At 60.4% G+C, this 57,671-nt stretch carries 45 protein-coding genes (2 of these 45 cut by a window edge); 23 read left to right on the forward strand and 22 right to left on the reverse strand.

Translation table 11 applies throughout. The features are described 5' to 3' along the window. From fdhA to ACVVH8_RS27425, 8 genes are all read right to left on the reverse strand, one after another. Positions 1 to 1,190 carry the 5' portion of a formaldehyde dehydrogenase, glutathione-independent gene (fdhA, locus tag ACVVH8_RS27390; RefSeq protein WP_042561444.1) on the reverse strand. It extends 10 nt beyond the left edge of the window, so the window shows 1,190 of its 1,200 coding nt (coding positions 1-1,190); its start codon is at positions 1,188 to 1,190; its stop codon lies beyond the left edge, outside the window. Between the two features lie 200 nt (positions 1,191 to 1,390). Continuing rightward, the gene (gene purU, locus ACVVH8_RS27395) at positions 1,391 to 2,248 is read right to left on the reverse strand and encodes a formyltetrahydrofolate deformylase (protein WP_008086918.1); all 858 of its coding nucleotides are present in this window, start codon (positions 2,246 to 2,248) and stop codon (positions 1,391 to 1,393) included. 223 nt (positions 2,249 to 2,471) lie between these two features. Beyond that, on the reverse strand, positions 2,472 to 3,104 hold the full coding sequence (locus ACVVH8_RS27400) for a sarcosine oxidase subunit gamma (protein WP_103304466.1): 633 nt from the start codon (positions 3,102 to 3,104) through the stop codon (positions 2,472 to 2,474). A 132-nt stretch (positions 3,105 to 3,236) separates the two neighbouring features. Beyond that, entirely contained in the window at positions 3,237 to 6,254 is a 3,018-nt protein-coding gene (locus ACVVH8_RS27405) for a sarcosine oxidase subunit alpha (protein ID WP_475227305.1), read from the reverse strand. Then, positions 6,251 to 6,580: a sarcosine oxidase subunit delta gene (locus tag ACVVH8_RS27410; RefSeq protein ID WP_103304468.1), complete on the reverse strand. Its 330-nt coding sequence runs from the start codon at positions 6,578 to 6,580 to the stop codon at positions 6,251 to 6,253. The genes ACVVH8_RS27405 and ACVVH8_RS27410 overlap by 4 nt, the downstream gene beginning before the upstream one ends. A gap of 14 nt (positions 6,581 to 6,594) precedes the next feature. Continuing rightward, positions 6,595 to 7,845: a sarcosine oxidase subunit beta gene (locus ACVVH8_RS27415; RefSeq protein WP_003206307.1), complete on the reverse strand. Its 1,251-nt coding sequence runs from the start codon at positions 7,843 to 7,845 to the stop codon at positions 6,595 to 6,597. 20 nt (positions 7,846 to 7,865) lie between these two features. Further along, positions 7,866 to 9,119: a serine hydroxymethyltransferase gene (gene glyA, locus ACVVH8_RS27420; RefSeq protein WP_475227307.1), complete on the reverse strand. Its 1,254-nt coding sequence runs from the start codon at positions 9,117 to 9,119 to the stop codon at positions 7,866 to 7,868. 285 nt (positions 9,120 to 9,404) lie between these two features. Beyond that, entirely contained in the window at positions 9,405 to 10,115 is a 711-nt protein-coding gene (locus tag ACVVH8_RS27425; protein WP_213026785.1) for a TraX family protein, read from the reverse strand. Between the two features lie 127 nt (positions 10,116 to 10,242). Here ACVVH8_RS27425 and ACVVH8_RS27430 point away from each other — a divergent pair, with 127 nt between their 5' ends. From ACVVH8_RS27430 to ACVVH8_RS27440, 3 genes are all read left to right on the forward strand, one after another. Continuing rightward, positions 10,243 to 11,283 carry a threonine aldolase family protein gene (locus ACVVH8_RS27430; protein ID WP_103304471.1) on the forward strand — a complete coding sequence of 347 codons (1,041 nt, stop codon included), beginning with the start codon at positions 10,243 to 10,245 and terminating at the stop codon, positions 11,281 to 11,283. Positions 11,284 to 11,598: 315 nt separating this feature from the next. After that, on the forward strand, positions 11,599 to 12,132 hold the full coding sequence (locus tag ACVVH8_RS27435) for an REP-associated tyrosine transposase (RefSeq protein WP_475227311.1): 534 nt from the start codon (positions 11,599 to 11,601) through the stop codon (positions 12,130 to 12,132). 244 nt (positions 12,133 to 12,376) lie between these two features. Beyond that, positions 12,377 to 13,201, forward strand: coding sequence for an SDR family oxidoreductase (locus ACVVH8_RS27440; RefSeq protein WP_475227315.1), 825 nt, complete (start codon positions 12,377 to 12,379; stop codon positions 13,199 to 13,201). Positions 13,202 to 13,397: 196 nt separating this feature from the next. On the opposite strand, the gene gbcB is transcribed toward ACVVH8_RS27440, so the two are convergent. Then, on the reverse strand, positions 13,398 to 14,498 hold the full coding sequence (gene gbcB / locus ACVVH8_RS27445; protein WP_103304474.1) for a glycine-betaine demethylase subunit GbcB: 1,101 nt from the start codon (positions 14,496 to 14,498) through the stop codon (positions 13,398 to 13,400). A gap of 296 nt (positions 14,499 to 14,794) precedes the next feature. On the opposite strand from gbcB, the gene gbcA reads away from it, so the two are divergent. After that, on the forward strand, positions 14,795 to 16,090 hold the full coding sequence (gene gbcA / locus ACVVH8_RS27450) for a glycine-betaine demethylase subunit GbcA (RefSeq protein ID WP_103304476.1): 1,296 nt from the start codon (positions 14,795 to 14,797) through the stop codon (positions 16,088 to 16,090). A 124-nt stretch (positions 16,091 to 16,214) separates the two neighbouring features. On the opposite strand, the gene ACVVH8_RS27455 is transcribed toward gbcA, so the two are convergent. The 9 genes from ACVVH8_RS27455 to ACVVH8_RS27495 all read right to left on the reverse strand — a co-directional run bounded on the left by ACVVH8_RS27455 (position 16,215) and on the right by ACVVH8_RS27495 (position 32,042). Beyond that, positions 16,215 to 17,459, reverse strand: a complete 1,245-nt coding sequence (locus ACVVH8_RS27455; protein WP_475227319.1) for a metallophosphoesterase family protein — start codon at positions 17,457 to 17,459, stop codon at positions 16,215 to 16,217. A 25-nt stretch (positions 17,460 to 17,484) separates the two neighbouring features. After that, a complete protein-coding gene (locus ACVVH8_RS27460) occupies positions 17,485 to 19,353 on the reverse strand; it encodes a c-type cytochrome (protein WP_475227322.1) in 1,869 nt (622 codons plus the stop codon). Between the two features lie 163 nt (positions 19,354 to 19,516). Then, positions 19,517 to 22,969 (reverse strand): GMC oxidoreductase, encoded by a 3,453-nt coding sequence (locus ACVVH8_RS27465; RefSeq protein WP_475227325.1) that lies wholly within the window; start codon positions 22,967 to 22,969, stop codon positions 19,517 to 19,519. Between the two features lie 1,291 nt (positions 22,970 to 24,260). After that, on the reverse strand, positions 24,261 to 25,031 hold the full coding sequence (gene etfB / locus ACVVH8_RS27470; RefSeq protein ID WP_475227328.1) for an electron transfer flavoprotein subunit beta: 771 nt from the start codon (positions 25,029 to 25,031) through the stop codon (positions 24,261 to 24,263). Between the two features lie 15 nt (positions 25,032 to 25,046). Then, positions 25,047 to 26,267 (reverse strand): electron transfer flavoprotein subunit alpha, encoded by a 1,221-nt coding sequence (gene etfA / locus ACVVH8_RS27475; RefSeq protein ID WP_475227330.1) that lies wholly within the window; start codon positions 26,265 to 26,267, stop codon positions 25,047 to 25,049. Next, entirely contained in the window at positions 26,267 to 28,216 is a 1,950-nt protein-coding gene (gene dgcB, locus ACVVH8_RS27480) for a dimethylglycine demethylation protein DgcB (protein WP_475227332.1), read from the reverse strand. The genes etfA and dgcB overlap by 1 nt, the downstream gene beginning before the upstream one ends. 163 nt (positions 28,217 to 28,379) lie before the next feature. After that, entirely contained in the window at positions 28,380 to 30,440 is a 2,061-nt protein-coding gene (gene dgcA / locus ACVVH8_RS27485; RefSeq protein WP_475227336.1) for a dimethylglycine demethylation protein DgcA, read from the reverse strand. A 15-nt stretch (positions 30,441 to 30,455) separates the two neighbouring features. Next, complete coding sequence (locus ACVVH8_RS27490; RefSeq protein WP_008083165.1) at positions 30,456 to 30,986, reverse strand: DUF5943 domain-containing protein; 531 nt, start codon at positions 30,984 to 30,986, stop codon at positions 30,456 to 30,458. Positions 30,987 to 31,064: 78 nt separating this feature from the next. Then, positions 31,065 to 32,042 carry a dipeptidase gene (locus ACVVH8_RS27495; protein WP_007962626.1) on the reverse strand — a complete coding sequence of 326 codons (978 nt, stop codon included), beginning with the start codon at positions 32,040 to 32,042 and terminating at the stop codon, positions 31,065 to 31,067. A gap of 234 nt (positions 32,043 to 32,276) precedes the next feature. Between ACVVH8_RS27495 and ACVVH8_RS27500 the strand changes: the two genes are divergently transcribed. The 4 genes from ACVVH8_RS27500 (at position 32,277) to ACVVH8_RS27515 (ending at position 33,899) form a co-directional block, all read left to right on the forward strand. Continuing rightward, the gene (locus tag ACVVH8_RS27500; protein ID WP_475227338.1) at positions 32,277 to 32,678 is read left to right on the forward strand and encodes a lysozyme inhibitor LprI family protein; all 402 of its coding nucleotides are present in this window, start codon (positions 32,277 to 32,279) and stop codon (positions 32,676 to 32,678) included. Between the two features lie 212 nt (positions 32,679 to 32,890). After that, positions 32,891 to 33,145, forward strand: coding sequence for a type II toxin-antitoxin system RelE family toxin (locus ACVVH8_RS27505; RefSeq protein WP_213026796.1), 255 nt, complete (start codon positions 32,891 to 32,893; stop codon positions 33,143 to 33,145). Then, positions 33,129 to 33,452: a helix-turn-helix domain-containing protein gene (locus ACVVH8_RS27510; RefSeq protein WP_095112752.1), complete on the forward strand. Its 324-nt coding sequence runs from the start codon at positions 33,129 to 33,131 to the stop codon at positions 33,450 to 33,452. Before ACVVH8_RS27505 ends, ACVVH8_RS27510 begins: the two co-directional genes overlap by 17 nt. Before the next feature lie 30 nt (positions 33,453 to 33,482). After that, a complete protein-coding gene (locus tag ACVVH8_RS27515) occupies positions 33,483 to 33,899 on the forward strand; it encodes a DUF3010 family protein (RefSeq protein WP_250605870.1) in 417 nt (138 codons plus the stop codon). 121 nt (positions 33,900 to 34,020) lie between these two features. Here ACVVH8_RS27515 and ACVVH8_RS27520 read toward each other — a convergent pair whose 3' ends face one another. After that, the gene (locus ACVVH8_RS27520; protein ID WP_475227340.1) at positions 34,021 to 34,965 is read right to left on the reverse strand and encodes a GlxA family transcriptional regulator; all 945 of its coding nucleotides are present in this window, start codon (positions 34,963 to 34,965) and stop codon (positions 34,021 to 34,023) included. Positions 34,966 to 35,157: 192 nt separating this feature from the next. Between ACVVH8_RS27520 and ACVVH8_RS27525 the strand changes: the two genes are divergently transcribed. The 6 genes from ACVVH8_RS27525 (at position 35,158) to ACVVH8_RS27550 (ending at position 40,793) form a co-directional block, all read left to right on the forward strand. Then, a complete protein-coding gene (locus tag ACVVH8_RS27525) occupies positions 35,158 to 36,102 on the forward strand; it encodes a choline ABC transporter substrate-binding protein (protein ID WP_475227344.1) in 945 nt (314 codons plus the stop codon). Positions 36,103 to 36,222: 120 nt separating this feature from the next. Then, complete coding sequence (gene cdhC, locus ACVVH8_RS27530) at positions 36,223 to 37,110, forward strand: 3-dehydrocarnitine:acetyl-CoA trimethylamine transferase CdhC (RefSeq protein ID WP_103304492.1); 888 nt, start codon at positions 36,223 to 36,225, stop codon at positions 37,108 to 37,110. A 172-nt stretch (positions 37,111 to 37,282) separates the two neighbouring features. Next, positions 37,283 to 38,248 carry an L-carnitine dehydrogenase gene (locus tag ACVVH8_RS27535; RefSeq protein WP_401302987.1) on the forward strand — a complete coding sequence of 322 codons (966 nt, stop codon included), beginning with the start codon at positions 37,283 to 37,285 and terminating at the stop codon, positions 38,246 to 38,248. Between the two features lie 224 nt (positions 38,249 to 38,472). Continuing rightward, a complete protein-coding gene (locus tag ACVVH8_RS27540; protein WP_213026801.1) occupies positions 38,473 to 38,949 on the forward strand; it encodes a thioesterase family protein in 477 nt (158 codons plus the stop codon). Between the two features lie 24 nt (positions 38,950 to 38,973). Then, positions 38,974 to 40,137 carry a gamma-butyrobetaine dioxygenase gene (locus tag ACVVH8_RS27545; RefSeq protein ID WP_475227346.1) on the forward strand — a complete coding sequence of 388 codons (1,164 nt, stop codon included), beginning with the start codon at positions 38,974 to 38,976 and terminating at the stop codon, positions 40,135 to 40,137. 392 nt (positions 40,138 to 40,529) lie between these two features. Then, on the forward strand, positions 40,530 to 40,793 hold the full coding sequence (locus ACVVH8_RS27550) for a hypothetical protein (RefSeq protein WP_103304375.1): 264 nt from the start codon (positions 40,530 to 40,532) through the stop codon (positions 40,791 to 40,793). Between the two features lie 125 nt (positions 40,794 to 40,918). On the opposite strand, the gene gbdR is transcribed toward ACVVH8_RS27550, so the two are convergent. Together gbdR and ACVVH8_RS27560 are read right to left on the reverse strand one after the other, a co-directional pair. Beyond that, a complete protein-coding gene (gene gbdR, locus ACVVH8_RS27555; protein WP_007949927.1) occupies positions 40,919 to 42,022 on the reverse strand; it encodes a choline metabolism transcriptional regulator GbdR in 1,104 nt (367 codons plus the stop codon). Between the two features lie 604 nt (positions 42,023 to 42,626). Continuing rightward, complete coding sequence (locus ACVVH8_RS27560; RefSeq protein ID WP_475227348.1) at positions 42,627 to 44,003, reverse strand: L-serine ammonia-lyase; 1,377 nt, start codon at positions 44,001 to 44,003, stop codon at positions 42,627 to 42,629. A gap of 436 nt (positions 44,004 to 44,439) precedes the next feature. On the opposite strand from ACVVH8_RS27560, the gene ACVVH8_RS27565 reads away from it, so the two are divergent. The 3 genes from ACVVH8_RS27565 (at position 44,440) to choV (ending at position 47,471) form a co-directional block, all read left to right on the forward strand. Continuing rightward, positions 44,440 to 45,384 carry a choline ABC transporter substrate-binding protein gene (locus ACVVH8_RS27565; protein ID WP_315448265.1) on the forward strand — a complete coding sequence of 315 codons (945 nt, stop codon included), beginning with the start codon at positions 44,440 to 44,442 and terminating at the stop codon, positions 45,382 to 45,384. A gap of 66 nt (positions 45,385 to 45,450) precedes the next feature. After that, positions 45,451 to 46,296 (forward strand): choline ABC transporter permease subunit, encoded by an 846-nt coding sequence (gene choW, locus ACVVH8_RS27570; protein ID WP_103304244.1) that lies wholly within the window; start codon positions 45,451 to 45,453, stop codon positions 46,294 to 46,296. Beyond that, positions 46,293 to 47,471, forward strand: a complete 1,179-nt coding sequence (gene choV, locus ACVVH8_RS27575) for a choline ABC transporter ATP-binding protein (RefSeq protein ID WP_016772804.1) — start codon at positions 46,293 to 46,295, stop codon at positions 47,469 to 47,471. The genes choW and choV overlap by 4 nt, the downstream gene beginning before the upstream one ends. A gap of 190 nt (positions 47,472 to 47,661) precedes the next feature. Here the strand turns inward: choV and betT are convergent, their stop codons facing one another. Further along, entirely contained in the window at positions 47,662 to 49,659 is a 1,998-nt protein-coding gene (gene betT / locus ACVVH8_RS27580) for a choline BCCT transporter BetT (protein WP_103304245.1), read from the reverse strand. Positions 49,660 to 50,088: 429 nt separating this feature from the next. On the opposite strand from betT, the gene betI reads away from it, so the two are divergent. From betI to mdtD, 6 genes are all read left to right on the forward strand, one after another. Next, the gene (betI, locus tag ACVVH8_RS27585; RefSeq protein WP_053124587.1) at positions 50,089 to 50,682 is read left to right on the forward strand and encodes a transcriptional regulator BetI; all 594 of its coding nucleotides are present in this window, start codon (positions 50,089 to 50,091) and stop codon (positions 50,680 to 50,682) included. Positions 50,683 to 50,770: 88 nt separating this feature from the next. Next, positions 50,771 to 52,243 carry a betaine-aldehyde dehydrogenase gene (gene betB / locus ACVVH8_RS27590; RefSeq protein WP_103304247.1) on the forward strand — a complete coding sequence of 491 codons (1,473 nt, stop codon included), beginning with the start codon at positions 50,771 to 50,773 and terminating at the stop codon, positions 52,241 to 52,243. A 180-nt stretch (positions 52,244 to 52,423) separates the two neighbouring features. Further along, a complete protein-coding gene (gene betA / locus ACVVH8_RS27595; protein WP_475227351.1) occupies positions 52,424 to 54,127 on the forward strand; it encodes a choline dehydrogenase in 1,704 nt (567 codons plus the stop codon). 283 nt (positions 54,128 to 54,410) lie between these two features. Continuing rightward, entirely contained in the window at positions 54,411 to 55,853 is a 1,443-nt protein-coding gene (locus tag ACVVH8_RS27600) for a TldD/PmbA family protein (protein ID WP_213026808.1), read from the forward strand. Continuing rightward, complete coding sequence (locus tag ACVVH8_RS27605) at positions 55,853 to 57,190, forward strand: TldD/PmbA family protein (RefSeq protein WP_103304250.1); 1,338 nt, start codon at positions 55,853 to 55,855, stop codon at positions 57,188 to 57,190. Before ACVVH8_RS27600 ends, ACVVH8_RS27605 begins: the two co-directional genes overlap by 1 nt. A gap of 148 nt (positions 57,191 to 57,338) precedes the next feature. Continuing rightward, positions 57,339 to 57,671, forward strand: the start of a protein-coding gene (mdtD, locus tag ACVVH8_RS27610; protein WP_475227353.1) for a multidrug transporter subunit MdtD. It continues 1,095 nt past the right edge of the window; only the first 333 of its 1,428 coding nucleotides appear in the window; the start codon lies at positions 57,339 to 57,341; its stop codon lies beyond the right edge, outside the window.

Genomic DNA, 57,671 nt, shown 5'->3' on the forward strand with positions numbered 1-57,671 from the left:
CTGAACAACTTATGCGGATCAATCACAAACTTCTTCGGCACGCCTGCATCGAACTCGCCGTAACCTTCCGGCGCCTGATCGAGGCTGATCACCTGCACACCCACCACTTCAGCAATGTTGATGCGATCCCACATGATCGCCTGCATCAGTTGGCGGTTGTACTTCATCACCGGGGTTTGCCCGGTGTGGAAGCTGTGGGATTTGGCCCAGCCCAGGCCGAAGCGGATGCTCAGGCTGCCCATTTTCGCGGCAGCGTCGACGGCACCCGGATCTTCGGTGACGTACAGGCCCGGAATACCGATCTTGCCCGCCACGCGCACCACGCCCATCAGCGAGTTGAGCACGGTGGCCGGGGCTTCGGACTTCACTCCGTCATGGCCGTGGCCACGGGCTTCGAAACCTACGCAATCCACCGCACAATCGACTTCCGGTTCGCCCAGCAGTGCGGCGATCTGTTCGTGCAGCGGCGTGTCCTTGGACAGGTCGACGATTTCGAAGCCCTGCGCCTTGGCGTGGGCCAGACGGATGGTGTTGACGTCACCGACGATCACTACCGCAGCGCCGAGCAGGCGTGCGGAGGCGGCAGCCGCCAAGCCAACGGGACCCGCGCCGGCAATGTAGACAGTGCTGCCCGGGCCAACACCGGCAGTGACCGCGCCGTGATAACCGGTCGGAAGAATGTCGGAGAGGCAGGTCAAGTCGCGGATTTTCTCCATGGCCTTGTCGCGGTCCGGCAGCTTCAGCAGGTTGAAGTCGGCGTACGGCACCAGCACGTATTCGGCCTGGCCGCCGGTCCAGTCGCCCATGTCGACGTAACCATAAGCACCACCGGCACGGGCCGGGTTGACGGTCAGGCAGACGCCGGTGTGTTGCTCTTTGCAGGAGCGGCAGCGCCCGCACGCGACGTTGAACGGTACGGAAACCAGGTCGCCGATTTTCAGGTTTTCGACGTCGGAGCCTTTTTCGATCACCTCGCCGGTGATTTCGTGGCCCAGCACCAGACCGGTCTGAGCGGTGGTGCGGCCGCGCACCATGTGTTGGTCGGAGCCGCAGATGTTGGTGGAAACCACTTTGAGAATGACCCCGTGCTCGATCTTGCGACCGCGCGGGTCCTGCATTTTCGGATAGTCGATTTTCTGTACTTCGACCTTGCCAGCGCCGAGATACACCACACCACGATTGCCAGACATGCTTTCACCTCGCTGTTGTTTTTATGGAACCGCGTTGCCCAGGCAGGCAGCGCGTTGAGTGCTCGGGTATAGATGCTGATTGTTGTGTTGCCTGTTATGGCCTCATCGCTGGCAAGCCAGCTCCCACAGGATTCGGGTTGGATTCAGATTTTGTATACGACACAAATCCCTGTGGGAGCTGGCTTGCCAGCGAAAGCGATCTAGAGAACGACCGTGCGATTGGCGTTGAGAAACACCCTGCGCTCAATGTGATAACCGACGGCACGAGCCAGGGTCAGACCCTCGATATCCCGCCCTTTGGCAATCAAATCTTCCGGGTAATGACTGTGATCCACCGCCTCGACGCCTTGAGCAATGATCGGCCCTTCATCGAGGTCGTTATTGATGTAATGCGCCGTCGCCCCCACCAGTTTCACGCCCTTGTTGTAGGCCTGGTGATACGGCTTGGCGCCCTTGAAGCCCGGCAGCAGCGAGTGATGAATGTTGATCGCCTTGCCATCGAGCTTGCGGCACAACTCCGGCGACAGCACTTGCATATAGCGGGCAAGAATCACCAGTTCGGCGCCGGACTCTTCAATCACCTGCCAGACCTGACGCTCCTGCGAAGGCTTGTCGTTGGGATCGAGGGGGAAATGGTAGTAGGGAATCTGGTGCCAGTCGGCCAGCGGCTTGAGGTCGGGATGGTTGGAGACCACCGCCGCCACATCCATCGACAACTGGCCGATGCGCTGGCGGTAGAGCAAGTCGTTGAGGCAGTGATCGGCCTTGGAAACCATGATCACCACTTTTGGCCGATAGTTCGGCGCGGTCAGCTCGAAGATCATGCCGAATGCCTGACCCCGCTCGGCTAGACCGGCGCGGAAGGATTGCTCGTCGAAACCGTCGGGCTGGCGGAATTCCACGCGAATGAAAAAACGCCCGGAGAGGCGGTCATCGAACGAGTGGTGCTCGGTGACGTAGCAACCCTGCTCGAACAGAAAACGCGTGACCGCGTCCACCGTGCCGAGGACGCTGGGGCAGTCGGCGGTCAGAATCCATGTGTCTGGGGCGCGGCTCATGGTGCGGTGACTCCTGTTTCAACATCTGTTAGCAGAGTGAACTCTGTGGCTATGCTGAACTGCTTTTGTGGCGAGGGGATTTATCCCCGATCGGCTGCGAAGCAGTCGTAAAACCTGTGTATTCGATCTACCTGATCAACACAGTGGCTGGTTTGGGGCGGCTTCGCCCCCCGTCGGGGATAAATCCCCTCACCACAGAAGCACGCACGACGGCAATTCAGTGTCAGGCCTGCACGCTCAACCCGTACTCAGCCGAAGCATCCTGCAACCACAACCACCAGTAATCCGAAAAGCTGCGACGAATCAGCAGTTCCCAGGTGTCTTCAGCCGTATGGCGGATCATCAGCTGCGACTTGGCGAACACCGTGCCGACCGCTTTACCCACCGGAAAATTGTTCGGGTGCACGTCATAACTGGTGGACTTCATCAGTACCTGACGCACGTTCGGCCCGCTCAGTTCGAGCACTTGCTGGCCGCCGCTGACGTTGACGATCGCGATGTGCAGATCGCCCAGCGCTTCGCGCAGTTTCTGTTCGGCGGCGAATTCTTCACCGCTCGGCACGATCAGCAGCCACTCGTCCGGGCCCATCCATTGCAGGCTGGTTTCGCCTTTGACGATGACGCTCAGAGCACCGGGCAACTCGATGCCAAGGGCTTTGTGCACGCCGGCGGCGAACGCCGCGTCGTGGCCATCACCACGAATGGTCAGATGGCCGAGGAGTTTTTTCTCACGCACGATCACGCCGGCGTTCTTGCGGCCCTTGCCGGCCAGGCTGGCGAGGTCGGCATGGTGCAGCGACGACTCGGCACGGGCACCGGTGGTCGGGCGTTGTTGGTACACGTTGGCTGTGGTCATAAAGCACCTGTTGTTTGATTTGATCGTTCCCACGCTCTGCGTGGGAATGCCGCCATGGACGCTCGGCGTCCGCTCTTGGGACGCGGAGCGTCCCGGGATGCATTCCCACGCGGAGCGTGGGAACGATCAGTGTCAGATGTTCTGGCGATCACCCTTCGGATCGAAGAACACCGAAGACACAATCTCCGCCTCGATCACGCTGCCATCGGCCAGCGGTGCAAACACCCGCTCGCCCATGCGCTTGAGACCGCCCTTGACCACACCCATGGCAAACGAATAACCGAGGGAGTTGTGTGCATAACTGGAGGTCACGTGGCCGACCATGGTCATCGGGATCGCCTGCTTGGTGTTGAACACCAGTTGCGCACCTTCCGGCAGCCATTTGGTCGGGTCGATCGGCTTGAGGCCCACCAGTTGTTTGCGCTGATCACGCACGCAGTCTTCCCGGTTCATGCCGCGCTGGCCGATCCACGAGAATGGTTTGGTACGACCCACGCACCAGCCCATGTTCAGGTCGTCCGGGGTCATCGAGCCGTCGGTGTCCTGGCCGACGATGATGAAACCCTTCTCGGCGCGCAGGACGTGCATGGTTTCAGTGCCGTACGGGGTCAGGTTGTATTGCTTGCCGGCCTCGACGATTTTCTCCAGCACGCCCATCGCATAGTCCGCCTGCACGTTGACTTCGTACGACAGTTCACCGGTGAACGAGATGCGGAACACCCGCGCCGGGACGCCGCCGACCAGACCTTCTTTCCAGGTCATGAACGGGAACGCTTCGTTGCTCAGATCGATGTCGGTCACGGCGCTGAGCAGCTTGCGGCTGTTCGGCCCGGACAGGGTCATGGTCGCCCAGTGGTCGGTCACGGAAGTGAAATACACCTTCATGTCCGGCCATTCGGTCTGGTGGTACAGCTCCAGCCATTGCAGCACGCGGGCCGCGCCGCCGGTGGTGGTGGTCATGACGAAATGGTTGTCTGCCAGGCACGCCGTCACACCGTCGTCGAAGACCATGCCGTCTTCTTTGCACATCAAACCGTAGCGGGCCTTGCCCACATCGAGTTTGGTCCAGGCGTTGGTGTATACGCGGTTGAGGAACTCGCGGGCATCCGGGCCTTGAATGTCGATCTTGCCGAGGGTCGAGGCATCGAGCAGACCGACGCTGTCGCGCACGGCTTTGCATTCGCGCTTCACGGCGGCGTGCAGGTCTTCGCCGTTTTTCGGGAAGTACCAAGGACGCTTCCACTGACCGACGTCTTCAAACTCGGCACCGTTCTTCACATGCCAGGCATGCAGCGCGGTGTAGCGGACCGGTTCGAAGATGTGTCCACAGTGACGACCGGCCACGGCGCCGAAGGTTACCGGCGTGTAGTTCGGGCGGAACATCGTGGTGCCCATCTGCGGGATGGTCACGTTCAGCGAACGGGCGGCGATGGCCAGACCGTTGACGTTGCCGAGCTTGCCCTGATCGGTGCCGAAGCCCAGCGCGGTGTAGCGTTTGACGTGCTCGACCGACTCGAAACCTTCGCGGGTGGCCAGTTCGATGGCGGCGGCGGTGACGTCGTTCTGCAGGTCGACGAATTGCTTCGGTGCCCGTGCCGTGCCCTTCTCGTGCGGCACCTGGAACAGCGCCAGCGTCGGTTCTTCGAGACGGCTCAGGGCTTTCGGCAAGGTGCCTTCGACCGCCGCGAAACCGGCTTCACTGGCAGCGCGCACGCCACCTTCAAAACCGTCCGCCAGCGAATCGCCGAGACCGTAGACGCCATTGATGCCACCGACGCACACGCGTTTCTGCGGGGCTTCGCCCGGTACGAAACCGAGAATGTCTTCGCGCCAGGTCGGCTTGCCACCGAGGTGCGACGCCAGGTGGACGACCGGGCTGTAACCGCCGGAACTGGCGATCACGTCGCAGTCGAGCCATTCGCCTGGGCTGGTCACGGCGTGTGCTTTGACATCAATCGCGGCGACGCGGGCAGCGGTGACGCGCTTGCTGCCACGGGCCTCGATCACGGCACTGCCGGTGAGAATGCGGATGCCTTTGGCGCGGGCTTCTTCCACCAGCGCACCACGCGGATTGCTGCGCGCATCGGCGATGGCGACCACTTGCAGACTGGCGTCGAGCCAGTCCAGCGCCACGCGGTAGGCGTGATCGTTGTTGGTCGACAGCACCAGTTTTTTACCCGGTGCCACGCCGTAACGGCGCACGTAAGTCGACACCGCACCGGCGAGCATGTTGCCCGGCACGTCGTTGTTGCCGTAGACCAGCGGACGCTCGCAAGCGCCGGTCGCCAGCACCACACGCTTGGCGCGAACGCGGTGAATGCGCTGACGTACCTGACCGATCGGTGCGCGGTCGCCGAGGTGATCGGTGAGGCGTTCGTGGATGGTCAGGAAGTTGTGGTCGTGGTAACCGTTGACCGTGGCGCGCGGCAAAAGCAGCACGTCCGGAGTGTCCTTCAATTCGGCGATGACGCTGGCGACCCACTCCATCGCCGGTTTGCCGTCGAGGCTTTCGCGGGAGTCGAGTAGGCTGCCGCCGAACTCTTCCTGCTCATCGGCCAGAATGACGCGAGCACCGCTGCGCGCAGCGGCCAGTGCAGCCGCCAGACCGGCAGGGCCGGCGCCGACGATCAGCACGTCGCAGTGCTGGTTCATGTAGTCGTAAGTGTCCGGATCGACTTCGGTCGGCGAACGGCCCAAACCGGCAGCCTTACGAATGTACTTCTCGTAAGTCATCCAGAACGATTGCGGGTACATGAAGGTTTTGTAGTAGAAACCCGGCGGCATCAGCTTGCCGCCGACCTTGCCGAGAATCCCCATCATGTCGTTGTTGACGTTCGGCCAACCGTTGGTGCTGGTCGCGACCAAACCTTGATACAGCGCCTGTTGCGTGGCGCGCACGTTAGGGATCTGCGTGGCTTCGGTAGCGCCGATCTGCAGCACCGCGTTCGGCTCTTCGGCGCCAGCCGCGAAGATGCCGCGTGGACGCGAATATTTGAAGCTGCGGCCGATGATGTCGACGCCGTTGGCGATCAGTGCAGCCGCCAGCGAGTCGCCCTCGAAGCCTTTGTAGGTCTGGCCGTTGAAGGTGAAGCTCAGCACTTTATTGCGGTCGATCCGTCCACCGTTGGACAGGCGATTGGTCTGGCTCATACCTTCTCTCCCAGCGCCGTCGGGGCTGTTTTCGCCGAATCAGCCTTGTCGGTGAATTGCGGCTTGGTGCCGATCTTGTAGGTTTCGAGAATCTCGTAGGTCACGGTGTCGCGGGTGACGTTGAAGTACTGACGGCAACCGGCAACGTGGTCCCACAACTCGTGGTGCAGGCCGCGCGGGTTGTCGCGGAAGAACATGTAGTCGCCCCACTCCTCGTCGGTGCAGCTGGCAGGGTCCAAAGGACGCGGGATGTGCGCCTGACCGGATGCGTGGAATTCCTCTTCGGAGCGCAACTCGCCGCAGTGAGGACAGAAGATATGCAACATGGGGATTTCTCCTGTTAGTGGGCAACCGCAGCAGCGCCGTGTTCATCGATCAACGCACCGTTGTGGAAACGGTCGATGGAGAAAGGTGCAGCCAATGGGTGCATTTCACCCTTGGCCAGACTCGCGGCAAACACGTTGCCCGAGCCAGGTGTTGCCTTGAAGCCGCCGGTGCCCCAACCGCAGTTGAAGAACATGTTCGGTACCGGAGTTTTCGAAATGATCGGGCAGGCGTCCGGCGTGGTGTCGACGATGCCGCCCCACTGACGGTTCATGCGTACCCGCGAAAGCACCGGGAACATCTCGACGATGGCCTGAATGGTGTGTTCGATCACCGGGTACGAACCGCGCTGGCCGTAGCCGTTGTAGCCGTCGATACCGGCGCCGATCACCAGGTCGCCCTTGTCGGACTGGCTGATGTAACCGTGCACGGCGTTGGACATGATCACGCTGTCGATAATCGGCTTGATCGGCTCGGACACCAGCGCTTGCAGCGGGTGGGATTCGATCGGCAGACGGAAACCGGCGAGTTTGGCCATGTGCCCGGAGTTACCGGCGGTGACTACGCCGACGCGTTTGGCGCCGATAAAGCCTTTATTGGTTTCAACACCGATGCACACGCCGTTTTCCTTGCGGAAACCGATCACTTCGGTCTGCTGGATCAAGTCCACGCCCAAGGCGTCGGCGGCACGGGCAAAGCCCCAGGCCACGGCATCGTGACGGGCGACGCCGCCGCGACGCTGGACGGTCGCGCCCATCACCGGGTAACGAGTGTTTTTCGAGCAGTCGAGGTACGGGATTTCGTCAGCAACTTGTTTGGCGTTGAGCAGTTCGCCGTCGACGCCGTTGAGGCGGTTGGCACTGACCCGACGCTCGGAATCGCGGATGTCCTGCAGGGTGTGGCACAGGTTGTAGACGCCACGCTGGGAGAACATCACGTTGTAGTTCAAGTCCTGCGACAGGCCTTCCCACAATTTCATCGCATGTTCGTAGAGGTGCGCCGACTCGTCCCACAGGTAGTTGGAGCGCACGATAGTGGTGTTGCGCGCGGTGTTACCGCCGCCCAGCCAGCCTTTCTCGACCACGGCGACGTTGGTGATGCCGTGCTCTTTCGCCAGGTAATAAGCCGTCGCCAGACCATGCCCGCCGCCGCCGACGATGACCACGTCGTAGACCTTTTTCGGGGTTGGCGTGCGCCACATGCGCTGCCAGTTTTCGTGGTGGCTGAGCGAGTGTTTGAAGAGGCCGAAGCCCGAATAGCGTTGCATAGTCGTTACTCCAAAACCGCTCAGCGATAAACCGGGAAGTCTGCGCACAGGGCCGAAACCTGCTGGGCAACATTGGCCTCGACATCGGCATCGCCGAGGTTGTCGAGGATGTCGCAGATCCAGCCAGCCAGCGTCTCGCACTGGGTCACTTTGAAACCGCGAGTGGTCACCGCCGGGGTGCCGATGCGCAGGCCGGACGTCACGAATGGCGACTGCGGGTCGTTCGGCACGGCGTTCTTGTTGACGGTGATGTGCGCACGGCCGAGGGCGGCGTCGGCATCTTTGCCGGTCAGGCCCTGACGGATCAGGCTGACCAGGAACAGGTGGTTGTCGGTGCCGCCGGACACTACATCGTAGCCACGTTTGATAAACACGCCGGCCATGGCCTGAGCGTTGTCGATCACTTGTTGCTGATAGGCCTTGAAGCTCGGCTCCGCCGCTTCCTTGAAGCACACGGCTTTACCGGCGATGACGTGCATCAGCGGGCCACCCTGAGCGCCGGGGAACACGGCAGCGTTGAGCTTCTTTTCGATCTCTTCGTTGGACTTGGCCAGGATCAAGCCGCCACGAGGACCGCGCAGGGTCTTGTGCGTGGTGGTGGTGACCACGTCGGCGTACGGCAGCGGATTCGGGTACAGACCGGCGGCGACCAGACCGGCGACGTGAGCCATGTCGACGAACAGCAGCGCACCGACCTTGTCAGCGATCTGACGGAAACGCGGGAAGTCCAGGGTCTTGGAGTAAGCGGAGAAACCGGCGACGATCATTTTCGGTTTGGATTCGACGGCGAGACGCTCGACTTCGTCGTAATCGATCAGCCCGGTGTCAGTGTTGATGCCGTACTGCACCGCGTTGTACAGCTTGCCCGAGGACGACACTTTGGCGCCGTGGGTCAGGTGACCACCGTGGGCCAGGCTCATGCCGAGAATGGTGTCGCCCGGCTGGATCAGCGCCAGGTACACGGCGCTGTTGGCCGAGGAACCGGAGTGCGGCTGAACGTTGGCATAATCGGCGCCGAACAGTTGCTTGGCACGTTCGATGGCCAGCGCTTCGACTTTATCGACGTGCTCGCAGCCACCGTAGTAGCGCTTGCCCGGATAGCCTTCGGCGTATTTGTTGGTCAGGCCGCTGCCTTGCGCTTGCATGACGCGCTTGCTGGTGTAGTTCTCCGACGCGATCAGCTCGATGTGATCTTCCTGACGTTGCTCCTCGGCATTCATCGCCGCCAGCAGTGCATCGTCGTAACCCTGGATCTGGTCTTGCTTGCTGAACATCGCGTCTCTCCCAGCGGCATCTGTGCGCCATTCGTCTCGGTAAGGCACTGGCAATCAAGGCAGTGCCCTTTGATGCCGATGGTATGACCGGCGCAGACAGCTCAAATGCCTACGGACGCCACGCAAAGGTGCGTTTACGACATGGCGGGAAATGGCCTCGCCAGACTCGACCTCGAAAACACTGGAGAACCCTGTGGGAGCTGGCTTGCCAGCGATGGCGTTGGCCCATCTGGCATTGATGGCGGCTGACCTGCCGCTATCGCTGGCAAGCCAGCTCCCACAGGGTTATGCGGCGACTTGGCGGATAAGTAGTAGCAGGAGGAAATGTGCGGGATAAAGGGCATACGCCCACCGGCGCATTGGGGGTGGCTGGAGATGTCGCACATGTCGCAACAGGAACATTCCGAGCAGTGGCGCAAACAGACAGGTGGCAATGCCAAAAATGGCAACGCTATTACCGAACCTCGCCGAGTCGTACAGCACCTGCCACTGATTGGCGGCCAGACATATCAATCCCGACAGCAAGCTGAAGTACCACGGACGACGAAACACCCACAGCATCGCCAGCGGTAGCAGAACGCCGAAGAAGCCGAACATCAGTCGCTCAGAAAACACAGCGGCCAGCACCAACGCAGCGACACCCAGCAACCGCGACATGATCGATGGATCCTGCCAGCCGCGCGCCACCAACAAGCCCAACGCTAATGTCGGCATGACGTTCAACGTATCCGGATCGGGAATGTACAAGCGGTAGGGAATTTCACTCACCGCGCTGAACAGCAACAGCCAGCCCAGATAACGCCATTCGGTTTTCCGCGCTCCGGCCCGGGCAAGATTCGCCGCCATCGCCAGACAGAACCAAGGAAACGCCAACCGCCCCGGCACGTAGAGCCAATCGGCGCTGATCCCGACATATCGCAGGTGATCGAGCAACATGCTCAGCAGCGCCAGCCACTTGAGCAGATCCAGGGCGCCGTCACGTTTTCTCAGGTGCATAATCGGCAAGCGTCCATGTAATGTTCTGCCAGCGACATCCCGTGTGCTCCCCGGAAGATCTTCGGTAAAGTGCGCACCATCATTGACCAACGAGGCGCCACAAGCGCCTCGATCACGGAAGCCGGCCATGACCGACAAGAGCCAACAATTCGCCAGCGACAACTATTCCGGTATCTGCCCTGAAGCCTGGGCTGCCATGGAACAGGCCAACCACGGCCACCAACGCGCTTATGGCGATGATGAATGGACCGCACGCGCGTCCGATCATTTCCGCCAACTGTTCGAAACCGACTGCGAAGTGTTCTTCGCCTTCAACGGCACCGCCGCCAACTCGCTGGCGCTGTCGTCGCTGTGCCAGAGTTACCACAGCGTGATCTGCTCGGAAACCGCCCACGTCGAAACCGATGAATGCGGCGCCCCGGAATTCTTCTCCAACGGTTCGAAACTGCTGATCGCCGGCACTGAAAACGGCAAGATCACCCCGCAGTCGATCCGCGAAGTCGCCCTCAAGCGCCAGGACATTCACTACCCGAAACCACGCGTGGTGACCCTGACCCAAGCCACCGAGGTCGGCAGTGTCTACACCCCGGAAGAAGTCCGCGCCATCAGCGCCACCTGCAAGGAACTGGGCCTGCACCTGCACATGGACGGCGCGCGGTTCTCCAACGCCTGCGCGTTCCTCGGCTGCTCGCCGGCCGACCTGACCTGGAAGGCTGGCGTCGACGTGCTGTGCTTCGGCGGCACCAAGAACGGCATGGCGGTGGGTGAAGCGATCCTGTTCTTCAACCACAAACTGGCCGAAGACTTCGACTACCGCTGCAAACAGGCCGGGCAACTGGCGTCGAAAATGCGCTTCCTCTCGGCGCCATGGGTCGGCATCCTGGAAAACGACGCCTGGCTGAAATACGCCCGCCACGCCAACCACTGCGCGCAATTGCTGGCCGAGCTGGTCAGCGACATTCCGGGCGTCGAACTGATGTTCCCGGTGCAGGCCAACGGCGTGTTTCTGCAACTGTCGGAACCGGCGATTGCCGCGCTGACCGCGAAGGACTGGCGCTTCTACACCTTCATCGGCAAGGGCGGCGCGCGCTTCATGTGCTCGTGGGACACCGAAGAAGAGCGCGTGCGTGAGCTGGCGCGCGACATCCGCGAAGTCATGTCTGCCTGATCTCACTCCACCTCACTGATCGTTCCCACGCTCTGCGTGGGAATGCCTCTCGGGACGCTCCGCGTTCCATTTCCCCCGCCAGCGTTACACCTTGGCATCGTGATGACGCGGAGCGTCAATGGCTGCATTCCCACGCGGAGCGTGGGAACGATCTTGGCTCGGGAATGACTTTTCCCACCGCAATACCAGACTTCCCCTCTATCGCGAATACCCTGTCCGTCCCACCCTGATCGTTGCCACGCTCCGCGTGGTAATGCATCCCGGGACGCTCCGCGTTCCATCTCCAATGCACCGCAAGATTCAAGGAAGAATCCCATGGGCCGCAGCCGCTACACCATTACCGAAACTGACAAACCCCATTTTCTGACCTGCACGGTCATGGAATGGTTACCCCTGTTCATCCGCCCTTACATCGTCGACCACCTGCTCAACTGCTGGCGTTATCAACAGACTCATCATGACTTGAGGCTGTACGGCTTCGTGATTATGGAAAACCATCTTCACTTTGTCGCCCAAGCACCCGACCTGAGCAAATGCCTCAGCCAGTTCAAATCATTCACCGCGCGACAGATTATTGATGACCTTCAAAGCAAGGGCGCCGAAAGAGCACTGAAGCGCCTTCGTTTCAACAAGCGGGCACACAAGCAAGATCGGGTGTATCAAATGTGGCAGGAAGGCTCTCATGCAGAAATGGTCTACAGCGAAGAAGTCATGCGCCAGAAACTCGATTACATCCATAACAACCCGGTAAAGCGTGGTTATGTAGAGTTGCCGGAGCACTGGCGGTATTCGAGCGCCCGAAATTATGCAGGACTAGAGGGATTGATCGAGATTCAACGCTGGTACTAAAGCAGCTGGCCATCCCCTTTCGGATCGTTCCCACGCTCCGCGTGGTAATGCCTCCCGGGACGCTCCGCGTTCCAGCCCCACCACTGATGCGACGCCGAGCACAGTCATGACGCGGAGCGTCAAAGGCTGCATTCCCACGCGGAGCGTGGGAACGATCAGGGCACCTATTTCAGTCGCGTCAGCTCCTTGGTCTACATTGTTTGTCGAGCCCTCCGCTCTCATAACAATAAGCAGGAGCATCGGCATGTCGTTACAAGGCAAAACCCTGTTCATCACCGGCGCCAGCCGTGGCATTGGCCGTGAGATTGCACTGCGGGCCGCGAAGGACGGGGCCAATATCGTCATTGCGGCGAAGAGCGCCGAACCCCACGCCAAATTGGCCGGCACTATTCACAGTGTGGCCAAAGAAGTCGAAGTGGCGGGCGGCAAGGCCTTGGCGCTGCAGGTGGATGTGCGTGATGAAGACGCCGTGCGACAGGCACTGGCCCAGGCCAACGAGCATTTCGGCGCGATCGATGCGCTGGTGAACAATGCCGGGGCGATCAAGTTGACTGGCGTGCAACACATCGAACTCAAGCGTTTCGACCTGATGCACCAGATCAACACCCGCGCGGTGCTGTTGTGCAGCCAGGCTGCCCTGCCCTATCTGAAGAAATCCGCCGGGCACATTCTCAACTTGTCGCCGCCGTTGAATCTGGCGAGTAAATGGTTCGCCCAGTTCAGCCCTTACACGGTGACCAAATACGGCATGAGCATGCTGACGTTGGGCATGAGCGAGGAATTTGCCAGTTACGGGATCAGCGTCAATTCGCTGTGGCCGCAGACGATGATTGCGACGGCAGCGATCGAGTTTCAGCTGGGCAATCGCGAGTCCTTCAAGCACGCGCGTACGCCGGCAATCATGGCTGATGCGGCGCATGTGATTTTGAGTAGTCGCGGGCGGCAGATCAGCGGGCGGTTGTTGATTGATGAGGAGATTTTGCGGGAGAGCGGCGTTAGCGAGTTTGAGCATTACCGGTTCGAACCGGGGAGTGATGCGGCGTTGATGACGGATTTGTTTGTTGACTGAAAAGCCCCTCTCCCGGAGGGAGAGGGGACTGATTGAGGGATGCTCCAGGAATACGCCGACCTGAATCTGCTTTACCGAATCCATAGTCGATAAGGTCGTACAGGTCGATGTCGAAAGCCAGACAACTCGGTCGGCTCCCTCTCCCTCGGGAGAGGGCTGGGGTGAGGGGCAAGTCGAACGCAAAAATTCGCCCCACTCAGAATTCGATGCGCACGTCGCCTTTAGGCACACTGCAGCAGGAAAGAATAAATCCTTCCGCCTCGTCGTCCTCGGTAATCCCGCCGTTGTGCTCCATCTCCACCTCGCCCCCCAGTTTGAGCACCTTGCACGTCCCGCAAATCCCCATCCCGCAAGCCTTCGGAATCATCAGCCCAAGCTTGGCCGCCGCCGCATGCACCGTTTCACCCGGCGCCACACGAATACTCTTGCCGGACGCGGTGAATTCCACCTGATGCAGATCCGCCGCATCGATTTCCGGCGCATCGGCGGCCTGTTCGGCTTGCTCCACCGCATCGGCACGCGCCTCGGGCGGCGTCGCGCCGAAGGACTCCTCGTGATAACGCGCCATGTCGTAACCGGCGTTTTCCAGCAAACGCTTCACCGCCGTCATATACGGCGTCGGGCCGCAGCAGAACACTTCGCGCTCTAGGAAATCGGGAACCATCAGTTCGAGCATCTTGTGATTCAGATAGCCGCGGTACCCGGCCCACGGCTCGCCCAGACCATGCTTTTCACAGATCAAATGCAGGCTGAAGTTATCGATCCGCGACGCCATGTGTTCCAGCTCGCGGTGGTAAATGATGTCCTTTGGCGAGCGCGCGCTGTGGATAAAGGTCATGTCGACGTTGGCGTTGGTGTCGTAGAACCACCGCGCCATCGACATGCACGGGGTGATCCCCACGCCGCCGCTGAGGTAGAGGACTTTCGGGCTCGGGAAGTCGATGGCATTGAACAGCCCGACCGGCCCGTGCACCGCCAGTTCCTGCCCTTCATGCAACGTGTCGTGCAACCAGTTGGAAACCTTACCGCCCGGCACACGCTTGATCGTCACCGAAAAGCTGTACGGCACCGACGGCGAACTGGAAATGGTGTACGAGCGCATGATCGGCTGGCCTTCGATTTCCAGCTCCAGGGTGACGAACTGGCCGGGCTTGAAGAAGAACAGGATCGGCTGGTCAGCCATAAAGCAGAAGGTGCGCACGTCCCAGGTTTCCTGGATGACTTTGACGCAACGGACGATGTGTCGGCCATTGGCCCAGGTCTGGGTGGTGACCGGATTCAGGAAGCTGTTGGACATGCTGTTCTCCACGGCCGACTGTCGGCCTCATGTCGGCGATTCTGCGTATAGCGCGAACCGCCCGTTTACCTATCCGCGACATTGACATACTTATCGCGACCAGCCCCCAACCACCGGGGGTTGCGCGTCGGGAACAGATTGCACCATGTCGCCCATGGATAAGGTTCCGCCCAGCGCCGGCCCCACACTCGCCTCAACACCCAAACAGATTCTTTACACCTTGCGTAGCAACTGTTTACAGCACACCTGATTAGCCACTTTCGCCGGCCACGCAGATGGCCATGAGGATCACATCGATGGACGTCACCGCAAAAATCAGCCTGGGCGATCCGCTGGAACCCGCACGCAAGGCCACCGCACAAATGCTCCAGGAACGCGAGCGCACCTTTTCGCTGCCACAACCGTTCTACAGCGACGAGCGGCTGTTCGATATCGACATGCAGGAGATCTTCCAGAAGGAATGGTTGATCGCCGGCATGACCTGCGAAATCCCGGCCAAGGGCAACTACCTGACCCTGCAGATCGGCAAGAACCCGATCATCGTCATCCGTGGCGCCGAAGGCGTGGTGCATGCGTTCCACAACGTCTGCCGCCACCGTGGCTCGCGTCTGTGCACCAGTGAAAAAGGCAAAGTCGCCAAACTGGTCTGCCATTACCACCAATGGACCTACGAGCTGGACGGTCGTCTGCTGTTCGCCGGCACCGAAATGGGCGCCGACTTCGACATGAAGCAGTACGGCCTGAAACCGGTGAACGTGAAAACGGCCGGCGGCTACATCTTCATCAGCCTGGCCGAGAATCCGCCGGCCATTGATGACTTCCTGTCGACGCTCAACCACTACATGGAACCGTACGACATGGAGAACACCAAGGTGGCAATCACCACCACCTTGATGGAGAAGGCCAACTGGAAACTGGTGCTGGAAAACAACCGCGAGTGCTACCACTGCAACGCCTCGCACCCGGAACTGCTGAAAACCCTGCTGGAATGGGACGACGTCACCGACCCGCGCGCCGATCAGGCGTTCAAGGATCACGTTGCTGCGTCCGCCGCAGCCTGGGAAGCCGAGAAGATTCCTTACGCCCACGCCAGCTTCGGCCTGCGTAACCGCATCGTGCGCATGCCGCTGCTCAAGGGCACCGTGTCGATGACTCTGGATGGCAAGCAGGGCTGCGCGAAACTGATGGGCCGGATCAAGAATCCGGACCTCGGTTCGATGCGCATCCTGCACCTGCCGCACTCGTGGAACCACTGCATGGGCGACCACATCATCGTCTTCACCGTGTGGCCGATCAGTGCGCAGGAAACCATGGTCACCACCAAATGGCTGGTGCACAAGGATGCGGTTGAAGGCGTCGATTACGACGTCGAGCGCATGCGCCAGGTGTGGGACGCGACCAATGATCAGGATCGTCGTCTGGCCGAAGAGAACCAGCGCGGGATCAACTCCACGGCCTACCAGCCTGGGCCGTACTCCAAGACCTATGAGTTTGGTGTGGTCAACTTTGTCGACTGGTACAGCGAGCGGCTGCTGAACAACCTCGGTGCCGAGCCTGCGCCATACCTAAAAGGCGTCCCGGTCCAGGGCTGATTCCCTCCTGCCTGATCGTTCCCACGCTCTGCGTGGGAATGCAGCCCGGGACGCTCTGCGTCCCAAAAGGCCGAACGCGGAGCGTCCGTTGAGGCGTTCCCACGCAGAGCGTGGGAACGATCAGTCAGTGAGATGACCACCTCACACTGCCATCCTCACCAATAAACTCCTCAAAAATCTCCTCCCCCACCAACCTGATTTTCGCGTAGCCGTTCAGCACCCGCAGCGGATACGCCGGGTCGTTGGCATCCTGCGTCTCCGACCACAACACCCGCGAATGCCCGTCCAGCTCGCTGGCATTGCCGTAGGGAATCGCCCCGTGCCCGGCGCAACGCGCATGCAGACTACCCTGTTGCGCGTAGACGATGCCGTTGTGCAAATGCCCCCAATACCAGTAATCCGGCTCGCGCCCCAGCGCATCGCACACCGGTTGATACAGCGCAGTCTTGTTGTGTCCGGAAATATCGAAGCCCTGGTGATGGCTGAGCACCATGATTTTTTTGCGTTTCGGCAGATTCTTCATCCACACGATCTGCGGCTCATTCAAGGTGCCATCCATGTACAGGTTCATCGCGTCCGAGGCGTACGCCGAGTCCAGCCCGACCACCAGCCAGTCATCGTTGATCAAGGCGAAGTAACTGGTGCCCTGCTGCCCCGGAAAGCGCTTGGCCAATTCCTTGAAATAACCGTGGGCGCCGCTGTACATCTCGTGATTGGAGTTGAGGGTGAACGAGCCGTGGGTACCCATCGGCCAACCGGCCATGTCGACGTCTTCCTGGGAGTGACTGCCGGCGTAATACACATCGCCCAAATGAATGGTGAAATCCGCCTGGGCCAGTTGCATCTGGTTGGCGACTGAAACCGCCGGCGCATGACTGTCGAACGGCCCGGTGCCCCAGTCGCCGGCAATCGCCAGGGTCACGTCACGCTCCATCTGCACCACCGCCGGGTCAGTGCCGAAGGTCGCGTGATGACGCAGGTTTTCGATCCACTTGAGCAGCGCCTCGCTCCACAGCAGATCGAGCAATTCCCACTTGCGACAACCAAGCAGACTGCCGTCCTTCAGCACCCGGGTTTGCAGTTGATCGCTCGACTGCGGCAAGGGCGCGGCGTTGCCAATGCGCAGGATCGACAAGCCGTGGGACAACTCCCACGGCACTGTCGGTTCATCCGTCGGCAACTCGCCATTTTTCAGCACGTACTGCGCCTGATCATGCCCGCGTTGCAGCAATTTGATGATCGCCTGGAACTCCTGCGGCTCCAGCTCGCTGATGAGCTTCATCCAGGCCATTTCCATGCGCGTGAACAAACCGTGAATGCGCACTTTGACCTTGTCGTATTCGTGTTTCAGATGACTGACCGCTGACATGGCGTAATCCTCTATCCAAAAGGGTTCACAGGGTTTTCATGAATTCGATCAGCGCACGTTTGTCGTCGTCCGACAGCGTCGTGCCGTATAGGTGACCACTGTTGTGGTTGCCCTCCAGCCGCGTGTCGTACTTGAAGTCGGCCGAGGCCTTGGCCTGTGCGCCGCTGGTGACGAAGCCGACATTGACCGGGTCGTAAATGTCCGAGCCGGTGATGAACACCTGCGGACGTTTTTCCGGTGGTTGCAGCAGGTCCCACAGGGTCGGCACCGAGCCGTTGTGCAGGTACGGCGCGCGCAGCCAGATGCCGTCGGTAGGCGTGTTGCTGTAGCTCTGGGTCTTGCGGTAGGCGCCGAAGTCGAACGGCGGTTTTTTGAAGGAGTGGAATGCGGCCACCAAGCCTGTGGTAAACGAATCGAGCCGGTGCGGATCGGTGCCGAGTTGGTCGATGTTGGTAGTGACCTGTCCGGTATCGGTGCGACCGAAGTCATGACAACCGGCGCAGTTGTTATCCCAGATCGGTTTGCCCTGCGCGACCTTGGCCTGATCCAGCGCCCACGGCCACGCCGGCGCCTTGTGCCCGAGCAGCCAGTTGGTCACGCGGTTGAAGCTCGGCGGCAGCACTGATTCCGGCGTTGCGCCCACGGCCATCGCGGCGGCGTAGTTGCGTTCATGGATTTTGTTGTTATTGCCGTCCCAGTGCAGGTACATCGATTCCCGCGGTTTCTGGTTCCATACCTGCGGCAGGTCGACGGTGCCGATGGTCGAGTCATCCGGGAAGCCGAATACCACCATTTTCGTCGGGTTAAAGGTGTCGGTGCGGCCCGGGCCCTGTTGCGGACGCAGCTTTTGCCAGGCGTAGGCCTGTTTCTGCTTGAGCAGCGCGCTTTTCGCCATGGGCATGATCAAGTAGCGGTTGTAGAGCTTTTCGAAAAAGCCCAACTGGAACCTGGCGTTGATCGCCGCCATCACCGCGTCGGTGGTGAATTTCGGATCGCTGGCGCAATCGTAGGCGAACCACTGGAAGGCTTGCAGTTGCAGGGTGTTGGCCGGCGCACTCGGCACGTTTACGGCGACGTCGCTGGCATTCGCCCGGTAGGAACCGGTGTGGCACAACGCGCAGTTCGGCTCGACGGTCGGGTAGCCAATCTGCCGCTTGGCCATGCCGATTGGCAGGTCCTTGCCGTTCTCGAAGAGAAAGCCGAAGACTTCCCAGCCGCCGGGCTTGGGCATCTTTTCCGGGCACATTTGCGGCAGCACGGCGAACAGGTAATACGGGATGCGCGCTTCGATGCCGAGGCCAATGGCGGCGTATTTATAGTGGTCTTCGTCGGAGGCATATTCCTGTTCAGGGACGACGCGGAGCATCTGATACCAGGTTTCATAACCAATGAAGCCCAGCACCGCGACCACGATGAGCGTGCCGACCTTGAAGGCGTGACTCTGCCATTGCCGCTGCCACGCCGCACGCCACTCGCGCCAGCCATCGCAGAGCAGCGCCCATGGCCGGTTCTCAGGCGTGGTGCCGAGGTAGAGGAGAATCCCGAGAATCAGGAAAAAGCTCAGATCGCCCATCAGCATCGGCACGAACACCGAGCCTTGAATGCTGGTGTTGATCAGGTAGATCCAGAACACCACCGCGATCAACCGCGTCAGCACGCACAGCCAGGAATGCACCACATAGCGCGGCGCGTTGAAGCCCGACGGCATGTAAAACACACTGATGCCGACCAGCAGCATCCCGGCGTTTTCCAACCACGGGTCGGAGAGTTGCGGCGGCAACCCGACCACGGATGTCAGCAACCCCGGCGCGAATAGCGCGGGGATCGCGAACACCATGTTCATCGCGATGCCGAGCCAGATGAAGCGTTGAAACCAGCGGATGTAGCTGTCCATATCGTCCATTTCCTTGTACAGACCCAAGAGATGTAGCGCCTGACCTTCAGCTATCGCTGGCAAGCCAGCTCCCACAGGGTCTAGAGGTGTTCACAGGATCTGTGCCTGGCACCACCCAATGTGGGAGCTGGCTTGCCAGCGATGCAGTCGACTCGGTTTCAAGTCAGCCCAGGGCAGTTTTCTCCAGGTGTTCAAGGATGATCGGATAGACATCCACCACCGCGTTCTTGCCGAACATGCAATCGATGTGGCCGTAGCCCGGCACCACCTGCCGGCTATAGCGCTCCGGCCCGTGCATGTCGCACAAACGCTGGTAGGTCTTCAGCGTGCTTTCCGGCAGATAGCACTGGTTGTCGGCACCGCTGATAAAGCAGATCGGCATGGTCAGCCGATCGAAGTGCGGCATGTACACATCGTTGCCTTTGAAATCCACCAGATGCCCTTTGCGCACGATCAGCGCCAGGTGCTCGAAGGTCTCGATGTTCGACTCGCCGAACAGCTCGTGCAGGTTGTCGTGCAGGGTTTCGTTGAGGGTGTCGTGGCGATACAACGAGGCGTACATGAAGGTGATGCGGTGGCACACCGGGTTGGTGCAATAACCCTGCGCCTCGATCCGCGCGTAGCCATTCAGCGCCTTGTCGTAGAGTTTGTTGAACCAGTTTTCCTTGCTGTCGGCGTAAGCGGTCATCGACTTGATGCCGATCGCATCGAGCATTCCCGGCAGGTGCAATCCAGCCTTTAATCCGGTAGCGGTGGCGACCACGGTGTCCGCGGCAATCTGCGAGCAGACCACTGAACGCACGCCCTGCAAACCGGCGAGCAGCGACATAAAGAAGGTCGTTGCGCCGTAGCAATGCACCACGCACTGCACGTCTTTCGCCTGAGTTTCCTGCTGAATCTGCGCGATGGCGGCCTTGAAGTCGTACTGGGCGATCTGGTCGCCGTTCCATTCCTTCTTGCTCGCCGGCAACAGAATGCTCACGCGGAAATCCAGCAGCCACACGTCGTAATCGTGCTTGCACAGGTATTCGAGCAGGTTGGTCTGGATGGTGTCGGTGGAGAAGATATTCGAACCGACGCCCAAACCATGCACGAGCATCACCGGGCCTTTGCTGCCGGCCTGATAACGGCTCAGGCGCAGTTCGACACCGTCCTCGGTGGGGAAAAAATGCACCGCCGGGGTTGGCGCATCCAGTGGCCGTTTCAGCCGTGGCGGCGCGTCGGGGTTGAAGTAGATATCGCCGGCAAACACCCCGCCGTAACTTTCCCAGAGGATTCCGGCGAAGAACTTGCCGAACCGCGCCAGCCCTTCGATGCGCTCCCGCTCGTTGCGCGCGTTGAGCACTTTCATGGTGGTCATCTGTTTGGCGAAATCGGTCGGATGAATGTGCATCACCCCCGAGCCGATGACCTCGCCGCTCTTGTCCGGCCCGCGATACAACGTCACGTACAGCGTGCTGGTGTCGTGCCAGATATTCAGCACGCCGTTGTCTTCCGGCACGGTTTTGAAGGCGCTGAAAAAGTAATCGTTGCCGTCCTCGGCGGTCAGCTTCATGTCGTATTTCATGTGGCGCGTATCGACCTGCTGCTCGAACTGCTCGAACAGGTTGAACACACCGTTGCTGGCGGTCAGCGGTTCTGGCGACAGCGCCGGGGCGATCACGGTGCCGACGATGGTTGCCGCGTGCTCCGGCTCCTTGATCATCCGGTTCATGTCGGCGGCAGTGATGGTCAGGGTGAAGTCGATCGGCGAGTTGTCCGTCTCGCCGCGTTTGGCGGCGGCTTCATAGACTTTCAGATCGGTGCTTTGCGCAGCAGTGAAGGCCCGGGAGAAATAGCCCTTCATGGTTTCGGTGAACTGCACGCCAAGGGTTGGCGGCGCCACCGGTTTGCGTGGTGCCGATGGCAGCGTGTAGTCGATCTGCCAGCCACGGTCGGCGGCGAGCAGGCCCATGTTGCGTTCGCTCACGGCGGAAATGGTCAGCAGCGGATTGACCGCCAGCGACGTCGGAATCACCGCGCCGTCGGTCACGTACAGATTGGCGTAGACATCGGTGCCGGCAGCGCCGCTGAACACCTGGCCCTTGTGATTGACCACGCCTTGCCCGGCATCTTCGCCCATCACGCAACCGCCCAGCGGGTGCACCGAGACGATGCTGTGCTTGAGCAATTTGGTCCAGATCGGGTTCTCCACCCAGACGCCGCCCAGCGCCTTGGTGCTCTGGTGCAGACGCTCGTTGCCGAGTTTGAAGTTCTCTTGCTCGCCAACACCCGGCCAGTCGATGCGCAACTGATCCTTGTTATCCAGCACCATGCGCCCCTGGCCGCTGTCGTGGCTCATGATCAGGTAGGTCTGCATGTTGTGCAGTGCGCCGTAATACGGGCCGCGCAGAAAACTTTCCGCTTCGCGCTCCTTGTATTTCACCTTGCCGCTGAAACTGTCGTCGGTGGCGACGCCGATCATCTCGGCAAACCCGGCCATGCTCGGCACCATCGGCCGGCCAAGGGCTCCGGGGATCGAGCCTTCCTCGATGACCATGCGGCTGCGCCAGTCGCCTTCGGTACGCATGTCGATGACCGACGTGATGCATGGGCCGACCGGGTGCAGTTCCTTGGCCGGGTGCGCGCCGAAGCCGATGCCGTTGATGGTCTGCTCGCAGTTGTGGCCGAAGCCGAGGATGTCGCCGTTGCCGCTCATGTTCTCGCCGAGCTGGCCGGACATCACCAGGCCTTTGTCGCGCGAGCGCAGGAGAATTTCGGTAGAGCCGAGCGTTCCGGCGGAGACCACGACGATGTCGGCCTTCACAAACAGCGTCGGCGCGGAAAACTTCTCGCGGCCGCTGTCCAGATACTGGAAGTGCACGATCCAGCCGTCACCGTCACGCTCCAGATGCCGCACTTCGGCCTGGCAGAAAATCTCCGCACCGTGGTTCCAGGCGTCCGGCAGATAGTTCATCAGCGTGGTGTTCTTGGCCTTGTTGTTACAGCCCGACACGCAGTCGCCGCACTGGTTGCACGGCAGTTGCTCAACACCGACGTGGTTGAGGTTGTTCGGCAGTTTGTCGAAGGTCACGTTGATCGGCGGCTTGTAGAAGTGCGCGCCCTGCTTGAGGTAATCCGCGGACTTCTTGTTGGCGTCGAGCTTGGGCAGGTTCGGTGCAGTGCTCGGGTAAGGATTGGGTTTGAGCATCTCCCGGGCGCGGGCGTAACCGTCCTTGAGCAGCGTGTCGCGATGCTCACGCACGGCCTGCGGCCAGCGTGGGTCGTCGAACACACCGGGCTCCGGTTCCAGAGCAACGTTGGCGTTGATCAGGGACGTGCCGCCGAGGCCGCAACCGACCACGACGTTCTGCTGGGCGTTGACGTGCAGGTCGAACAACCCCGTGCGCGAGCCGATATGGCCATCGGGATCGTGCACCTGCAATTCTTCGGTGGCGGCAATCATGGTGTTGGGGTATTCGCCGGGCTGAATCTCTCGGCCGCGCTCGAGCAAACACACCCGTTTGCCGGCCCGGGACAGGCGCGAGGCAGCAATGCCGCCGCCATAACCGGAGCCAATGACGATGACGTCGTAATGTTCCTTGATCTCGCTGATGGGCGTTGCAATGCGTGTCATGAGACTGATCCTTTCTCAGGCTGATGGGGCAACTCTGCGGTTGCCTGCAATCAATGGGCGAACGAGCACCTGGCCTCCGGGGCGGACCCGGCGACAGCACAGCGGTTGGGGCAGGACTTACGCGCTATAGACGCGCGTGTTGATTGGCCGCACGACGTAACGTGCGCTTGCGTGGCGAGGGGGTTGGGCGATGTGGGCGGCTATCCATCATGCGTTCTCCCAGAACCAGATGTGGATAAGTGACGGCTGTCCTTGTGCCATTGCAGTGAAGACAGCAGAGGATTCGAAGTCAAGGCAACGCCTTAGAACTGTATGAAATGTGATCAAGTGCCGTTTGGACTATGGCGGGCGGGGCTTGCACGGTTCGACGAACAAGTTATCCACATAGCCACCCACAGCAAATGGGGGTAACTGTGGATGACTCGGAAAATAAGTGGTTGATCTGTGAAGAAAAATCGTGACTTATCCAGAAGGACGGTTTGCGAGAGGTATTGGATGTTTTTTGATCACTTGCGTGTAAGCCACGTTGTACATGGTCTGTAGCGGATGGCGAACACGTTATCCACAGAAGCGCCAACAGAGATCGGGGGTAACTTCGGCTTATCTGTGGAAAAGCATCGAAGGCTTTGTGAAATCGGGGTTTACGCGGGAGTTTTGCGTAAAACCAGACGATTTGATCGTTTTTTGATCGACTCCTCGTAAGCCACGGTTTATATGGGTCTCAGCGGATAGCGAACATCTTATCCACAGAAGCGCCAACAGAGATTGGGGGCAACTTGGCGAGTTATCCATTGGAAAAAGCCAGAAAAAACCGCAGCTTAGGCTGGTTGTTTTTTGATCGGATGGCTGAAAGGCTTGATTGACGTGGGGTGCAGTGATGGGCGAACACGTTATCCACAGATCCGCCAACAGGGATTGTGGGTAAACAGCCTGCCCTCATCGGAACGCCGACCGCCCAGCCCTTTCCCGGAGGGAGAGGGGGCCCACAGAGTTGTATCGGCCAAATACATCGACCTGCAGCACCACGGTGACCTTAGCTTGGCCAAGCCTTAGTTTGCGCTGATCTTTCAGGTCGATGTAACGCTTGAAAGCGCCACCGTAGGTCCCCTCTCTCTCCGGGAGTGTATGTACCGGAGACATGGTGGACACATGTTCGGAGACATGGTGGACGGTTTTAGATCTTCTTACCTGCCGTAACGATCTGCAAGTNAAAAAGTGTCCACCATGTCTCCGAACACCTGTCCACCATGTCTCCGGTACATACAGGGAGAGGGCTAGGGTGAGGGGCCTTTCAGCGGACGACACCTTCTTCGATCAGCAGTTTGAGGATGGCTTCAGCTCCGGCCTCTGCGGTAACACCCTTGAGCACCTGCCCCCCGCCACCACTGGCCTTGGCCGTCGCGGCTTTCATTCGGTCGGCACCGCTTTTGGCCTTGATCACCTTCAAGCGTTTCGGCCGTGGCTTGGCCGGTTGCAGAGTAGCCACCGACAGCAGCTCATCATCCACAACTTCCACATCTTCAACCTGCAAGACACCCCGCCGCGCCGGGCCATAAGCGCTTTGCCGAGGCTTCGGCGCAGCGTTATCCACAGTCGCCAGAAACGGCAGTTTCACCTTCAAGCGCCGCCGCTGCCCCCGGGGCAATGCTTGCAGCACCAACGCCGAACCGTCGTTGATCGACTCGACCTGCGCCAGCCCGACCACCAATGGCCAGCCCAACCCTTCGGCCAGCAGAAACGGCAGCATCCCCGAACCTTCACCGGTTTCCGCCTGACTACCGGTCAGCACCACCTGCGCCCCGGCATCGCGCAGATACGCGGTCAGCGCCGGTAGCGCATCGGCGCCAGCTGGTTGTTCCAGCACATGCATCTGTTCCAGGCCCATGCCCAGATAGGCGCGCAGTGCCGGTTCCGCGACATCCCCGGCATGCAGCACTTGCAGGTTATCCCCAGCCAGTTGCAGGCCCAGTTCCACGGCGCGGGCATCCTGTTCGGCGCGGCGTGGCCGGCCCGAAGTCGGGTGGGCACCGATGGAAACCAGGCTGATGACATTGCTGTTCATAACTGTGTCCTTCCCTTAAGCCGCATCGCGCTTGGCGTCGTTGCGGTAAGCCGCTACCGCCGCGATCAAGGCTTGAAGTATCTCCGCGCTCTCGCCGATCACCGACAGGTCCGCACGCTTGATCATGTCGCACCCCGGATCGAGGTTGATCGCCACCACCTTGTCGCAGGCGCCGATGCCTTGCAGGTGCTGGATCGCCCCGGAGATACCCACAGCCACGTAAACCCGTGCGGTGACCCAAGTGCCGGACGCGCCGACCTGCCGATCACGGGCCATGAAGCCATCGTCCACTGCTACCCGCGACGCCCCCTCGGTAGCGCCGAGTGCTGCCGCTGTTTCGTGGAATAGCTGCCAATCCTTGACGCCGTTACCGCCGGAGAAAATGAATTCGGCTTCGGCCATCGGAATTGCCGCCGGGTCCACTGCGACCGCACCGAGATTCTCGATCCGCGACAGGCTGCGCGCGACACTTGTGGATAACTCCACCGGCAGCACTTCATGACGGGTGTCGCTGACCGGTTCGGCGCACTCGGCCGACGCCAGAATCAACCGTGCGACCGGCCGCGCCAGGTCCTGCAGCCCGGCACCGGCGCGGCCGATGCATTCCTGATCCTTGACCTGCCACACCCGCGTCGCCGGGCGTTCGCCTAGTGCAGCGGCAAAACGGCGGCCGAGCTCGCCGCCACCGCTGCGACTGTCCGGCAGCAGCCAGTGACGCGGGTTGAACTGGTTATCCACAGCCCGTAGGCCCTGCACCCGTTGTTCCGGTGCATAACCGCTGAACTCATCGCCCTCAAGCACCAGCAAGCGATCGACGCCCGCCGTGGCGAAGGCGTTTTCCTTGTGCTCGCCGAATACCACCGCCAGCACCGCGCCGTCCTTGCCGGCCAGTTGATGCGCGAGGCCCAGCAGGTCGCGGTCGTGGCTGCTCAAGCGGCCGCCGACCATGTCCGGCACCACACTGATGTAGAACGCCGGGGCCGGGACCTGATGCAGCGGCAATTGCACTTCAACCGTGGCCGAGCGTTTGACCGCCCCGCCCTGCTGCGCGCCGCTGCGGTCGATGCGTTTGATGCCGTTGGGGCCGATGAAGCCGATGCCGCGCAGATTCTTGCGGATGACGCCGTTGGGGCCCATCCAGCTGTGTTGCGCCGGTTGCATCGCCGCGTGCAGCGGGTGCAGGCGGTTACGGGCGATCCATTCGGCGCGTGGGTCGCGGCGGATAATGTCGCTCATCAGTGGGCCTCCGCAGGTTCACGTTTCGCCGGAGTAACAGGCTTGTTCGGCGCGGCGTCTTCGAGCAGCGCGTCGGCCACCAGTTCGGCGATGTCCTTGATCAGCGGACGTGGTTCGACCACGCCTTCGAGCATCGCCGTGCACTGTGGACAACCCACGGCCACCAACTCGGCGCCGGTCTCGCGGATGTCTTCCATGCGCATGTCGGGAATCCGCTGCTTGCCTGGAATGTCGGTGATCGGCGCGCCGCCACCGCCACCGCAGCAACGCGAGCGGAAGCCGGAACGTTGCATCTCTTTGACCTCGATGCCGAGGGCACGCAGCACTTCACGCGGCGCCTCGTACTCGCCGTTGTAGCGACCGAGGTAGCACGGGTCGTGATAGGTCACGCTGTTGCCTTTGTGCTGACTGAGGTTCAGCGCGCCGGCCTGAATGATTTCCGCCATGTAGGTGCTGTGGTGCTGCACCAGGTAGTGGCCGTCGAAGGCACCGTATTCGTTTTTCAGCACATGGAAACTGTGCGGATCACAGGTGACGATGCGGTTGAAGCTGTATTTGGCCAGGGTCTGGATGTTGCGTTTGGCGAGCAACTGGAAGGTCGCTTCGTCGCCCAAACGACGGGCGACATCGCCGCTGTCGCGCTCTTCGAGACCGAGTACGGCAAAGTCGATTTTCGCCGCCTTCAGCACTTTGACGAAGGCGCGCAAGGTGCGCTGGTTACGCATGTCGAAGGCACCATCGCCGACCCAGAACAGCACGTCGGTGGACTTCTTCTCGCTGAGCAGATTGAGGTTCAAGTCCGCCGCCCAGTTCATCCGCCCGCCCGGGGCGAAACCGCCGGGGTTGTCGGTGGCGATCAGGTTTTCCAGAACCTCGGCGCCCTTGTTCGGGGTCGCGCCTTTTTCCAGAGTCAGATGACGGCGCATGTCGACGATGGCGTCGACGTGCTCGATCATCATCGGGCATTCCTCGACGCAGGCGCGGCAAGTGGTGCACGACCACAGGGTTTCGGCATCGACCAGACCGTTGACGATCGGTTGATGCGGATTGCCGCTGTGCTCACCAATTGGCTTGCCTGGATACGGGCTACCGGCGAATTTCGCGTCAGTGCCACCAGCAAGACCTACGACCATGTCCTGAATCAGCTTTTTCGGGTTCAGCGGCTGGCCGGCGGCGAACGCCGGGCACGCGGCTTCGCACTTGCCGCACTGCACGCAGGCGTCGAAACCGAGCAGTTGGTTCCAGGTGAAATCCTTGGGTTTTTCCACGCCCAGCGGCGCGCTTGGATCATTGAGATCCAGCGGTTTCAAACCGGTGGAGCGACCGCCACCAAAACGCTCGGCGCGACGGTGCCAGGCCAGGTGCAGGGCCCCGGCGAAAGCGTGCTTCATCGGCCCGCCCCAGGTCATGCCGAAGAACAATTCCGACACGCCCCACAGCACACCGATGCCGAGGATCGCCGCCAGTACCCAGCCGCCGAAGTTCTCCGGAAGGATTCCGGCCACCGGCAACGTCACCAGGAAGAACGAGGCAGAGAACGCCAGCAGGCTTTTCGGCAGGCGCATCCACGGGCCTTTCGACAACCGTGCCGGCGGGTTGCGTCGACGCAGGTAAACGAAGATTGCACCGACGAACATCACCGCCGTCATCAGCAGCAACGCATAGCCAAGGATGCGGTTATGCAAGCCGAAACCGTGTACCAGAATCGCCAGCACAATCGATGCCACTGCACCACCGGCCGTGGCGACGTGGGTGTTGGCGATGTATTTGTCCCGCGCCACCACATGGTGCAAATCGACCATGTAGCGCTTGGGCATGGCGAGCAGGCCGCCGATCAGGTCGACCTTCGAGGCCCGGCCCCGACGCCACATCGCTACCCGCCGCAACGCGCCCAGCACCGCGAGGGCCAGGGCTGCGAACAACAGGATTGGAAGAAGGGTGTTCAACATAGGTGAAGCTCCCACCAGTACAGCCTGGAGAAACACGGCGTTCACTGATCGTTCCCACGCTCTGCGTGGGAACGCAGCCCGGGACGCTCCGCGTCCCAAAGCGGACGCAGAGCGTCCGTTGAGGCATTCCCACGCGGAGCGTGGGAACGATCAGTTAACTAGCCTAGAAATCCTTGCAGAGGCGCAGGGCGTCATAAATCGCGGCGTGGGTATTACGCTGCGCCACACAGTCACCGATGCGGAACAGCAAGTAGCCGTCACCGGTGGTGCTCAACGATGGCTGCGGCTTGATCGCGAACAGTGCGTCAATGTCGATCTGGCCCTTGTTGCGCGAACCTTCCTTGAGCCCGTAATACAGCTCTTCGTCCGGACGCACGCCGTTCTCCACCACCACTTGATCGACCACCCGCTCCTCTTTGGCGCCGGTGTATTCGTTCTCCAGCACCGCCACCAACTTGTCGCCCTCGCGGTAGACCTTCTCCAGCATCATGTCGCCGGTCATGATCACTTCTTTCGGGTACATGCTGCGGTAGTAGGTCGGGAACGACGTACCACCGATGGCCACGCCCGGCTTGATGTCGTCGGTGACGATCTCGACCTGGCTGCCCTTGTCGGCGAGGAAGTCCGCCACCGACATCCCGGTGAACTCGCAGATGGTGTCGTAGACCAGCACGTTCTTGCCCGGCGCAACCTTGCCGTCTAGCACGTCCCAACTGCTGACCACCAGCCCTTCGGCGGCGCCCCAGTGTTCGTTCTGCTCAAGGAACGGATGACCGCCCACCGCCAGCACCACCACGTCTGGACGCAGATCGAGGATGGTCGCCGCGTCCGCGGCAGTGCCCAGACGCAGATCGACTTTCAGCCGCGCCAGCTCCAGCTGGAACCAGCGGGTGATACCGGCGATCTGGTCACGTTGCGGCGCTTTCGACGCGGTGGTGATCTGCCCGCCGATGAATTCTTTCTTCTCGAACAGCGTCACGTCGTGGCCACGCTCGGCCGACACACGCGCCGCTTCCATGCCCGCCGGCCCAGCACCGACGATCACCACTTTGCGTTTCACACCAGTGGATTTCTCGATGATGTGCGGCACGCCCATGTATTCACGGGAGGTCGCGGCGTTCTGGATGCACAGCACGTCCAGCCCTTGGTACTGACGGTCGATGCAGTAGTTGGCGCCGACGCACTGTTTGATCTGGTCGACCTGGCCCATCTTGATCTTGGCGATCAGGTGCGGGTCGGCGATGTGCGCGCGGGTCATGCCGACCATGTCGACGTAACCGCCTTCAAGGATGCGCGTGGCCTGGTTCGGGTCCTTGATGTTCTGCGCGTGCAGAACCGGGGCCTTCACAACCTCTTTGATACCGGCAGCCAAATGCAGAAACGGCTCCGGTGGATAACTCATGTTGGGGATAACGTTGGCCAGGGTGTTGTGGGTGTCGCACCCCGAACCGACCACGCCGATGAAGTCGATCATGCCGGTGTCGTCGTAGTACTTGGCGATCTGTTTCATGTCCTCGTGGGACAAGCCGTCCGGGTGGAATTCATCACCGCACAGACGGATGCCGACACAGAAATCGTCGCCGACTTCCTTGCGCACAGCCTTGAGCACTTCCAGACCGAAACGCATGCGGTTCTCGAAGCTGCCGCCCCATTCGTCGGTGCGTTTGTTGACCCGTGGGCTCCAGAACTGGTCGATCATGTGCTGGTGCACGGCAGACAGTTCGACGCCGTCGAGGCCACCGGCCTTGGCCCGTGCGGCAGCGGTGGCGTAGTTGCCGATCACCCGCCAGATTTCTTCCGGCTCGATGGTTTTGCAAGTCGCGCGGTGCACTGGTTCACGGATGCCCGACGGCGACAGCAGGGTCGGCCAGTGCTCGCCGTCCCAGCGCGAGCGGCGGCCCATGTGAGTAATCTGGATCATGATCTTGGCGCCATGCTTGTGCATGGCGTCGGCCAGATTCTGGAAGTGCGGGATGATCCGGTCATCCGCCAGGTTCACCGATTTCCACCAGCCTTGCGGGCTGTCGATGGCCACACTGGAAGAACCGCCGCAAATCGCCAGGCCGATGCCGCCCTTGGCTTTCTCTTCGTAGTATTTGACGTAGCGGTCGGTGGTCATGCCGCCGTCGGTCGCGTAGACCTCGGCGTGCGCGGTACTGAGCACGCGGTTGCGGATGGTCAGTTTGCCGATCTGGATCGGCTGGAACATTGCTTCGAAAGCCATGGCGGGTTCCTCGACTTACAACGGCTTGACGGTGAACAGGCCGTCGTCGTGGCCTTCTTCGGAGCCACCGTAGACTTGCTCGGCAACCGTGCGAATCTTGCTGCCGCGCGCTTCAAGAATCTGATCCATGGCACCGGCAAACCAGCCGGTGAACATGTAGTCGACCTTGCGCCCGACCTTGCCGTAGACGTAGACGAACGCCGAGTGTTCGAGCTTGACGCTGGCGGTGCCTTTGTCGAGGTCGATGTCCTGGATCTTGAATAGGCCCCAGCCGCGTTGCGACAAGCGCTTCATGTAGTGTTCGAACACCGCGACGCCTTCCAGGCCGTGGCATTCGGCTTCTTTTTCACACCAGTGCCAGGCGGATTTGTAGCCGGCCTTGTAGAGGATTTCGGCATAGGCTTCAGCGCCCAAAACCTCTTCGATGCCCATGTGGTTATTCACGAAGAAGTGGCGTGGCACGTAGAGCATCGGCAGGGCGTCGGAGGTCCAGACACCGGTTTCGCTGTCGACTTCGATTGGCAATTGCGGGGCGATCTTGGCCATGGAAACTTAACTCCAGAAAATTTGGTTTGTTACCCCCGGCGCGGACGGCCGGGGGAAAGGATTCAGAAGTGCGGTGGCTTATTCGCCCCAAACATCTTTCAAGACGTTGACCCAGTTCTCGCCCATGATCTTGCGCACGACGCGCTCGGAGTGGCCGCGCTTGAGCAGGGTTTCGGTCAGGTTCGGGAACTCGCCGACGGTGCGGATGCCCAGCGGGTTGATGATCTTGCCGAAGCTGGTCAGACGACGGGCGTAGCCCTTGTCGTGGGTCAGGTATTCGAAGAAGTCCTGACCGTGACCCTGGGTGAAGTCGGTGCCGATGCCGATGGCGTCTTCGCCGACAATATTCATGGTGTATTCGATGGCTTCGGCGTAGTCGTCGATGGTCGAATCGATGCCCTTGGCCAGGAACGGCGCAAACATGGTCACGCCGACAAAACCGCCGTGATCAGCAATGAACTTCAGTTCTGCATCGGACTTGTTGCGCGGGTGCTCCTTGAGCCCCGACGGCAGGCAGTGGGAATAGCAGACAGGTTTTTTCGATTCGAGGATGACTTCTTCGGAGGTCTTGGAGCCAACGTGGGACAGGTCGCACATGACGCCGACGCGGTTCATCTCGGCAACGATCTCGCGACCGAAGCCCGACAGGCCGCCGTCGCGCTCGTAGCAACCGGTGCCGACCAGGTTCTGGGTGTTGTAGCACATCTGCACGATGCCGACGCCGAGCTGCTTGAACACCTCGACATAGCCGATCTGGTCTTCAAACGCGTGGGCGTTCTGGAAGCCGAAGAGGATGCCGGTCTTGCCCTGCTCCTTGGCGCGACGGATGTCGGCGGTGGTGCGCACCGGCATCACCAGGTCGCTGTTCTCGCGGATCAGCTTCTGGCTGGCAGCGATGTTGTTCACGGTCGCCTGAAAGCCTTCCCACACCGACACCGTGCAGTTGGCCGCCGTCAGACCGCCCTTGCGCATGTCTTCGAACAGCTCGCGGTTCCATTTGGCAATGATCAGACCGTCGATAACGATGCTGTCGGCGTGTAATTCGGCTGGGCTCATCAGGCGTCCCCTTATTGGCGATTCATGCGCCGAATCGTCTGCCGGCGCTTTGGGGCCAGCATATGCCTCGGTGCCGGGGCGACCGGGTGCAAAAACGACAGGGGAATTGCCGAAAGCGTCAATCCGCGACAAAGGGTCGCCAGACGCCCCGATCAGCTACCTGTTCAAGCCCGCGCGCTTGAGCCAGAATCTCCCGCATCTTGGAAACACCACTGGATTAGAGCGGCGACAACAATGAAATCGATCTTCCTGGCTTTGGCACTGCTTGCGACCGGCGTACACGCCGCCGAAGAGACCGACAACAACCCGTGCGACGCGGTCGAAAACGACGTCCAGACCCTGGAATGCTCGACCTACAGCCGCACTACTGCAGAAGACCTGCTCAAGGACAACTACGCCAGCCTCAACGAACGCATGCAGACCGCGTACGGCAAAAACGCCACGCAACTGGCGGATATCACCGCCAAACTCAAAACCGCCCAGCAGCAGTGGCTGAAGACACGGGATGCGGATTGCGCGGTGGAGGCGTTCCCGGCGACGGCGGGGAGCAAGGCCTTCACGATTGCGCAGAATGACTGCGTGGCGCGGATGAGTGATGAACGGTCGGAGTTTTTGGAGTCGATTGGGCAGGAATAGTCCTCAAAATTTGAAGGAAAATTGGCACTGCTTTCTGCAATTGCCTCGTGAATCTCTTCTTCTTACGGCACATGCCGACTTCGCCTACACCTATTGCGTGAAAGCCCCGATCTACGGGCGCTTCACGCAATATCCTGACAACTGTTCTTGATTGGCCACCTTAAAAATATAAGCAAAGATTCGCGAATCTTATAAAAGACTTATATTCTTCCATGAACAGCATCCACTGGACACGAAAGGCCGTTAAGCAACTCTTGAAATTGCACTCTGTGCATCAGGTACAGGTTCGAGATGCCGTTACGGCGCTTGCCGACATGCCTGATATGGGCAATGTCAAAGCACTGATTGGCCATGACTACTCCTACCGCCTGCGTGTCGGTAATTATCGAGTCATGTTCGACTGGGATGGCGCAATCAAAGTGGTCAGTATTCAAGAGGTCAAGAAACGCGATGAACGCACCTACTGACATCCAAATCATCAACGACGCCGAGGGCAACCCCGCCTTCGTCGTCATTCCCTACGCGCAGTACGTTGCGCAAAAAATGCAGCCCGACCTGATTCCCCATGAGGTCGTCAGCCGGATGGTCGATGGGGCAACACCGATCCGTGCCTGGCGCGAACACCTCAACCTGACTCAGGAAGAAGTCGCCAAACGCATGGGTATTTCGCAACCGGCGTTTGCTCAACAGGAAACGGTGTCCAAGCCACGTAAAGCGACACGCGAGAAAATTGCGTCGGCGTTCGGGATCACCGCCAATCAGCTTGAGCTGTAAGCTGCCCCTCTTCACTTCAAGGAATTCCCCATGAACATCTGCGGCATCGAAATCAAAGGCAGCGAAGCGATCATCGCCGTGGCCGCTCTCGACGGTTCGACCCTGAGCCACATTCCCCTCGCCACCAAGAAGATCGCCCTCGAAGACGATGACGAGGCGGCCAACGTGAAGCTGTTCGCGGCGCAGGTGGCGTCGTTTGTGCGGGAGAATTCGGTTGACCGGATTGCGATCAAGAAGCGCAGCAAGAAGGGCGAGTTTGCCGGTGGGCCGACAACGTTCAAGATTGAGGGTGTGTTTCAGTTGCTGGATGGGTGTGAGGTGACGTTGTTGTCGCCGCAGACGATCAATGCGCAGGCGAAGAAGCACAATTTCGAACTGCCGGGGACGCTGAACAAGTATCAGCATGAGGCGTACAAGGCGGCGTGTTCGGCGTTGGTGAAGAAGTAACCCTATCAAACTGTAGGAGTGAGCCTGCTCGCGATGGCGGAGTGTCAGTCGACATCAATGTTGTCTGATTTACCGCTATCGCGAGCAGGCTCACTCCTACAGAGGTTTTGTGTACATCCCTTCAGGCCTGGGCGGTACGGCGGTCTTCTCTCGGGCACCGTGCAAACTTCGCCCGATAGCTGCGAGTGAAGTACGACGGCGATTCAAAGCCGCAGGCGATGCTGACTTCCAGCACACTCATGTCGGTCTGGCGCAACAACTGCCGGGCCTTTTCCAACCTTAGCCGCAGATAGAAATTGCTCGGCGTGTCGTTCAGGTGCAGCCGAAACAAGCGCTCCAGTTGCCGCCGCGTCACCTTGATCGATTCCGCCAGTTGCAGCGTGGTCAGCGGCGGTTCGCTGTGTTGTTCCATCTCGCCAATCACCTGCACCAGTTTCTTGTTATTGATGCCGTAGCGCGTGGCGACTTCCATGCGCTGGTGGTCCTTGCGCGGGCGGATCCGTCCCAATACGAACTGCTCGCTGACCTGAATCGCCAGTTGCGGGCCGTGGGCCTGGGCGATCAGGTCGAGCATCAAATCGATGGAGGCGGTACCGCCGGCCGAGGTGATGCGCCGGCGGTCAATCTCGAACAGTTCCTGGGTCACACTGAGCTGTGGATAAGATTCCTTGAAGGCATCGATGGCTTCCCAGTGCAGGGTCAGGCGATGGCCATCGAGCAAACCGGCCTCGGCGAGCACGAAACTACCGGTATCGATGGCGCCGAGGGTGACGCCTTCGTTGTCCAGCCGCCGCAGCCAATGTTCCAGCGTCGGCGTGGCGCACTTCAGCGGTTCGAACCCGGCCACCACCAACAGCGTCGCACCTTTCTTCAAAGGTTCCAGCGCCGCATCGGCGTTGACCGACATGCCATTGCTCGCCAGCACCGCCCCGCCATCGGCACTTAGCACATGCCAGCGGTACAACTCGCCACGAAAACGGTTGGCCACGCGCAGCGGTTCAATCGCAGAGATAAAGCCAATGGCGGAGAACCCCGGCATCAGCAAGAAGTAGAAGTCCTGGGACATGGGCGCACTCGGTTGGCGGGTAGCGTGGAATGTTGATACGCCAGTTGTCTTCGGCATTCAAGAGCACAGGTCGCTACAGTGCAAATGCCAGTCGCCGCAGTGCGCTTTCAAAGGCACACAGCTGCGTAACTTTGCATCACCGGCGCATCAGACGCCGGGAACCACAATAAACGACCTGCCGAGGAACCCGACATGAAACGACTGACCAGCAGCTGTGTTCTTGCACTCAGCGGTACCGCTTTCTTGAGCGCCAGCGTCATGGCGGCCGAACCCGCGTCTTGCCAGAACGTACGCATGGGCGTGGTCAACTGGACCGACGTGATCGCCACCAGTGCCATGACCCAGGTCCTGCTCGACGGCCTCGGCTACAACACCAAACAAACCAGCGCGTCCCAGCAAATCATCTTCGCCGGGATTCGCGATCAGCGGCTGGACCTGTTCCTCGGCTACTGGAACCCGCTGATGACCCAGACCATCACCCCGTTCGTCGACGCCAATCAGGTCAAAGTCCTCGAAGCACCGAGCCTGAAAGACGCCCGCGCCACCCTCGCCGTGCCGACCTATCTGGCCGACAAGGGGCTGAAAACCTTCGCCGACATCGCCAAGTTCGAAAAAGAACTGGGCGGCAAGATCTACGGCATCGAGCCGGGCTCGGGCGCCAACACGCAGATCAAGGCGATGATCAGCAAGAACCAGTTCGGCCTCGGCAAATTCCAGCTGGTTGAATCCAGCGAAGCCGGGATGCTCGCCGCCGTTGATCGCGCCGTGCGCCGCAAGGAGGCCGTGGTGTTCTTCGGCTGGGCGCCGCACCCGATGAACGTCAACGTCAAGATGACTTATCTGACTGGCAGCGACGACGCCCTTGGCCCGAACGAAGGCATGGCCACGGTGTGGACCGTTACCGCACCGAAATACGCCGAGCAGTGCCCGAACGTCGGCCGTCTGCTGAGCAACCTGACGTTCACCGCCGAAGACGAGAGCCGGATGATGCAGCCGCTGCTCGATCACAAGGACGCCTTTGAGTCGGCCAAGCAATGGCTCAAGGATCACCCTGAAGACAAGCAGCGCTGGCTTGACGGTGTAACCACCTTCGATGGCAAACCGGCCGCTGAAAATCTCCAGCTGACCAGCAAATAACCCTCTCATTTAAAGGCCCCTCACCCTAACCCTCTCCCAGAGGGAGAGGGGATTGACCGACGCTTCGCAGCCCCGAAATGGGCTGCGGACAGACCCATCACGCCTGAAGGAAACCGCACCATGAACCACGACGTCATCATCACCTGCGCACTCACCGGTGCTGGCGACACGACCGCCAAGAGCCCGCACGTGCCGGTAACCCCGAAACAAATCGCGGCGGCGGCGGTGGAAGCGGCCAAGGCTGGCGCCACCGTTGTGCACTGCCATGTGCGCGATCCGCAGACCGGCAAGTTCAGCCGCGACGTGGCGCTGTACCGCGAAGTGATGGAGCGCATCCGCGAGGCGGACGTCGACATCATCGTCAACCTCACCGCCGGCATGGGTGGCGACCTGGAGATCGGTGCCGGCGAGCACCCGATGGAGTTCGGTCCGAACACCGACCTGGTCGGCCCGCTGACCCGCCTGGCCCATGTTGAACAACTGCTGCCGGAAATCTGCACTCTCGATTGCGGCACGCTGAATTTCGGCGATGGCGACACCATTTACGTCTCCACTCCGGCGCAATTGCGCGCCGGCGCCAAGCGCATCACCGAGCTGGGCGTGAAGGCCGAGCTGGAGATTTTCGACACCGGGCACCTGTGGTTCGCCAAGCAGATGATCAAGGAAGGCTTGCTCGACAACCCGCTGTTCCAGTTGTGCCTGGGCATCCCGTGGGGCGCGCCGGCCGACACCACCACCATGAAAGCCATGGTCGACAACCTGCCCGCCGATGCGGTGTGGGCCGGGTTCGGCATTGGCCGCATGCAGATGCCGATGGCCGCGCAAGCAGTCCTGCTCGGCGGCAACGTGCGGGTCGGGCTGGAAGACAACCTGTGGCTGGACAAGGGCGTGCTGGCAACCAACGGTCAACTGGTCGAACGCGCCACCGAGATCCTCAGCCGCTTGGGCGCCCGGGTACTGACCCCGGCGGAAGGTCGCAAGAAAATGGGCCTGACCCAGCGCGGTTAACCCTACATCTATTCCCTTTGGGAACCGGAATTGTGGCGAGGGGATTTATCCCCGTTCGGCTGCGCAGCAGTCGCAAAATTCTTGGGGCCGCTGCGCGACCCAACGGGGATAAATCCCCTCGCCACAAGAACCGGTTTCACACGGGATCACCGAATATTTTCAGGAAATCGCCATGAGCTTTATCACCAACATCAAAACATTCGCCGCACTGGGCAGCGGTGTCATCGGCAGTGGCTGGGTGGCCCGCGCCCTCGCCCATGGCCTCGACGTGGTGGCCTGGGACCCGGCGCCCGGCGCTGAAGCGGCACTGCGCAAACGCGTAGCCAATGCCTGGGGTGCGCTGGAGAAAAACGGTCTGGCGCCCGGCGCCTCGCAGGATCGTCTGCGTTTTGTCGCGACCATCGAAGAGTGCGTCTGTGATGCCGATTTCATTCAGGAAAGCGCCCCGGAACGACTGGAGCTGAAACTCGATCTGCACAGCAAAATCAGCGCGGCGGCCAAGGCCGATGCGCTGATTGGTTCGAGCACTTCGGGTCTGCTGCCGAGCGAGTTCTACGAGAGTTCGACGCATCCAGAGCGCTGCGTGGTCGGTCACCCGTTCAACCCGGTTTATCTGCTGCCATTGGTCGAAGTCGTGGGTGGCAAGAACACCGCGCCGGAAGCTATTCAGGCAGCGATGAAAGTCTACGAATCCCTCGGCATGCGCCCGTTGCACGTACGCAAGGAAGTGCCCGGTTTCATCGCCGACCGTTTGCTCGAAGCGCTGTGGCGTGAGGCGCTGCATCTGGTCAACGACGGCGTGGCGACTACCGGTGAAATCGACGATGCGATCCGCTTTGGCGCCGGTTTGCGCTGGTCGTTCATGGGCACGTTTCTGACTTACACGCTGGCCGGTGGTGATGCCGGTATGCGCCACTTCATGTCGCAATTCGGTCCGGCCTTGCAGTTGCCGTGGACGTATCTGCCGGCGCCCGAGCTGACGGACAAGTTGATCGATGATGTGGTGGATGGCACCAGTGAGCAGCTTGGCCGCCACAGCATTTCGGCGCTGGAGCGCTATCGTGATGATTGTTTGCTGGCGGTGCTTGAGGCGGTGAAAACCACCAAGGAAAAGCATGGGATGAGTTTCAGCGAGTAATGCGTTCGCTTCAAACCGTTGCCCTCACCCTAGCCCTCTCCCAGGGGTAGAGGGGACTGACCGCGTTGTTCATGCGAGCTACGCCGACCTGCACCACCGAGCCGAACTCCAATATTGAAAGGCCCCCGATCGGCTCCCTTTCCCCCTCTCCCCCCTGGGGGAGAGGGCTGGGGTGAGGGGGTAGCTTTTGATCTTGAAGACCACCTGACTGCCGGAACCCAATCATGCCCACCCTCACCACCTACCAAACCCGCATCATCCCCGAATGGGTCGACTACAACGGCCACCTGCGCGACGCCTTCTACCTGCTGATCTTCAGCTACGCCACCGACGCTCTGATGGATCGCCTCGGCATGGACAGCAACAACCGCGAAGCCAGCGGTAATTCGCTGTTCACCCTTGAACTGCACCTCAACTACCTGCACGAAGTGAAGCTCGATACCGACGTCGAAGTGCGCACGCAAATCATCGGCCACGACAGCAAACGCCTGCACCTCTATCACAGCCTGCACAAGGCTGGAGAGGATCAGGAACTGGCGGGCAACGAACAGATGCTGTTGCACGTTGACCTCTCAGGCCCACGCTCGACGCCTTTCAGCACGGACACCTTGAGCCATCTGCAAAGCATCGTCGCCGAGCAGCAAGACCTGCCCTCTCCCACCTACATCGGCCGCGTCATTGCCCTGCCACCCGCCCGGTAAATTCATCGATCACAAGGAGCCGCCATGCACACCGCTGCCGCTGTTGCCGATTTCCGTACTTATCCGTTGATCAGCGCGCTGAGCGGCGTGCAGAGTCTGGCGGATCGCGTTGCCATCGAGTGGGCTGACGGTCGCATCAGCCCGTTTCACCACGTCTGGCTGCGGGACAACTGCCCGTGTCAGCACTGCGTCTATAGCGTCACTCGCGAACAGGTCTTCGAGATTGTCGATGCTGCTGAAGACCTCAAGCCTGTCGCCGCGCATATCGATACCGACGGCTGCCTGCGCATTGACTGGCAGGACGGGCACCTCAGTCGTTTCGATCCAGGCTGGTTGCGTGCGCATGCCTACGACGACGAATCACGCGCCGAACGTCTGGCCGCCAAGCCCAAGGCGTACCTGTGGCACAACGACTTGCAGTTGCCGGTATTCGAATATTCGGCGCTGATGAACGACAACAGCGCGTTGCTGCAATGGCTGATCGCTGTCCGCGACATCGGTCTGACCCAGGTGCGCGGCGTGCCGACCGAACCGGGTTCGCTGAAGCAGATCGCGCAGCGCATTTCCTTCATTCGCGAAAGCAATTTCGGTGTGCTGTTCAACGTGCAATCCAAAGCCGACGCCGACAGTAACGCCTACACCGCTTTCAATCTGCCGCTGCACACGGATCTGCCCACCCGCGAGCTGCAACCGGGGCTGCAATTTCTGCATTGTCTGGTGAATGACGCCGAGGGTGGCGAGAGCATTTTTGTCGATGGCTTTGCGATTGCCGATGCATTGCGCAGCGAAGACCCGGCATCGTTTCAGGCGCTATGCGAAATCCCCGTGGAGTTTCGCAACAAGGACCGCCATAGCGACTATCGCTGTCTCGCGCCGATCATCGCTTTGGATGCGCTGGGCCGGGTTGCGGAAATGCGTATGGCGAATTTTCTGCGCGGCGCGTTCGATACGTCGGTGGAGCAGATGCCGTTGCTCTATCGCGCCTATCGACGCTTGATCGCGATGACCCGCGAGCCACGGTTTCGGCTGATGCAGCGACTTAATCCGGGGGAGCTGTGGTGCTTCGATAACCGCCGCACCTTGCATGCGCGCAATGCGTTTGACCCGGCGACCGGGGCGCGGCATTTCCAGGGGTGCTACATCGATCGGGATGAGTTGTTGTCGCGGATTCTGGTGTTGCAACGCTAGACCGCGTCATCGTTGATCGCGGGCAAGCCCGCTCCCACAGGGTTCGGCGTCGAAAACAAATAATTGATCAGACCCAAAACCTGTGGGAGCTGGCTTGCCAGCGAAGGCGTCAGCAGCAACACGCCATTCTCTGGCTCACAGCCAAAAAAAGCCCCGATACAAGCCGTGACAGGATCGGGGCAGAAGCTACTGTTGAGGAGCTGCCGTGCGAGGGTGACCAAACCTTCGTGTTGCAAGCTGAGTTCAGTGTGCCCACTCCCCTCAGCGACGAGTTAGCCGAAAACGACCTGTTCATAGCCGTCGCAGCCACTGCGACAAATCGCCCTTGCCGTCCCTTCCCATGCCTACCAGAATCGAGCCACGACCTCCGTTGCCGAAGAAGGATGCGCGTCATGATGTATGCCGATTTGATCGATCAGGAAGACCTGTTGGGACAGCTCAAGGCATTGGGTTTTCAGGTACCGAGTGGCTCCACAGCGGAGCAGGCCTGCGAGTGTGCAGTGCGCGGTCTGGATAATGTGCGCGCGTTTGAACTGCGCAAGATGGTCAAGGATATGTACACCAGCGGCGCGAGTATTCAGCCAGCGGTGCGTCAGGCGATCGACAAACAGTTGTTGCCGGCATTGGCGCAATACCAACAGACCCACAGCGCCTGACGTTGATCACCTGATCGTTCCCATGCTCCGCGTGGGAATGCCTCAACGGACGCTCCGCGTTCGGCCTTTTGGGACGCGGAGCGTCCCGGGCTGCGTTCCCACGCAGAGCGTGGGAACGATCCTGATCAGAGCCTTACGCTGGCAAACGTCGACTCGTTACGCGCCTGACTCAACGCAGACATCGGCCCCGACAGCGGCGACATCACAATCGCCTGCGGCAGCGGCAGCATCGCCACTTGCTGGGTGGTGTTGGAACCTACGCGTTCGTCACGCGGCGGAATGCCGAAGTATTCGCGGTAGCACTTGGAGAAGTGCGGCGTCGAGACGAAACCACACACCGAAGCCACTTCGATGATCGACATCGGCGTCTGCTTGAGCAACTGCCGGGCGCGGATCAGGCGCAGCTTGAGGTAGTAGCGCGACGGCGAGCAGTGCAGGTATTTCTGGAACAACCGCTCCAGCTGGCGACGCGATACGGCGACGTACACCGCCAGTTCGTCGAGGTCGATCGGCTCTTCGAGGTTGGCTTCCATCAGAGCGACGATTTCCTGCAACTTCGGCTGGTTGGTGCCGAGCATGTGCTTGAGCGGCACGCGCTGGTGATCCTGCTCGTTGCGGATACGTTCGTAGACAAACATTTCCGAGATCGCGGCGGACAGTTCACGGCCGTGATCGCGGCTGATCAGGTGCAGCATCATGTCCAGCGGCGCGGTGCCGCCAGAGCTGGTGAAACGGTTACGGTCGAGGGTGAACAGGCGCGTGCTCATCGCCACGCGCGGGAAAGCTTCCTGCATCGCCGCCAGACATTCCCAGTGCACGCTGCAATCGAAACCGTCGAGCAGGCCGGCGCAGGCCAAGGCCCAACTGCCGGTGCACACGGCGCCGAGGCGCTTGGACTGGCGCGCCTGGCTTTGCAGCCACGAGACGTGTTCACGGGTAACCGTGCGCTGAATGCCGATCCCGCCGCAAACAATCACGGTGTCCAAGGGCGGGGCTTTGTGCATGGAGGCATCGGGAGTGATTTGCAGACCGTCACTGGCCCACACTTGGCCGCCATCGACGGTGAGGGTGCTCCAGCGATACAGCTCACGACCGGACAATTGATTGGCCATGCGTAGCGGTTCTACCGCAGAGGCCAGGGAAATCAGCGTGAAATTGTCCAGCAGCAAAAAGCCGATGGATTGAGGCGCACGGTTCTGGGGTTGGGCCCCGGAGTTGAACGACGTCATCGCGGTATCTCCTCACACAAAGCGGGTGATGGCCTCAGGCGGAGGCTCTTGTTATTGCCGCGTGCTCATGCGGGAGACGGGCTTTGTTATGACAGAGCAATTGCCATGCCTAAAATTGAATGGCCGTTCAATAACTCCTGAAAACGACGTCGCGACGTGTCTATTCGAGACGTCCGACGAAAGGTATTTCGAAGTGCCATCAGCGTTGGTGAGAGCCCTGCTCCGTTGCCTGTGAGCAAATCGGTAGCACTTGTGGGAATGGGCCTGCGCGCGGTTGTTTCGGAGTGTCACCGCAGGCACGGGTGACGGACGGTAGCGTGTGCTGATTGCCTGTTACAGGTGGGAAAGACTCTTATCTGATTGCGACGCGCTAAAAGGTGGCGTGATTTGATTACCGTGTTCACTTGGTGAGCAGTTTTGACTGGTCCGGCCTCATCGCTGGCAAGCCAGCTCCCACAGGGATTGGTGATGCTCACAAGATTTCAGCAACACCCAACAACTTATGAGAACCAGCTCCCACAGGGATTTTCTGTGTGATCAAGATTTCTGTATCACCACAGAACCTGTGGGAGCTGGCTTGCCAGCGATTGGGGTCAACTTGGTCTCAGCACTCAACAGCGCTGACCGCCAAGCCACCGCGCGATGTCTCTTTATATTTGTCATGCATGTCGGCACCGGTATCACGCATGGTACGGATCACCCGATCCAGCGAGATAAAGTGCTGACCATCGCCACGCAAGGCCATTTGCGCCGCGTTGATCGCCTTCACGGCGGCAATCGCATTGCGCTCGATGCACGGCACCTGCACCAGACCGCCAACCGGATCGCAGGTCAGGCCGAGGTTGTGTTCCAGACCGATTTCTGCGGCGTTGCACAGTTGCTCCGGCGTCGCCCCGAGGATCTCCGCCAGCCCTGCCGCCGCCATCGCGCAGGCTGAACCGACCTCGCCCTGGCAGCCGACTTCGGCACCCGAGATCGAAGCGTTCTTCTTGCACAGAATGCCCACCGCCGCCGCACCGAGGAAATAGTCGACCACGTTGGCGTCGGTGACCGCTTCGCTGAACTTCATAAAGTAGTGCAACACCGCCGGGATGATCCCCGCCGCACCGTTGGTCGGCGCCGTGACCATGCGCCCGCCGGCCGCGTTCTCTTCATTAACAGCCAGGGCGAACAGATTGACCCACTCCATCGCACTCAACGTCGAGCCGATCACATTGGGCTTGTTCAGCTCCTGCAGGCTGCGATGCAACTTCGCCGCGCGCCGACGCACATTCAATCCACCGGGCAGGATGCCTTCGTGCTTGAGGCCCTGCTCGACGCAGTCCTGCATCGCCCGCCACAGCTTCATCAGCCCGGCGCGGATTTCCTCTTCGCTGCGCCAGACCTTTTCGTTGGCCATCATCAATTCGGCGACGCGCAGGTTGTTTTTCTTGCACAGCTCCAGCAGCTCCACCGCGCTGGAAAAGTCATAAGGCAACTCGGTGCGATCCAGATCGACCACGCCACTGGACGCCTGCGCCTGATCCACCACGAAACCGCCACCCACCGAATAGTAGGTGTCGCGATGCAGTTCACCGTGATCACCCTCGGCAACAATCGTCATCGCATTGGGATGGAACGGCAGATTCTCGTCGATCAGGCGCATGTCCCGTGCCCAGACAAACGGCACCGACAAACGACCATCCAATAGAAGGGTATGAGTTTCACGCAGCGCCTGAATGCGCGGGCCGATCTGCGACGGGTCGATAGCGTCCGGCCACTCGCCCATCAGGCCCATGATCACCGCGTTGTCGCTGCCGTGACCGATACCGGTGGCCGACAACGATCCGAACAACTGCACTTCTATACGACGCACCTGTTCCAGCTGGTGCTTGTCCCTTAGCGACTCGACGAACAACGCCGCGGCGCGCATCGGCCCGACGGTGTGGGAACTGGAAGGGCCGATGCCGATTTTGAACAGGTCGAAAACGCTGATAGCCATTGCTGCAGAGCTCCTGAGGATGCCGATCCGGGGCGATAAGCGCCCGCTGGCGGAGCTGCTACGCTCAAGCTGCGATCCGCCGGAATGCCCGCATCATCAGGCTTTTGTCAGGTCGCACGGCGTCTGACACCGACGCACTCATGCCCACTAACGCCGTGCCGCTTTCGTCCCCGGTTTTCGCCGTTTTTATGCGGTTCAGATGGCCAGACGGGGCCAAAAAAAGCTGTAAGCGACGTCACTGACACTGGATGCGACCATCCCTGTACTGGATACGACGCCCCCTGTAGGCGTCAGATTTTCACTGGTACATGATCGTTATGACTCGATTGCAAGGCGCCGTGGTAGAGCTGTCTCCAGAACGCCATCCAACCGCAACCTATAAGTGCGGTGGTCCACAGTCGGAACACTGCCAAAAAAAACACCAAGGAGTCCATCCATGAAAGGTTCCCCGTCGTTGTTGTTGGCCGCCATGCTGAGTCTGCCGTTACTGGCTCAAGCTGCAGAACCGGCGCAGTGCAGTACCGTTAACTTCTCCGATGTCGGCTGGACCGACATCACCGCCACCACCGCTACCACCTCCGTTGTCCTCAACGCCCTCGGCTACAAGACCAAGACCACCATGATCTCCGTGCCTGTGACCTACAAGTCGCTGGCCGACGGCAAGAACATGGACGTGTTCCTCGGTAACTGGATGCCGACCATGGAGAACGACATCAAGGCTTACCGCGAAGCTGGCACCGTGGAAACCGTGCGCACCAACCTCAAGGGTGCCAAGTACACCCTCGCCGTGCCGCAAGCCCTGTACGACAAGGGTCTGCATGACTTCGCCGACATCGCCAAATTCAAGAAAGAACTCGACGGCAAGATCTACGGCATCGAGCCTGGCAACGACGGCAACCGTCTGATCCAGAGCATGATCGACAAGGACGCCTTCGGCCTGAAAACCGCCGGTTTCAAAGTCGTCGAATCCTCCGAAGCGGGCATGCTCTCGCAGGTTGACCGCGCGCAGAAACGCGACACCGCCGTGGTCTTCCTCGGCTGGGCGCCGCACCCGATGAACAAGCGCTTCAAGATTCAATACCTGACCGGTGGCGATGACTTCTTCGGCCCGGATTTCGGTGCTGCAACCGTGGCGACCAACACTCGCAAGGGCTACGCCACCGAGTGCAGCAACGTCGGTCAGTTGCTGAAAAATCTGGAGTTTACTGTCGACATGGAAAGTGAACTGATGGGCAACATCCTCGACGACAAGATGAAGCCTGACGCGGCCGCCAAGGCCTGGCTGAAAAAGAATCCACAGGTGCTCGATACCTGGCTCGCTGGCGTGACCACCATTGACGGTAAACCTGGCCTGGAGGCCGTGAAAGCCAAACTGCAGTAATCGCTTATGCCGGGGGAGCCAGCTCCCCCGGGCTGTTTATTTCCTTGCATGCGGACGTTCACTACCATGCTGATTGATCAGAAAATACCTTTAGGCCAGTACATCGCGGGCTTCGTTGAATGGTTGACGCAACACGGCGCCAGCACCTTCGACGCAATCGCCGTGACCCTGGAAACGATGATCCACGGCGTGACGTTTGCGCTGACCTGGTTCAACCCGCTGGTCTTGATCGGCCTCATCGCTCTGATTGCGCATCTGATCCAGCGCAAATGGGGATTGACCGCTTTCGTTATCGCCTCCTTCCTGCTGATCCTCAATCTGGGGTACTGGCAGGAAACCATGGAAACCCTCGCCCAGGTCATGTTCGCGACCCTGGTCTGCGTGGTCATCGGCGTGCCGTTGGGCATCGTCGCCGCGCACAAACCGATGTTCTACACATTGATGCGTCCGGTACTCGATCTGATGCAGACCGTACCGACCTTCGTTTACCTCATTCCTACCCTGACCCTCTTCGGGCTGGGTGTGGTGCCGGGCCTGATCTCCACGGTGGTATTCGCCATCGCTGCGCCGATCCGCCTGACCTACCTGGGCATCCGCGATGTCCCGCAAGAACTGATGGACGCCGGCAAGGCCTTCGGCTGCTCGCGTCGCCAATTGCTCTCACGGATCGAACTGCCTCACGCCATGCCGAGCATCGCTGCCGGCATCACCCAGTGCATCATGCTGTCGTTGTCGATGGTGGTGATCGCGGCACTGGTGGGCGCCGACGGACTCGGCAAACCGGTGGTCAACGCACTGAACACTGCTGATATCGCCCTGGGCTTCGAAGCAGGCCTGGCGATCGTACTGCTGGCGATCATGCTCGACCGTATCTGCAAACAACCCGACGCCAAAGTAGGGGGTGACGCATGAGCATAATTCGCTTCGAAGACGTCGACGTAATCTTCTCCAAGGATCCACGCGAGGCACTCAAGCTGCTGGATCAGGGCATGACCCGCAACGAGATCCTGAAAAAGACCGGGCAGATTGTCGGCGTGGAAAAAGCCACGCTGGACATCAATAAAGGCGAGATCTGCGTGCTGATGGGCCTCTCCGGCTCCGGCAAATCGAGCCTGCTGCGCTGCATCAACGGCCTCAACACCGTGAGCCGCGGCAAGCTGTTCGTCGAGCATGAAAACCGTCAGATCGACATTGCCTCCTGTACTCCCGCAGAGCTGAAAATGATGCGTACCAAACGCATCGCCATGGTGTTCCAGAAGTTCGCCCTGATGCCGTGGCTGACGGTGCGCGAGAACATCAGTTTCGGTCTGGAAATGCAGGGTCGCCCGGAGAAGGAACGCAAGAAACTGGTCGACGAAAAACTCGAACTGGTGGGCCTGACACAGTGGCGTAACAAGAAGCCTGACGAACTCTCCGGCGGCATGCAGCAGCGCGTGGGCCTGGCGCGAGCATTGGCGATGGACGCCGACATTCTGTTGATGGACGAACCGTTTTCGGCACTCGACCCGCTGATTCGTCAGGGCTTGCAGGATGAACTGCTGGAACTGCAACGCAAGCTGAGCAAGACCATCGTCTTCGTGAGTCACGACCTTGATGAAGCGCTGAAACTCGGCAGCCGAATCGCAATCATGAAAGACGGCCGGATCATCCAGTACAGCGTGCCGGAAGAGATCGTGCTGAACCCTGCGGACGACTATGTGCGCACCTTCGTGGCGCACACCAATCCGCTCAACGTGCTCTGCGGTCGCAGCCTGATGCGCACGCTGGACAAGTGCAAACGCATCAACGGTTCGGTGTGTCTGGATCCGGGCGGCGACTCGTGGCTGGACCTTGCCGAAGGCAACACCATCAAGGGCGCGCGACAGAATGGCTCGGTACTGAACCTGCAGAACTGGGCGCCGGGGCAAGCAGTGGAAGGGCTGGAGCGCAAGCCGACGCTGGTGGATTCGAATATCGGCATGCGTGATGCGTTGCAGATTCGGTATCAGACCGGCAACAAGCTGGTGCTGCACGATAACAATCATGTGGTGGGGATCTTGGGCGACAGTGAGCTGTATCACGCGTTGCTGGGCAAGAACCTGGGGTAAGAACCCCGGACACAAAAACGCCGCGAGAGGATCGCGGCGTGATCGTTCCCACGCTCTGCGTGGGAATGCAGCCCGGGACGCTCCGCGTCCCACAACAGCGGACGCAGAGCGTCCATTGAGACATTCCCACGCAGAGCGTGGGAACGATCATGCAAAAGGGGCTCAATCGAGCCCCTTTTGTTTTAGCTGTTTAGCTGTACACCCGGCCAAGGAGTTGCCGATGGCTTTCAAACTGATCGAGCACATCGCGTGTGATCTGATCCTGCGTGAAGCCCATCAGGTCGTAATCCTGGCTGCCGTTGTGCAAATACACCTCGGCGCGGTAGTAACGCTGGCGCGCTTCATCGGACTGGGCCGATTCAGTCGGCGTCGCCAGATAACCGTCCAGGCTCACTTCGTAAACGAAAGGGTTGCCCTCTTCCATCTCGATGCGCACGCCCATGCAACGCTTGGATTTACCCAAAAGCGTTTGCACTTCCAGACCCTGCGCACGCATTTGCGCGGCAGCGTCTTCCAGCGCCGGGCTGACCTGCTTGTCCATGAAACGCTGCACCACCGATTGGCTCGGTTGCAGGTCCAGTTGCGTCAGACGCTCGCTGAAACCGCGACGACCACGTTCAGCCAGTTGCGCCTGCTCCTGTTCGATCTGCACGTCCTGACGCATTGCCTTGTGCAGGCCGAACATGAAGAACACCAGCACCACCGAGAACGGCAGACCGGCCAGCACCACCATGGTTTGCATGGCTTCGAAGTTACCGGCAAACAGCAGGCCGATGGTCACGAGGGTGATCACGACGGACCAGAAGATTCGCAGCCAATGCGGCGCATCTTCGTCGACGTTGCCGCCCTTGCAGGACAGATTCGCCATCATCACCGCGCCGGAGTCGGCCGGGGTCAGGAACAGCACGAAGCCAACAAAGATCGACACACCGATGACGATTTTCGACGCCGGGTAATGCTCAAGCAACTGATAGATCGCCATCGACGGCTGTTCCAGCGCCGTCTTGCCAAGCTCGACCGCCCCCTGGTTCATCACCAGGTCCAGTGCCGAGTTACCGAAGATCGACAGCCAGGCCAAGGTGAAGCCCAGCGGAATCAGCAGCACGCCGGCGACCAGTTCGCGCACGGTACGACCACGGGAAATACGCGCAATGAACATGCCTACAAATGGGGCCCAGGAAATCCACCACGCCCAGTAGAACAGAGTCCACAGACCCAGCCAGCGGTCGGACTTGGCGTTGTCGCCTTCATAGACGTACAGGTCGAACGTCTTCAGCACCACGCCGTTGAGGTAGTCGCCGATGTTCTGCACGAAGCCGTTGAGCAGGTGCAGGGTCGGGCCGAACAGCAGGACGAAAATCAGCAGACCGCTGAACAGCACGATGTTCAGGTTGGACAGACGACGGATGCCGTTTTCCACACCGGACACGGCAGCGATGGTCGCCACGGTGCTCATGACGATGATCACGATCAAAAGGTTGGTGTTGCTGTGCTCCATGCCGAACAGGTTTTCCAGGCCGGAGGACACTTGCAGCGAGCCGATCCCCAGGTTGGTCACCAGACCCAGCAGGGTCACGAACATGCCGAAGCCGTCCACCGCGTGACCGGCCGCGCCTTTGACCCAACGCTCACCGACCAGCGGATACAGCGCCGAACGCAGGGCCAGCGGCTGGTTATGACGGTACGCGAAGTACGCCACGGCCAGACCGACCAGCGCATAGATCGCCCAGCCGTGCAGGCCCCAGTGCAGGAACGTCAGCTGTACCGCCTGACGCGCGGCCATGTTGGTGGCCGCTGCGCCTTCCGGCGGATTGAAGTAGTGATCCAGTGGCTCGGAAGCGCCGAAGTACAGCAGCGAAATACCGATACCCGACGAGAACAGCATCCCCGCCCAGGCGCCGTAACTGAAATCCGGGGTGTCGTCCTTGCTGCCCAGTTTGAGTTTGCCGTACGAGGAAAACGCCAGGCCCACGACAAATACCAGATAGGCGGCAATCACCACCATGTAGTACCAGCCGAAGCTGCGCGACAACCAGGCCTGAGCCACACCCAACAAACTGCCAGCCTCTTTCGGGGCGATCATCAGAATGGCGGTCAACAACAGAATCAGCGCGGTAGAGGTGTAAAACACCCAACCGTTGACCGTCACCTTCTCGGGCGGGGTCTTTATAAGCGAGGCAGAACTCATGGCACAAATGCTCCAGGCAGTGCGAGAGAAGAACACAAGGCAACACGGAACCCGACCAATCGGTTAGTTGGCAGCCGACCGGCGGGTGATATAAAGACACCCCGAAAAAAGCCCGAACCTGCCGAAATGGCGCTGCGAATCGCTTTCGTGGCCAAAGGCATCCGGACGTTCATCCGAAACCTGGCCCTGAGCGTCTTGCCCTTTCAACACGTCCATCGAATCGCGAACCGCGCCATGCCCCATACAGGTTTCAAGCATTTTCGGATGTCGGTTTTATCGCCACTTACACGTAGGAAAAATCTGTAGGCAGCGACGATTTGTCGCAGATCTTATTCTTTGTTGATTGAACGTTCAATCAAAACAAAATAGACTGGCCCTCAATCCGATAGGCGTCATTCGCCCCTCGGAAGGCCTAAGGAGATGTGCAAGATGCCCAAGGTCGGTATGCAACCCATCCGCCGCCAACAACTGATCGAAGCCACTTTGCAGGCGGTCGATCAGGTCGGAATGGGGGACGCCAGCATTGCGCTGATCGCCCGTTTGGCCGGTGTCTCGAATGGCATCATCAGTCATTACTTTCAGGACAAGAACGGCCTGATTGCCGCCACGATGCGGTATCTGATGAGCGTCCTCAGCGAGAACGTCACCCTGCGCCGCCAAGCGCTGGCAGATGACAGCCCACGGGCGCATCTGCAGGTGATCATCGAAGGCAACTTCGACGCCAGCCAGGTCAATGGCCCGGCAATGAAAACCTGGCTGGCCTTCTGGGCCACCAGCATGCACCAGCCGTCTTTGCACAGGTTGCAGCGGATCAACGATCACCGTCTGTATTCCAACCTGTGCTGCGAGTTCCGCCGTGTGTTGCCGCTCGAAGATGCGCGCACCGCAGCGCGTGGCCTGGCAGCGTTGATTGATGGCTTGTGGTTGCGCGGCGCTTTGTCGGGAGACGCTTTCGACACGGCGCAGGCGCAACAGATCGCTTACGAATACATGGATTTCCAATTGGCCAAGAAGGTGAGCTAGAGCACACAGAAAACGCTCGGCCCCTGAACGCCACCGCAGCCTCACCGCGGTGGTCAACGCCAACCACTAATGCACTTGCGAGGACACTATGGCCCGTTTCGAACTGCAAAAACTTTACATCGATGGTGCGTACTCCGACGCCGGCAGCGATGCCACCTTCGAAGCCATCAACCCGGCTAACGGTGAAGTCCTCGCACTGGTGCAACGTGCGACCAAGGAAGACGTCGAGCGCGCTGTCGTCAGCGCTGAAAAGGGCCAGAAAATCTGGGCTGCGATGACCGCCATGGAGCGTTCGCGCATCCTGCGTCGCGCCGTCGACATCCTGCGCGAGCGCAACGATGAACTGGCTGCTCTGGAAACCCTGGACACCGGTAAAGCCTTCTCCGAAACCAAGTACGTCGACATCGTTACCGGCGCCGACGTGCTGGAATACTACGCAGGCCTGGTACCCGCCATCGAAGGCGAGCAGATCCCGCTGCGTGACACTTCTTTCGTTTACACCCGTCGCGAGCCGCTGGGCGTGGTGGCCGGTATCGGCGCGTGGAACTACCCGATCCAGATTGCTCTGTGGAAATCCGCTCCAGCCTTGGCGGCCGGTAACGCGATGATCTTCAAGCCAAGCGAAGTCACCTCGCTGACCACCCTGAAACTGGCCGAGATCTACACCGAAGCCGGCGTTCCGAATGGCGTGTTCAACGTTCTGACCGGCAGCGGCCGTGAAGTCGGCACCTGGCTGACCGAGCACCCGCGCATCGAAAAAATCTCGTTCACTGGCGGCACCGACACTGGCAAGAAAGTCATGGCCAGCGCTTCGGCTTCGTCGCTGAAAGACGTGACCATGGAACTGGGCGGCAAATCCCCGCTGATCATCTGCGACGACGCAGATCTGGATCGCGCTGCCGACACCGCGATGATGGCCAACTTCTACAGCTCCGGTCAGGTCTGCACCAACGGCACTCGCGTGTTCGTACCGGCTCATCTGAAAGCCGCCTTCGAAGCCAAGATCGTTGAGCGCGTTGCGCGCATCCGCATCGGCAACCCGGAAGACGAAAACACCAACTTCGGCCCGCTGGTCAGCTTCCCGCACATGGAAAGCGTGTTGGGTTACATCGCCAAGGGTAAAGAAGAAGGTGCCCGCGTACTGTGCGGCGGCGAGCGTCTGACCGACGGCGAATTCGCCAAAGGCGCATTCGTTGCTCCGACCGTGTTCACCGATTGCACCGACGACATGACCATCGTTCGTGAAGAAATCTTTGGCCCGGTCATGGCGATCCTCTCCTACGAAACCGAAGAAGAAGTGATCCGCCGCGCCAACGACACCGACTTCGGCCTGGCCGCCGGTATCGTCACCAAAGACCTTAACCGCGCGCACCGCGTGATTCATCAACTGGAAGCCGGTATCTGCTGGATCAACGCCTGGGGCGAGTCCGACGCAAAAATGCCGGTGGGCGGTTACAAGCAGTCGGGTGTTGGCCGTGAGAACGGGATCAGCTCGCTGAACAACTTCACCCGCATCAAATCGGTACAGGTCGAGCTGGGCGATTACGTCTCGGTGTTCTAAGACCCGAGTCCTGTATTGCCTGCGAGGCCGCCTTCGCTGGCAAGCCAGCTCCCACAGGTTTGGTGTCGCCCACCAAATCTGTGGCAACTCCCAATCCTTGTGGGAGCTGGCTTGCCAGCGATTCGAGTGCGCAGCACTCGCCGAGGCCCGACCTGACCAACTTCAAAGAGGGTGCATTCAATGTCCCAAGAATTCGATTACATCATCATCGGTGCCGGCTCGGCCGGTAACACCCTGGCGACCCGTCTGACTGAAGACGCGGGCGTCACCGTTCTGCTGCTCGAAGCCGGCGGCCCGGACTATCGTTTCGACTTCCGCACGCAAATGCCCGCCGCACTGGCGTTCCCGCTGCAGGGTCGTCGCTACAACTGGGCGTACGAAACCGATCCAGAGCCACACATGGACGGTCGCCGGATGGAATGCGGTCGCGGCAAAGGCCTCGGCGGTTCCTCGTTGATCAACGGCATGTGCTACATCCGTGGTAACGCGATGGACTACGACGGCTGGGCAAAACTGCCAGGCCTGGAAGACTGGTCGTACCTCGACTGCCTGCCGTACTTCCGCAAAGCGGAAACCCGCGACATCGGCCCGAACGACTACCACGGTGGCGACGGTCCGGTCAGCGTGACCACGCCGAAGGCTGGCAACAACCCGCTGTTCCACGCCATGGTTGAAGCTGGCGTGCAGGCCGGTTACCCGCGCACCGAAGACCTGAACGGCTACCAGCAGGAAGGCTTCGGTCCGATGGACCGCACCGTGACGCCGAACGGCCGCCGTGCTTCCACCGCCCGTGGCTACCTCGATGTCGCCAAGAAGCGTTCGACTCTGACCATCGTCACCCACGCCCTGACCGACAAGATCCTGTTCGAAGGCAAGCGTGCCGTTGGCGTGCGTTACCTGGTCGGCGACGCTGAAGAGCGCGTTGAAGTCAAAGCACGCAAAGAAGTCCTGCTGTGCTCCGGCGCCATCGCTTCGCCGCAGATTCTGCAACGTTCCGGTGTCGGCCCGGCAAAACTGCTGGAAAGCCTCGACATCCCGGTCGTACACGATCTGCCGGGTGTCGGTGAAAACCTGCAGGATCACCTTGAGCTGTACCTGCAATACGCCTGCACTCAGCCGGTTTCGCTGTATCCGTCGCTGCTCTGGTACAACCAGCCGGCCATCGGTGCCGAGTGGCTGTTCAACGGCACCGGCATCGGCGCCAGCAACCAGTTCGAAGCCGGCGGTTTCATCCGTACTCGTGAAGAGTTCGAATGGCCGAACATCCAGTACCACTTCCTGCCGGTGGCGATTAACTACAACGGCAGCAACGGTGTGAAAGAGCACGGCTTCCAGGCGCACATGGGTTCCATGCGTTCGCCGAGCCGTGGCCGCATCCAGGTCAAATCCAAGGATCCGCGCCAGCACCCGAGCATCCTGTTCAACTACATGGCCACCGAGCAGGACTGGCAGGAATTCCGTGACGGCATCCGCCTGACCCGTGAAATCATGCAGCAGCCTGCGCTGGACGCTTTCCGTGGCCGCGAAATCAGCCCGGGCATCGAAGTGCAAACCGATGAGCAGCTCGACAAGTTCATCCGTGAGCACGCCGAAACCGCGTTCCACCCGTCCTGCTCGTGCAAGATGGGCACCGACGACATGGCTGTGGTTGATGGCGAAGGTCGTGTGCACGGCATGCAGAGTCTGCGCGTGGTCGATGCTTCGATCATGCCGATCATCACCACCGGTAACCTGAACGCGCCGACGATCATGATGGCCGAGAAAATCGCCGACAAGATCCGTGGCCGCAAACCACTGCCGCGTAGCAATGCTGCCTACTACGTCGCGGGCAATGCGCCGGTGAAAGGCAAGCCGATGCGTGATATCACGCCTGCTGCTCAGTAAGACTTGATACCGCGTCACGGCTAATCGCTGGCAAGCCAGCTCCCACAGGGTTTTGCGTCGTTCACAAATATTGTGTTCAACAAAAAACATGTGGGAGCCTGGCTTGCCAGCGATGAGGCCCTCACATTCAGCACAAATTCCCCCGCTGCACAGTAAATCCTCCTACAGCCCCTCTTCACTTGATCCTACCCCCACGCAGGCCTACTCTAGACCTCGCGCAACCGTTTCACCCCTCCCCGCCGAATCGCCTCACCCCGCAACTCCATAACAAGGAGGTTCCCGAATGTTCGATTTCCACCCCCAGCTCAAGCAGCGCTTCGCTGCCTTGCGCACGGGCGCTGAGTTTTTTTCCCTGCGGTATGTACGCGAGTCCGGCCAGTATCTGTCGGTGCGCAAGAACGTCGCCGAACCGCCAAGCCTGAGCCGTGATGAAGGCGCGATGCTTACCGTTCGCGTCAATGGCGTTGAAGCCTATGCGGCGACCAACGACCTCTCGCAACAAGGCCTGCAAGCTGCCCTTGAACGCGCAGAAATCCAGGCCCGCCGGCTCAAGCCGCACGCGCTGCTCGACCTGCGCGATCAGCCCGTGTCCAGCGACCGCGCTGACTACTTTTCACCCAATCTCGAACAACCCTTCCCGTCCCTGAGCGAATGCTTTGAGTTGCTCGGCGCGGAATCCGCCTCGGTGCCAAAGGATGAGCGCCTGGTGAATTGGGAAGTGAGCATCGGCATTACCCATGTCGAGCAGATCTACCTGAGCAGCGCCGGAGCCGAATTGCGTCAGGCCCAGCGCTTCGTCTACCCAGGCCTCGACGTCACCGCCTACGACGGCAACGACAGCCAGACCCGCAGCCTCGGCCGCGAGAACTTCGGCCAACAGGGCGGCGCTGACGTGATCAGCCGCTGCGGCCTGGTTGGTGCCGGTCCGCAGGTGGCCGATCAGGCCCTGCAACTGCTGCTCGCGCCAAACACCCCGCAAGGGCCGCGCGACCTGCTGCTGATGCCCGATCAGATGATGCTGCAGATCCACGAATCCATCGGTCACCCGCTGGAACTCGACCGGATTCTCGGCGACGAGCGCAATTACGCAGGTACCAGTTTCGTCAAAGCATCTGATTTCGGCAGCCTGCAATACGGCTCGAAACTGCTCAACGTGACCTTCGATCCGGGCATCCCCGAAGAACTCGCCAGTTACGGCCACGACGACGATGGCAGCAAGGCCAGCAAGCAATTCCTGATTCGCGAGGGCCTGCTGCTGCGACCATTGGGCGGTGCTCTGTCGCAGTTCCGCGCCGGTCTCGACGGTGTCGCCAACAGTCGCGCCTGTGGCTGGAACCGCGCGCCGATCGACCGTATGGCCAACCTCAATATCGAACCGGGCGACCAGCCGCTGAACAAGCTGATCGAAGGCATCGAGCACGGCATTTTGATGAGCACCAACCGCTCGTGGTCGATTGACGATGCACGCAACAAATTCCAGTTCGGCTGCGAATGGGGCCAGTTGATCGAAAACGGCGAACTCAAAGGCGTGGTGAAAAACCCGAACTACCGGGCGATTTCCGCGCACTTCTGGAAAAGCCTGCGCGCCGTCGGCGATGCCAACACCGTCAAGGTGCTGGGCACGCCAAACTGCGGCAAGGGCGAACCGAACCAGGTGATCCGCGTCGGCCACGCTTCGCCGGCCTGCGTATTCAGCAATGTTGATGTGTTTGGGGGAGACGCCTGATGAGTACGGTCAAGAATCAGGCTGAGGCCTTTAAAGTACTGGTCAACTGGCTGCGCGATACAGTGCGCGAGCCGGAACAGTTCACCCTCAGCTATGCCGCCGAATCGTCGGCGTTCGTGCGTTTCAACCACGCCAAGGTGCGTCAGGCCGGGCAAGTGCAGCAGGCCGATGTCGGCCTGAAACTGATCAACGACGGCCGCCATGCCGACTTGCACATCACCCTCTCCGGTGATCTGGAAGGCGACCTGCAACGCCTCGCCGAAGGTCTGCAACAATTGCGCGAAACCCTGCCGCTGCTGCCGCAGGATCCGTATCTGTTGCTCAACCACAATGGCTGGCAGAGCAATAACGTGCAGGAGCATCCGCTGCCGGACACCGAGCAGGTGGTCGACGAAATCTGCGCCGCCGCCGAAGGTCTGGACCTGGTGGGCTTCTATGCCGCCGGCCCGATCAGCCGTGGTTTCGCCAGTTCTTCAGGCGCCTTCGGCTGGCATCAGGCGAACAGCTTCAACTTCGATTTCAGCCTGTTCCACGAGAACGGCGAGGCCGTGAAGGCCAGTTACGCCGGGCACGACTGGAGCAGCGATGGTTTCGCCAAACGCTTCCAGCAGGCGCGCGAGCAACTGGAATTCCTTGGTCGGCCGTTGCGCACCTTGGCACCGGGGCAATACCGCGCGTATCTGGCGCCGGCGGCGCTGGAAGAAATCATGGGCATGCTGAGCTGGGGCGGTTTCTCGGCGCAATCGATCGCGAGCAAAAGCAGCCCGTTGCAGAAGCTCTATGTCGGCGATCAGGCGTTCAGCCCGCTGGTGTCGCTGGATGAGAAAGTCAGCGAATCGTTGAGCCCGGCGTTTTCCGGTGAAGGTTATCCACGCAGCGATCTGCGCCTGATCGTCGAAGGCAAGGCTGGCGATCAATTGGTCGGTTCGCGCAGTGCGGCCGAATACGGCCTGACGGCCAACGGTGCCAGCGGCGGTGAATCGCCGAGTGCATTGAACATGGCTGCCGGTGATCTGTCGCAAGCAGAGATCCTCAAGCAATTGGGCACCGGGCTGTACATCAGCAACCTGTGGTACCTGAACTTCTCGGATCAACCGGCGGCGCGCATGACCGGCATGACCCGCTTCGCGACCTTCTGGGTCGAGAACGGCGAGATCCAGGCTCCGGTCAGCACCATGCGTTTCGATGACAGCGCCTACAGCCTGCTGGGTTCGCAGCTGGAAGCACTGACCGCCGAGCGTGAGTTGCTGCTGTCGGCGAGTACGTATAGCCAGCGCAATACTTCCTCGGCGTTGCTGCCGGGGGCGCTGGTGAGCCGACTGACCCTGACCTTGTAATACCGCAACACCGCAGTACCTGTGGGAGCTGGCTTGCCAGCGATGGCGGACTTTCAGGCAACAACGATGTTGAATCTGATGGCCTCATCGCTGGCAAGCCAGCTCCCACAGGGTAGTGTTCCGTCTGATCCACTTTCTCAGAGGTTCCATGCCCACTCGCCCGCCTCTCGACGCCATCACCGCCCGCTGGTTGCCGTGGGTCGTCGCCATTGCGTTCTTCATGCAGTCCCTCGACGGGACCATCCTCAACACCGCCCTGCCGGCCATGGCCCGAGATCTGGCCGAAGACCCTCTGCGCATGCAGGGTGTGGTCATCTCCTACATGCTCACCGTGGCGTTGTTGATCCCCGCTTCCGGGTGGATCGCCGACCGCTTCGGCACCAAGAAAATCTTCTTCGGCGCGATCCTCCTGTTCAGCTTCGGCTCGCTGCTCTGCGCGTTGTCGAGCAGCCTGAGCATGCTGGTCGGCGCCCGCGTCATC

This window comes from Pseudomonas trutticola BRTCR10, assembly GCF_056155105.1.

Excerpts from the sequence above, each read along its gene's own strand:
- ACVVH8_RS27425 (WP_213026785.1), bottom strand. The coding sequence starts at position 10,115 with ATGCACCTGAGAAAACGTGACGGCGCCCTGGATCTGCTCAAGTGGCTG.
- ACVVH8_RS27415 (WP_003206307.1), bottom strand. The coding sequence starts at position 7,845 with ATGCAACGCTATTCGGGCTTCGGCCTCTTCAAACACTCGCTCAGCCAC.
- betI (WP_053124587.1), top strand. The coding sequence starts at position 50,089 with ATGCCCAAGGTCGGTATGCAACCCATCCGCCGCCAACAACTGATCGAA.
- ACVVH8_RS27600 (WP_213026808.1), top strand. The coding sequence starts at position 54,411 with ATGTTCGATTTCCACCCCCAGCTCAAGCAGCGCTTCGCTGCCTTGCGC.
- betT (WP_103304245.1), bottom strand. The coding sequence starts at position 49,659 with ATGAGTTCTGCCTCGCTTATAAAGACCCCGCCCGAGAAGGTGACGGTC.
- etfA (WP_475227330.1), bottom strand. The coding sequence starts at position 26,267 with ATGAGCGACATTATCCGCCGCGACCCACGCGCCGAATGGATCGCCCGT.
- betA (WP_475227351.1), top strand. The coding sequence starts at position 52,424 with ATGTCCCAAGAATTCGATTACATCATCATCGGTGCCGGCTCGGCCGGT.
- ACVVH8_RS27440 (WP_475227315.1), top strand. The coding sequence starts at position 12,377 with ATGTCGTTACAAGGCAAAACCCTGTTCATCACCGGCGCCAGCCGTGGC.
- ACVVH8_RS27505 (WP_213026796.1), top strand. The coding sequence starts at position 32,891 with ATGAACAGCATCCACTGGACACGAAAGGCCGTTAAGCAACTCTTGAAA.
- cdhC (WP_103304492.1), top strand. The coding sequence starts at position 36,223 with ATGAACCACGACGTCATCATCACCTGCGCACTCACCGGTGCTGGCGAC.
- ACVVH8_RS27435 (WP_475227311.1), top strand. The coding sequence starts at position 11,599 with ATGGGCCGCAGCCGCTACACCATTACCGAAACTGACAAACCCCATTTT.
- ACVVH8_RS27495 (WP_007962626.1), bottom strand. The coding sequence starts at position 32,042 with ATGAGCCCAGCCGAATTACACGCCGACAGCATCGTTATCGACGGTCTG.
- glyA (WP_475227307.1), bottom strand. The coding sequence starts at position 9,119 with ATGTTCAGCAAGCAAGACCAGATCCAGGGTTACGACGATGCACTGCTG.
- ACVVH8_RS27405 (WP_475227305.1), bottom strand. The coding sequence starts at position 6,254 with ATGAGCCAGACCAATCGCCTGTCCAACGGTGGACGGATCGACCGCAAT.
- ACVVH8_RS27560 (WP_475227348.1), bottom strand. The coding sequence starts at position 44,003 with ATGGCTATCAGCGTTTTCGACCTGTTCAAAATCGGCATCGGCCCTTCC.
- ACVVH8_RS27545 (WP_475227346.1), top strand. The coding sequence starts at position 38,974 with ATGCACACCGCTGCCGCTGTTGCCGATTTCCGTACTTATCCGTTGATC.
- choW (WP_103304244.1), top strand. The coding sequence starts at position 45,451 with ATGCTGATTGATCAGAAAATACCTTTAGGCCAGTACATCGCGGGCTTC.
- ACVVH8_RS27535 (WP_401302987.1), top strand. The coding sequence starts at position 37,283 with ATGAGCTTTATCACCAACATCAAAACATTCGCCGCACTGGGCAGCGGT.
- ACVVH8_RS27400 (WP_103304466.1), bottom strand. The coding sequence starts at position 3,104 with ATGACCACAGCCAACGTGTACCAACAACGCCCGACCACCGGTGCCCGT.
- ACVVH8_RS27490 (WP_008083165.1), bottom strand. The coding sequence starts at position 30,986 with ATGGCCAAGATCGCCCCGCAATTGCCAATCGAAGTCGACAGCGAAACC.
- ACVVH8_RS27540 (WP_213026801.1), top strand. The coding sequence starts at position 38,473 with ATGCCCACCCTCACCACCTACCAAACCCGCATCATCCCCGAATGGGTC.
- dgcB (WP_475227332.1), bottom strand. The coding sequence starts at position 28,216 with ATGTTGAACACCCTTCTTCCAATCCTGTTGTTCGCAGCCCTGGCCCTC.
- ACVVH8_RS27565 (WP_315448265.1), top strand. The coding sequence starts at position 44,440 with ATGAAAGGTTCCCCGTCGTTGTTGTTGGCCGCCATGCTGAGTCTGCCG.
- gbcB (WP_103304474.1), bottom strand. The coding sequence starts at position 14,498 with ATGTCCAACAGCTTCCTGAATCCGGTCACCACCCAGACCTGGGCCAAT.
- ACVVH8_RS27455 (WP_475227319.1), bottom strand. The coding sequence starts at position 17,459 with ATGTCAGCGGTCAGTCATCTGAAACACGAATACGACAAGGTCAAAGTG.
- ACVVH8_RS27410 (WP_103304468.1), bottom strand. The coding sequence starts at position 6,580 with ATGTTGCATATCTTCTGTCCTCACTGCGGCGAGTTGCGCTCCGAAGAG.
- ACVVH8_RS27605 (WP_103304250.1), top strand. The coding sequence starts at position 55,853 with ATGAGTACGGTCAAGAATCAGGCTGAGGCCTTTAAAGTACTGGTCAAC.
- ACVVH8_RS27430 (WP_103304471.1), top strand. The coding sequence starts at position 10,243 with ATGACCGACAAGAGCCAACAATTCGCCAGCGACAACTATTCCGGTATC.
- ACVVH8_RS27515 (WP_250605870.1), top strand. The coding sequence starts at position 33,483 with ATGAACATCTGCGGCATCGAAATCAAAGGCAGCGAAGCGATCATCGCC.
- ACVVH8_RS27465 (WP_475227325.1), bottom strand. The coding sequence starts at position 22,969 with ATGACACGCATTGCAACGCCCATCAGCGAGATCAAGGAACATTACGAC.
- ACVVH8_RS27525 (WP_475227344.1), top strand. The coding sequence starts at position 35,158 with ATGAAACGACTGACCAGCAGCTGTGTTCTTGCACTCAGCGGTACCGCT.
- choV (WP_016772804.1), top strand. The coding sequence starts at position 46,293 with ATGAGCATAATTCGCTTCGAAGACGTCGACGTAATCTTCTCCAAGGAT.
- ACVVH8_RS27550 (WP_103304375.1), top strand. The coding sequence starts at position 40,530 with ATGATGTATGCCGATTTGATCGATCAGGAAGACCTGTTGGGACAGCTC.
- ACVVH8_RS27460 (WP_475227322.1), bottom strand. The coding sequence starts at position 19,353 with ATGGACAGCTACATCCGCTGGTTTCAACGCTTCATCTGGCTCGGCATC.
- betB (WP_103304247.1), top strand. The coding sequence starts at position 50,771 with ATGGCCCGTTTCGAACTGCAAAAACTTTACATCGATGGTGCGTACTCC.
- etfB (WP_475227328.1), bottom strand. The coding sequence starts at position 25,031 with ATGAACAGCAATGTCATCAGCCTGGTTTCCATCGGTGCCCACCCGACT.
- ACVVH8_RS27500 (WP_475227338.1), top strand. The coding sequence starts at position 32,277 with ATGAAATCGATCTTCCTGGCTTTGGCACTGCTTGCGACCGGCGTACAC.
- dgcA (WP_475227336.1), bottom strand. The coding sequence starts at position 30,440 with ATGGCTTTCGAAGCAATGTTCCAGCCGATCCAGATCGGCAAACTGACC.
- ACVVH8_RS27510 (WP_095112752.1), top strand. The coding sequence starts at position 33,129 with ATGAACGCACCTACTGACATCCAAATCATCAACGACGCCGAGGGCAAC.
- ACVVH8_RS27520 (WP_475227340.1), bottom strand. The coding sequence starts at position 34,965 with ATGTCCCAGGACTTCTACTTCTTGCTGATGCCGGGGTTCTCCGCCATT.
- gbcA (WP_103304476.1), top strand. The coding sequence starts at position 14,795 with ATGGACGTCACCGCAAAAATCAGCCTGGGCGATCCGCTGGAACCCGCA.
- purU (WP_008086918.1), bottom strand. The coding sequence starts at position 2,248 with ATGAGCCGCGCCCCAGACACATGGATTCTGACCGCCGACTGCCCCAGC.
- gbdR (WP_007949927.1), bottom strand. The coding sequence starts at position 42,022 with ATGACGTCGTTCAACTCCGGGGCCCAACCCCAGAACCGTGCGCCTCAA.